The 55,061-nt window shown below is 68.7% G+C and carries 55 protein-coding genes and 2 pseudogenes (1 of these 57 running past the window's edge); 27 read left to right on the top strand and 30 right to left on the bottom strand.

Annotation, left to right across the window (positions count from 1 at the left end):
• From Q664_RS51475 to argC, 3 genes are all read right to left on the bottom strand, one after another.
• Positions 1 to 684, bottom strand: the 5' portion of a protein-coding gene (locus tag Q664_RS51475; RefSeq protein ID WP_052517584.1) for a hypothetical protein. Its footprint begins 345 nt before the window's first position; 684 of the gene's 1,029 nt are visible here — the first part of the coding sequence; it begins with the start codon at positions 682 to 684; its stop codon lies beyond the left edge, outside the window.
• Between the two features lie 337 nt (positions 685 to 1,021).
• The gene (gene argB / locus Q664_RS02740; RefSeq protein ID WP_043389621.1) at positions 1,022 to 1,870 is read right to left on the bottom strand and encodes an acetylglutamate kinase; all 849 of its coding nucleotides are present in this window, start codon (positions 1,868 to 1,870) and stop codon (positions 1,022 to 1,024) included.
• The gene (gene argC, locus Q664_RS02735) at positions 1,867 to 2,931 is read right to left on the bottom strand and encodes an N-acetyl-gamma-glutamyl-phosphate reductase (RefSeq protein ID WP_043389579.1); all 1,065 of its coding nucleotides are present in this window, start codon (positions 2,929 to 2,931) and stop codon (positions 1,867 to 1,869) included. The genes argB and argC overlap by 4 nt, the downstream gene beginning before the upstream one ends.
• Before the next feature lie 213 nt (positions 2,932 to 3,144).
• Between argC and Q664_RS02730 the strand changes: the two genes are divergently transcribed.
• The gene (locus tag Q664_RS02730) at positions 3,145 to 3,639 is read left to right on the top strand and encodes a GNAT family N-acetyltransferase (protein ID WP_043389578.1); all 495 of its coding nucleotides are present in this window, start codon (positions 3,145 to 3,147) and stop codon (positions 3,637 to 3,639) included.
• A gap of 6 nt (positions 3,640 to 3,645) precedes the next feature.
• Here Q664_RS02730 and Q664_RS02725 read toward each other — a convergent pair whose 3' ends face one another.
• Both Q664_RS02725 and Q664_RS02720 read right to left on the bottom strand, forming a co-directional pair.
• Positions 3,646 to 4,209, bottom strand: a complete 564-nt coding sequence (locus tag Q664_RS02725; RefSeq protein WP_043389577.1) for a hypothetical protein — start codon at positions 4,207 to 4,209, stop codon at positions 3,646 to 3,648.
• Between the two features lie 107 nt (positions 4,210 to 4,316).
• Entirely contained in the window at positions 4,317 to 5,285 is a 969-nt protein-coding gene (locus Q664_RS02720) for an aldo/keto reductase (RefSeq protein WP_052517583.1), read from the bottom strand.
• Between the two features lie 173 nt (positions 5,286 to 5,458).
• Between Q664_RS02720 and Q664_RS02715 the strand changes: the two genes are divergently transcribed.
• Positions 5,459 to 6,727, top strand: a complete 1,269-nt coding sequence (locus tag Q664_RS02715; protein ID WP_043389617.1) for a porin — start codon at positions 5,459 to 5,461, stop codon at positions 6,725 to 6,727.
• A gap of 34 nt (positions 6,728 to 6,761) precedes the next feature.
• Positions 6,762 to 6,875, top strand: a pseudogene (locus tag Q664_RS54400) (endonuclease III); the annotation flags it as partial.
• Positions 6,876 to 6,880: 5 nt separating this feature from the next.
• Here the strand turns inward: Q664_RS54400 and Q664_RS02710 are convergent.
• Positions 6,881 to 8,140, bottom strand: coding sequence for a phospholipase D-like domain-containing protein (locus Q664_RS02710; protein WP_043389616.1), 1,260 nt, complete (start codon positions 8,138 to 8,140; stop codon positions 6,881 to 6,883).
• An 84-nt stretch (positions 8,141 to 8,224) separates the two neighbouring features.
• Positions 8,225 to 8,854: a hypothetical protein gene (locus Q664_RS02705; RefSeq protein WP_043389575.1), complete on the bottom strand. Its 630-nt coding sequence runs from the start codon at positions 8,852 to 8,854 to the stop codon at positions 8,225 to 8,227.
• Positions 8,855 to 9,160: 306 nt separating this feature from the next.
• Here Q664_RS02705 and Q664_RS02700 point away from each other — a divergent pair, with 306 nt between their 5' ends.
• The gene (locus Q664_RS02700) at positions 9,161 to 9,748 is read left to right on the top strand and encodes a GAF domain-containing protein (RefSeq protein ID WP_043389571.1); all 588 of its coding nucleotides are present in this window, start codon (positions 9,161 to 9,163) and stop codon (positions 9,746 to 9,748) included.
• A gap of 94 nt (positions 9,749 to 9,842) precedes the next feature.
• Here Q664_RS02700 and Q664_RS02695 read toward each other — a convergent pair whose 3' ends face one another.
• The 5 genes from Q664_RS02695 to Q664_RS02675 form a co-directional block, all read right to left on the bottom strand.
• A complete protein-coding gene (locus Q664_RS02695) occupies positions 9,843 to 10,106 on the bottom strand; it encodes a hypothetical protein (protein ID WP_043389569.1) in 264 nt (87 codons plus the stop codon).
• A 27-nt stretch (positions 10,107 to 10,133) separates the two neighbouring features.
• Positions 10,134 to 11,729, bottom strand: a complete 1,596-nt coding sequence (locus tag Q664_RS02690; protein ID WP_063934650.1) for a reverse transcriptase family protein — start codon at positions 11,727 to 11,729, stop codon at positions 10,134 to 10,136.
• A gap of 279 nt (positions 11,730 to 12,008) precedes the next feature.
• On the bottom strand, positions 12,009 to 13,652 hold the full coding sequence (locus Q664_RS02685) for an SWIM zinc finger family protein (RefSeq protein WP_043389568.1): 1,644 nt from the start codon (positions 13,650 to 13,652) through the stop codon (positions 12,009 to 12,011).
• Positions 13,642 to 16,719 carry a hypothetical protein gene (locus tag Q664_RS02680; protein ID WP_043389567.1) on the bottom strand — a complete coding sequence of 1,026 codons (3,078 nt, stop codon included), beginning with the start codon at positions 16,717 to 16,719 and terminating at the stop codon, positions 13,642 to 13,644. Before Q664_RS02680 ends, Q664_RS02685 begins: the two co-directional genes overlap by 11 nt.
• Before the next feature lies 1 nt (position 16,720).
• Positions 16,721 to 18,145 (bottom strand): WGR domain-containing protein, encoded by a 1,425-nt coding sequence (locus Q664_RS02675; protein ID WP_043389566.1) that lies wholly within the window; start codon positions 18,143 to 18,145, stop codon positions 16,721 to 16,723.
• Positions 18,146 to 18,394: 249 nt separating this feature from the next.
• On the opposite strand from Q664_RS02675, the gene Q664_RS02670 reads away from it, so the two are divergent.
• The 8 genes from Q664_RS02670 to Q664_RS02635 all read left to right on the top strand — a co-directional run bounded on the left by Q664_RS02670 (position 18,395) and on the right by Q664_RS02635 (position 26,394).
• Complete coding sequence (locus Q664_RS02670) at positions 18,395 to 18,943, top strand: hypothetical protein (protein ID WP_235216522.1); 549 nt, start codon at positions 18,395 to 18,397, stop codon at positions 18,941 to 18,943.
• Positions 18,944 to 18,994: 51 nt separating this feature from the next.
• Positions 18,995 to 19,423, top strand: coding sequence for a hypothetical protein (locus tag Q664_RS57260; RefSeq protein WP_075207302.1), 429 nt, complete (start codon positions 18,995 to 18,997; stop codon positions 19,421 to 19,423).
• A 91-nt stretch (positions 19,424 to 19,514) separates the two neighbouring features.
• Positions 19,515 to 19,814 (top strand): hypothetical protein, encoded by a 300-nt coding sequence (locus Q664_RS57255; protein ID WP_160174314.1) that lies wholly within the window; start codon positions 19,515 to 19,517, stop codon positions 19,812 to 19,814.
• Positions 19,815 to 19,921: 107 nt separating this feature from the next.
• Positions 19,922 to 22,384 carry an Hsp70 family protein gene (locus Q664_RS02655; RefSeq protein WP_043389562.1) on the top strand — a complete coding sequence of 821 codons (2,463 nt, stop codon included), beginning with the start codon at positions 19,922 to 19,924 and terminating at the stop codon, positions 22,382 to 22,384.
• Complete coding sequence (locus tag Q664_RS02650) at positions 22,381 to 22,740, top strand: hypothetical protein (protein WP_043389561.1); 360 nt, start codon at positions 22,381 to 22,383, stop codon at positions 22,738 to 22,740. The genes Q664_RS02655 and Q664_RS02650 overlap by 4 nt, the downstream gene beginning before the upstream one ends.
• Complete coding sequence (locus Q664_RS02645) at positions 22,737 to 24,221, top strand: hypothetical protein (RefSeq protein WP_152621869.1); 1,485 nt, start codon at positions 22,737 to 22,739, stop codon at positions 24,219 to 24,221. Before Q664_RS02650 ends, Q664_RS02645 begins: the two co-directional genes overlap by 4 nt.
• Before the next feature lie 34 nt (positions 24,222 to 24,255).
• Positions 24,256 to 26,025, top strand: coding sequence for an AMP-dependent synthetase/ligase (locus Q664_RS02640; protein WP_043389557.1), 1,770 nt, complete (start codon positions 24,256 to 24,258; stop codon positions 26,023 to 26,025).
• 147 nt (positions 26,026 to 26,172) lie between these two features.
• On the top strand, positions 26,173 to 26,394 hold the full coding sequence (locus Q664_RS02635) for a hypothetical protein (RefSeq protein ID WP_043389556.1): 222 nt from the start codon (positions 26,173 to 26,175) through the stop codon (positions 26,392 to 26,394).
• A 54-nt stretch (positions 26,395 to 26,448) separates the two neighbouring features.
• On the opposite strand, the gene lepB is transcribed toward Q664_RS02635, so the two are convergent.
• Together lepB and Q664_RS02625 are read right to left on the bottom strand one after the other, a co-directional pair.
• Complete coding sequence (gene lepB, locus Q664_RS02630) at positions 26,449 to 27,012, bottom strand: signal peptidase I (protein WP_043389555.1); 564 nt, start codon at positions 27,010 to 27,012, stop codon at positions 26,449 to 26,451.
• A gap of 39 nt (positions 27,013 to 27,051) precedes the next feature.
• Positions 27,052 to 27,354, bottom strand: a complete 303-nt coding sequence (locus Q664_RS02625) for a hypothetical protein (RefSeq protein WP_063934649.1) — start codon at positions 27,352 to 27,354, stop codon at positions 27,052 to 27,054.
• 208 nt (positions 27,355 to 27,562) lie between these two features.
• Between Q664_RS02625 and Q664_RS02620 the strand changes: the two genes are divergently transcribed.
• From Q664_RS02620 to Q664_RS51470, 3 genes are all read left to right on the top strand, one after another.
• Positions 27,563 to 28,708: an SRPBCC family protein gene (locus Q664_RS02620; protein ID WP_235216527.1), complete on the top strand. Its 1,146-nt coding sequence runs from the start codon at positions 27,563 to 27,565 to the stop codon at positions 28,706 to 28,708.
• Between the two features lie 41 nt (positions 28,709 to 28,749).
• Positions 28,750 to 30,432 (top strand): bifunctional metallophosphatase/5'-nucleotidase, encoded by a 1,683-nt coding sequence (locus tag Q664_RS02615; protein WP_043389554.1) that lies wholly within the window; start codon positions 28,750 to 28,752, stop codon positions 30,430 to 30,432.
• 88 nt (positions 30,433 to 30,520) lie between these two features.
• Entirely contained in the window at positions 30,521 to 31,504 is a 984-nt protein-coding gene (locus Q664_RS51470; RefSeq protein ID WP_084609479.1) for an alpha/beta fold hydrolase, read from the top strand.
• Here Q664_RS51470 and Q664_RS02605 read toward each other — a convergent pair whose 3' ends face one another.
• Together Q664_RS02605 and clpP are read right to left on the bottom strand one after the other, a co-directional pair.
• Positions 31,505 to 31,777, bottom strand: a complete 273-nt coding sequence (locus Q664_RS02605) for a hypothetical protein (protein WP_052517580.1) — start codon at positions 31,775 to 31,777, stop codon at positions 31,505 to 31,507.
• A gap of 227 nt (positions 31,778 to 32,004) precedes the next feature.
• On the bottom strand, positions 32,005 to 32,622 hold the full coding sequence (clpP, locus tag Q664_RS02600; protein WP_043389552.1) for an ATP-dependent Clp endopeptidase proteolytic subunit ClpP: 618 nt from the start codon (positions 32,620 to 32,622) through the stop codon (positions 32,005 to 32,007).
• A gap of 98 nt (positions 32,623 to 32,720) precedes the next feature.
• Here clpP and Q664_RS02595 point away from each other — a divergent pair, with 98 nt between their 5' ends.
• Positions 32,721 to 33,407, top strand: a complete 687-nt coding sequence (locus Q664_RS02595) for a phospholipase D-like domain-containing protein (RefSeq protein ID WP_043389551.1) — start codon at positions 32,721 to 32,723, stop codon at positions 33,405 to 33,407.
• Positions 33,408 to 33,485: 78 nt separating this feature from the next.
• Entirely contained in the window at positions 33,486 to 34,271 is a 786-nt protein-coding gene (locus Q664_RS02590) for a TVP38/TMEM64 family protein (RefSeq protein WP_075207300.1), read from the top strand.
• On the opposite strand, the gene Q664_RS62575 is transcribed toward Q664_RS02590, so the two are convergent.
• The 3 genes and pseudogenes from Q664_RS62575 to Q664_RS62015 form a co-directional block, all read right to left on the bottom strand.
• Positions 34,222 to 34,365 carry a GreA/GreB family elongation factor gene (locus Q664_RS62575; protein WP_326938658.1) on the bottom strand — a complete coding sequence of 48 codons (144 nt, stop codon included), beginning with the start codon at positions 34,363 to 34,365 and terminating at the stop codon, positions 34,222 to 34,224. The two genes, Q664_RS02590 and Q664_RS62575, sit on opposite strands and share 50 nt — an antisense overlap.
• A 100-nt stretch (positions 34,366 to 34,465) precedes the next feature.
• Positions 34,466 to 34,537, bottom strand: a pseudogene (locus tag Q664_RS62570) (hypothetical protein); the annotation flags it as partial.
• Positions 34,538 to 34,674: 137 nt separating this feature from the next.
• Positions 34,675 to 34,800 carry a hypothetical protein gene (locus tag Q664_RS62015; protein ID WP_268811368.1) on the bottom strand — a complete coding sequence of 42 codons (126 nt, stop codon included), beginning with the start codon at positions 34,798 to 34,800 and terminating at the stop codon, positions 34,675 to 34,677.
• Positions 34,801 to 35,270: 470 nt separating this feature from the next.
• On the opposite strand from Q664_RS62015, the gene Q664_RS02585 reads away from it, so the two are divergent.
• On the top strand, positions 35,271 to 35,678 hold the full coding sequence (locus Q664_RS02585) for a CBS domain-containing protein (protein WP_043389549.1): 408 nt from the start codon (positions 35,271 to 35,273) through the stop codon (positions 35,676 to 35,678).
• A gap of 124 nt (positions 35,679 to 35,802) precedes the next feature.
• On the opposite strand, the gene mnhG is transcribed toward Q664_RS02585, so the two are convergent.
• From mnhG to mbhE, 7 genes are read right to left on the bottom strand one after another with little or no spacing between them, the layout of a single operon-like run.
• Positions 35,803 to 36,153: a monovalent cation/H(+) antiporter subunit G gene (mnhG, locus tag Q664_RS02580; protein WP_043389548.1), complete on the bottom strand. Its 351-nt coding sequence runs from the start codon at positions 36,151 to 36,153 to the stop codon at positions 35,803 to 35,805.
• Positions 36,150 to 36,449 (bottom strand): MrpF/PhaF family protein, encoded by a 300-nt coding sequence (locus Q664_RS02575; protein ID WP_052517579.1) that lies wholly within the window; start codon positions 36,447 to 36,449, stop codon positions 36,150 to 36,152. The genes mnhG and Q664_RS02575 overlap by 4 nt, the downstream gene beginning before the upstream one ends.
• Entirely contained in the window at positions 36,446 to 36,919 is a 474-nt protein-coding gene (locus Q664_RS02570; protein ID WP_043389546.1) for a Na+/H+ antiporter subunit E, read from the bottom strand. The genes Q664_RS02575 and Q664_RS02570 overlap by 4 nt, the downstream gene beginning before the upstream one ends.
• Positions 36,916 to 38,400 carry a proton-conducting transporter transmembrane domain-containing protein gene (locus Q664_RS02565; RefSeq protein WP_043389543.1) on the bottom strand — a complete coding sequence of 495 codons (1,485 nt, stop codon included), beginning with the start codon at positions 38,398 to 38,400 and terminating at the stop codon, positions 36,916 to 36,918. The genes Q664_RS02570 and Q664_RS02565 overlap by 4 nt, the downstream gene beginning before the upstream one ends.
• Positions 38,397 to 38,765, bottom strand: coding sequence for an NADH-quinone oxidoreductase subunit K (locus Q664_RS02560; RefSeq protein WP_043389540.1), 369 nt, complete (start codon positions 38,763 to 38,765; stop codon positions 38,397 to 38,399). The genes Q664_RS02565 and Q664_RS02560 overlap by 4 nt, the downstream gene beginning before the upstream one ends.
• A 1-nt stretch (position 38,766) precedes the next feature.
• Positions 38,767 to 39,216: an MnhB domain-containing protein gene (locus Q664_RS02555; protein ID WP_043389538.1), complete on the bottom strand. Its 450-nt coding sequence runs from the start codon at positions 39,214 to 39,216 to the stop codon at positions 38,767 to 38,769.
• A complete protein-coding gene (gene mbhE / locus Q664_RS02550) occupies positions 39,213 to 41,504 on the bottom strand; it encodes a hydrogen gas-evolving membrane-bound hydrogenase subunit E (RefSeq protein ID WP_043389536.1) in 2,292 nt (763 codons plus the stop codon). Before mbhE ends, Q664_RS02555 begins: the two co-directional genes overlap by 4 nt.
• A gap of 241 nt (positions 41,505 to 41,745) precedes the next feature.
• On the opposite strand from mbhE, the gene Q664_RS02545 reads away from it, so the two are divergent.
• The 9 genes from Q664_RS02545 (at position 41,746) to Q664_RS02505 (ending at position 51,958) form a co-directional block, all read left to right on the top strand.
• Entirely contained in the window at positions 41,746 to 42,759 is a 1,014-nt protein-coding gene (locus Q664_RS02545) for a DUF2169 family type VI secretion system accessory protein (protein ID WP_043389533.1), read from the top strand.
• The gene (locus Q664_RS02540; RefSeq protein ID WP_235216521.1) at positions 42,756 to 43,814 is read left to right on the top strand and encodes a beta-ketoacyl synthase N-terminal-like domain-containing protein; all 1,059 of its coding nucleotides are present in this window, start codon (positions 42,756 to 42,758) and stop codon (positions 43,812 to 43,814) included. The genes Q664_RS02545 and Q664_RS02540 overlap by 4 nt, the downstream gene beginning before the upstream one ends.
• On the top strand, positions 43,811 to 44,908 hold the full coding sequence (locus tag Q664_RS54030) for a DUF4150 domain-containing protein (protein ID WP_075207295.1): 1,098 nt from the start codon (positions 43,811 to 43,813) through the stop codon (positions 44,906 to 44,908). Before Q664_RS02540 ends, Q664_RS54030 begins: the two co-directional genes overlap by 4 nt.
• Positions 44,909 to 44,949: 41 nt before the next feature.
• Positions 44,950 to 45,684: an SMI1/KNR4 family protein gene (locus tag Q664_RS02530; protein WP_043389528.1), complete on the top strand. Its 735-nt coding sequence runs from the start codon at positions 44,950 to 44,952 to the stop codon at positions 45,682 to 45,684.
• Between the two features lie 118 nt (positions 45,685 to 45,802).
• A complete protein-coding gene (locus tag Q664_RS02525) occupies positions 45,803 to 47,086 on the top strand; it encodes a HEAT repeat domain-containing protein (protein ID WP_152621867.1) in 1,284 nt (427 codons plus the stop codon).
• A 254-nt stretch (positions 47,087 to 47,340) separates the two neighbouring features.
• Entirely contained in the window at positions 47,341 to 48,993 is a 1,653-nt protein-coding gene (locus Q664_RS51465) for a serine/threonine protein kinase (RefSeq protein WP_160174312.1), read from the top strand.
• A 90-nt stretch (positions 48,994 to 49,083) separates the two neighbouring features.
• Positions 49,084 to 50,013 (top strand): DUF2381 family protein, encoded by a 930-nt coding sequence (locus tag Q664_RS02515; RefSeq protein ID WP_052517577.1) that lies wholly within the window; start codon positions 49,084 to 49,086, stop codon positions 50,011 to 50,013.
• 427 nt (positions 50,014 to 50,440) lie between these two features.
• A complete protein-coding gene (locus Q664_RS51460; RefSeq protein ID WP_152621866.1) occupies positions 50,441 to 51,115 on the top strand; it encodes a hypothetical protein in 675 nt (224 codons plus the stop codon).
• 99 nt (positions 51,116 to 51,214) lie between these two features.
• Positions 51,215 to 51,958 carry a hypothetical protein gene (locus Q664_RS02505; protein ID WP_043389523.1) on the top strand — a complete coding sequence of 248 codons (744 nt, stop codon included), beginning with the start codon at positions 51,215 to 51,217 and terminating at the stop codon, positions 51,956 to 51,958.
• An 8-nt stretch (positions 51,959 to 51,966) separates the two neighbouring features.
• On the opposite strand, the gene Q664_RS02500 is transcribed toward Q664_RS02505, so the two are convergent.
• The 4 genes from Q664_RS02500 to Q664_RS58795 form a co-directional block, all read right to left on the bottom strand.
• Complete coding sequence (locus tag Q664_RS02500; RefSeq protein WP_043389522.1) at positions 51,967 to 52,359, bottom strand: hypothetical protein; 393 nt, start codon at positions 52,357 to 52,359, stop codon at positions 51,967 to 51,969.
• A gap of 60 nt (positions 52,360 to 52,419) precedes the next feature.
• On the bottom strand, positions 52,420 to 53,523 hold the full coding sequence (locus Q664_RS62010; RefSeq protein ID WP_043389517.1) for a D-TA family PLP-dependent enzyme: 1,104 nt from the start codon (positions 53,521 to 53,523) through the stop codon (positions 52,420 to 52,422).
• A 45-nt stretch (positions 53,524 to 53,568) separates the two neighbouring features.
• Positions 53,569 to 54,234, bottom strand: coding sequence for a hypothetical protein (locus Q664_RS02490; protein WP_043389514.1), 666 nt, complete (start codon positions 54,232 to 54,234; stop codon positions 53,569 to 53,571).
• A 16-nt stretch (positions 54,235 to 54,250) separates the two neighbouring features.
• Positions 54,251 to 55,061 (bottom strand): hypothetical protein (locus Q664_RS58795; protein ID WP_043389511.1); only part of this gene is annotated, 811 nt, incomplete at its 5' end.

Genomic DNA, 55,061 nt, shown 5'->3' with positions numbered 1-55,061 from the left:
CCGGTTGAGGCCGTTGGCCCACAGGAAGGCCTCGGTGGGACTCTGGTTGTCGTCCAGGAGAACCCGTCGGCCCTCGTGCTCATCAATCTGGCCGACGCGCCTTCGATTGCGGATTGCCGGAAAGATCGCCTTGCCGCCCGTCTGATGGACCGTCTGCGGGTGCGAGAAGAGGCTCAACGAGGCGATCGCCTGCGCCACGGTTCGGTACTGCGAACTCGCAATGACCGCCTCAAGCGCTGAGCGACCGTCGAGCGTGAAATCGACGAGCGTCTGCGGACCAACGCGTGGCACCAGGGACTTGGGCTCGGTTTGTCGTGGGGGCCACGACTCAGAAACGGCCAGTAGAGGCGGAGCGGTACTCGGCTGCGATGGTGCAGGAGGCGAGGGCACAACCGTGCCGCTGCCCCGGAACCTGCGGTACAAAAGGACAGCGCTTTTATAGGAGGCAAGGTTGTTCCGGATGTTGCCGACGAACGGGAGCTTCGATGGGTTCGGACGACTGCGACGCTGGTCCTCCACCGAATAGGCCATCTGCTCGATAAGGCTTCCCAGATGGTCCCGGTCATAGTGGCCATCGAGCTCGCCGTAGTACGCCTCAAGTCGAGCGACGCGGGAGAGCTGGGTGTTGATCGTCCCCTCGTCATAGCCCTGGCTCCGCAACCAGTCCCTGTAATCGCGCCTCATGGACCCTCCACCATCTGACACGGATGGCTCAGGCGAGCCTGCCGCCGTCGGCAAGTCAAGGACAGCCCGGGCGGCGGCGCGGCCGGCCTGCGACAACAACTCCGAAGAGTCGAGCCTGAGTTCCCTGGCCCGGGCCTTCATTCGCCTATAGAGACGGGAATCCCCTGCCGCCCGGACTCGAGGCGCGGCCCGCAGTGGGCACCCACTCCGGCGGGCGCCCTGAAGTGCGGCGTCACCTGCAACGCCGAGCCGAAAAACTGGATGAACGACACCACAAGCAACAGCACGCCCGCGCCCCGGTGCATCCTCCGCACCGCGGCACGGGCACGCCCATCCACTATCCGCGCAGGAACGCGGTGCCCTGACTGCCGGCCTTCTCGGCCTCGCGCAGCACGGCATCGTTGGGCGAGATGCCCACGATGTGGATGGCCTCGATGCCCTCTTCCAGCATCTCCAGGCTCTCCTCCACCTTGGGAATCATGCCGCCCTGAATCACACCGGAGGCAATCTTCGCGCGGGCCTCGGCGGGAGTCAGCGTGGGCAGCCGGGTGGACGGCTCGTCCTTGTTGGCGAGCACGCCGGGCACGTTGGACACGAGGAACAACTTCGCCGCCCCGAGCTTCGCGGCCACGCGGGTGGCCACCGTGTCCGCGTTGACGTTGAACACGTTGCCCTGAGCATCACCCGACAACGAGCCGAGCACCGGCACGAAACCCGCGTCCGAGATGCGCTGGAAGGCCTCGGTGTTCACGCCGGTGACATCGCCCACGAGTCCCAGGTCCACCGGCTCCGGGCCCGCGCCGCTCATCACCTTGGGAGGCCGGCGCTTCGCGTCGATGAGCCCGGCGGACATGCCGGTGGTGCACAGCGCGGGCACGCCGGCGATGCGGAAGGCCGAGGCCACGTCCACGGACACCTGGCCCGCGAGCGTCATCTTCATCACCTCGAGGGTGGCCTCGTCGGTGTAGCGGCGGCCCGCCACCATCTTCGGCTGCAGGCCGAGCCGCTTCTGCATCTCCGTGGCCTGGGGCCCGCCACCGTGGATGACGGCCACGCGGATGCCCGCCTCGAGGAAGGCGCGCACGGCGGCGCCCACGCTCGCGGCGAGCTTCGGCTTGTCCATGGCCAGCTCGCCGCCAATCTTCACGACGAACCAGCGCCCGCGGAAGTCAGAGAGCCCGCTCACGGCCACAACCCCGGCTCGGCGAGGGTGAGGCGCTCGTCCCAACCCATCATGAGGTTGAAGCTCTGGATGGCCTGGCCGGCGCCGCCCTTCACCAGGTTGTCGAGCGCGGAGAAGCACACCACGCGCCGGGTGTTGCCCGTCACGGGGCCGAGCGTGAAGCCCACCTCCACGTAGTTGCTGCCGGACACGCCCACCACCTCGGGCTGACGGCCGCCGCCGACAATCCGGATGAAGGGCTCGTTGCCATACGCCGTCTTCCACGCGGCGGTGAGCTGCTCCTGCGTGACGGAGGCGGGCACCTCGGCGAACGAGGTGGAGAAGATGCCGCGCGGCAGCGGCGCCGACACGGGCACGAACTCCAGCGACATGTCCTCCTTGCCGCCCGCGTTGCGCAGCGTCTGGAGAATCTCGGGGATGTGCTGGTGCTCGAGCGGCTTGTACGTGCGCAGGTTGGCCGCGCGCAGCGGGTGGTGGGTCGTAATCTGCGGGTTGGCGCCGCTGCCCGAGGAGCCCGTGGCGGCCACGGTGTGGATGGGGCCGGTGAGCAGGCCCGCCTTCGCCAGCGGCATCAGGCCGAGCGCGATGGTGGTGGCGAAGCAGCCGGGGCTGGCGATGTAGCGCGCCTCGCGGATGGCCTCGCGGTTGAGCTCGGGCATGCCGTAGGTGAAGGAGCCGTCGGTGAGCATCCGCGGCGCCGGGTGGTCCACGCCGTAGTACTTCGCGTAGGCGGCCGCGTCACGCAGGCGGAAGTCGCCGGACAGGTCCACGATGCGCACGCCCGTGCCGAGGATGTCCAGCACCACCTTGGCGGTGGTCTTGTGGGGCATGGCCAGGAAGGCCACGTCCGCGCCGGCCACGGCCTGGGCGGGAGGCATCTCCTGGAAGGTGAGCTCGGTGAGCCCGGCGAGGTTGAAGTGGACGTCGCCCACCTTCTTGCCGATGTTGTCCACCGCCGTGACGCGGACCACCTCCACGTTGGGGTTGAAGAGGAGCCGGCGGAGGATCTCGGCTCCGCCGTAACCGGTACCGCCGATGAGGACTGCCTTGACCTTGTTGGCCATGTGCACTGTCTCCGGGAGGGACTTCCCGGGCGGGTGTATAGGGGGGCCCCGGCCGGGAAATCCACCTCACCGAACCGGTGACGCGGCGGGCCATGCGCAGCTGTCATCTCCCCTACTCCTCCCCGGAGGCGCACATACCCGGGGTATGAGCCGTCTGGAGTGTGCCGCTCGGCGCTGGCCTCGGGGCGGAGGCTGTGGAACGTTGGGCCTCCCATGAGCACGGAACTGAAGCTGCGTCCCATCGAGCCGCGAGACGACGCGGCTGTGGCGGCGGTCATCCGCCAGGTCATGCCCGAGTTCGGCGCGAGCGGCCCGGGCTTCGCCATCCACGACCCCGAGGTGAACGGCATGAGCGCGGCCTACGCTCGCCCGGGTTGCGCCTACTGGGTGGTGGAGGACGAAACGGGCCGGGTGCTGGGTGGAGGCGGCATCGCCCCCCTGGACGGCGGCGAGCCCGGCATCTGCGAGCTGCGGAAGATGTACTTCCTCCCCGAGGTGCGCGGGCGGGGCGTGGGCGAGCGGATGCTGCGCCAGTGCCTCGCGTTCGCCCGGGAGGCGGGTTACCGCACGTGCTACCTGGAGACGCTCGAGGGGATGACGCAGGCGCAGAAGCTCTACCAGCGCCTGGGCTTCCAGCCGCTCTGCGCCCCCATGGGAGCCACGGGCCACTTCGGCTGCGATCGCTGGTACGCGCTCCCGCTGCGCTGAGCCGCCTCAGCCTCGCGTCGCCGCGGCACCCCGCACGCGGCGGCAGAGCGCCGAGGCCGCCAGGAAGCCTTGGCTGAAGCCCTTGCGGAAGACGTTCTTGTAGAACCGGCCCACCCCCGGGACGGCGGCGATCATGTCGCCCAGGCTCCACATCTCCTCGTGCACGTGGACCACGGGCTTCAGTTCCTCCACCGTGGAGCCCACGAGGGAGAAGTCGTAGACGAGGATCGTCCTCAGCGGGTACGTGTACAGCCAGCTGAACTGCTTCAGGTTCATGATTCCGTCGACGATCGCCCGGCCTCCCCGGAGGCCCTCCTCCAGCTGGACGTTGAGCTGGAAGATGTCGAAGTCGAAGGAGAACATGCAGTGGAAGCCGGCCGCGCCACGCCGGTAGATCTCGCGGCCAGTCCCCTGCTGCCAGGGATCCTTGAAGGTGATGTCCTCCCCGATGAAGGGCATGACCTCTTCATCCAGGACCCGGGGAGGAACACGCGTGTCGTAGAGCACCTCCGTCATCCGGCGGAAGCGAGCCTCCAGCCGTCGGATGAGCGCATGCTCCGTGTTTCCCATGGGGTTGCCTGCCCGCTCCCTGTCATTCACGCCGTCAAGCACGCACACAGGGTAGGCATCGTGACAACCCCCGGGAAGCCGGGCCCGGATTCCAGGCCCTCGCCCTTTCAGAGGAACTGCCGCGACAGCTCGTCGATGCGGCGCAGCTCGTCGGGCGAGAGGGTGAACTTCCCCGCCCCGACGTTCTCCTCGGCGTGGCGCCCCTTCGTCGCTCCCGGGATGACCACCACCGTGTCCCCGTGGAAGTGGATCAACCAGTTGAGGGCCACCTGCGAGGGCGTGACGCCATGGGCGGTGGCGATCTTCCGCAGCTCCTCGATGAGCGGGCGGCTGCGCTCGAGCCCCTGGGCGCGGAAGCTCGGCAGGAACTTGCGCGGGCCCACGCGCTTCTGGATGAGCGTCGGGTCCTCGTGGAACTTGCCCGAGAGCAGGCCCTGCGCGAGCGGTGAGTACGCGATGAGGGTGATGCCGAGCTCCTTCGCCGCGGCCATCACCCCATTCGACTCGATGCGCCGGTCCAGCAGGCTGTACTGCATCTGATTGGACACGAGCGGGACGCCCCGGCGGGCCAGCACCTCATGGAACGCGCGCATCCGCTTCGCGGAGAAGTTGCTCACCCCCACCGTGCGGATCTTCCCCCCCTGGACCAGGTCCGCCATCGCGTTGGCCTGGGCCGCGACCGTGGTGAAGGCGAAGGGCTGGTGGATCTGATGCAGGTCGATGCCAAAGGGATTCAGGTTCGTGAGCCGGTCGCCAATCGTGTTGACGATGCTGGAGGCGCCGCGGAACGGATACGGGAACCACTTCGTGGCGACGACGACCTCACCGGGCTTCTTCCCCAGCCGCGTGAGGGCGCTGGCGAGGGCCCGCTCCGAGCGGCCATCGCCGTAGGCCTCGGCGGTGTCGAACCAGTTGATGCCTCCGCGCAGGGACGCGTCGACGATCTCCTCCACCGTCTGGGTGGGCAGGGCCTCCCAGAAACCACCCGCCAGGCCAGAGCCCTCGGAGAACTGCCAGCACCCCAACCCAATGGCGGAGATCTCGATGTCCGAGCGCCCCAGTCTTCGCTGTATCACCGCTGCCTTCCTCCTGACGTCCGTGAGTCTTGAAACACCAGGAAGGCACCCATGTGACGTCCCTGCAACAGTGATTCTCCAGATTGCGCTGTCCCGCCCAATTCGGTAGCGAGCACGTCACAACGGCCTGGGAGCGCTTCCGCGCTTGCAGGCGCGAAGCATTCATGCCCGCCATGTCTTCTGCCTACCGCCCCGTCTTCCAGGCACTGCTCTCCGGCGCCACCCTGCTGCTGTCCCCCGTCTCGCTGGCCCAGCAGGAGCCGGCCTCCCCGCCGCCCACCGCCGAGCCCGCCCAGCCCTCGCAGCCGCCCGAGGCCAAGAAGGAGAAGGAGACGCCCTGGTACGAGCGCATCAAGTTCCGGGGTTACACGCAGTTCCGCTACAACCGCCTCCCGAGCTTCGAGAGGAACGACGACCTCATCAACGATCAGGGCGACCGCTTCCTCGGGAAGAACCAGGGCTTCGGCATCCGGCGGGCGCGGCTCGTCATCTTCGGCGACGTCCACGAGCACGTCTCCATCTACCTGCAGCCCGACTTCGCCTCCGCCATCGGAGATCAGCTCAACGTGGCCATCATGCGGGACTGGTACGCCGACATCTTCTTCGATGCGAAGAAGGAGTTCCGGCTGCGCGTGGGCCAGTCGAAGGTGCCCTACGGCTTCGAGAACCTCCAGTCGAGCCAGAACCGCGCCCCGCTCGACCGTAACGACGCCATCAACAGCGCGTTCCGGGACGAGCGCGATCTGGGTGCGTTCTTCTACTGGGAGCCCGCGGAGATCCGCCAGCGCTTCGCGGACCTGGCCAACAGCAAGCTCAAGGGCTCGGGCGACTACGGCGTGGTGGGCTTCGGCGTCTTCAACGGCCAGGGCGCCAACCGCCCCGATCGCAATGACACCCCGCACGCCGTGGCCCGCTTCACCTGGCCCTTCCTCTTCGGCAAGCAGTACGTCGAGGTCGGCGTGGCGGGCTACTACGGCCGCTACAACGTCTCCACGGGCACCGGGTACACCACCCAGGGCGACAGCAACATGGTCGATACCCGCGCCGTCGCCAGCCTCGTCATCTACCCGCAGCCCATCGGCTTCGTCGCCGAGTACAACGTGGGACGCGGCCCGTCCCTCGGCGAGGGAGACGAGAACACCGTCGTCGCCAGCCGCCCGCTGCACGGTGGCTATGCGCAGCTCATGTACCGGCTGGACAACGTGCTCGGCATCTCGTTCCTCCCGTATGTGAGAGGCACCCTCTACCAGGGCGGCAAGAAGGCCGAGACGAACGCCCCCCGCTACGACGTGCGCGAGCTGGAGCTGGGCGTGGAGTGGCAGATCCTCAAGGCCCTGGAGGTAACGGGCGCCTACGTCCTCTCGGATCGCACCTCCTCGCGTGCGCCCTACGAGCAGGAGCAGGGGCACCTGACGCGCATCCAGGTCCAGGTGAACTACTGACGGACCGCTCGCCCCCGAGGCCATGCGCCAGCTGGGGCAGGAGCGCATCAGCGTGGACATCCACGTGCACCGGGTGACGAACCGCTGGGGCTACGTGCGGGCGAGCACCCCCGAGCAGACGCTGGCCGCGCTGGAGGCGGCCGCACCGGAGCCTCAGCGGTCCAGGGCGAGCAGCTGCGTCACCCGCCGCGCGAACCGCCGCCACGGGTTGGTGCGCCCACCGTGAGAGAGTGTCACCTCCTTCGAGTGCGCCAGGTCCCGCGCCCAGCACCTCGCCAGCTTCGCGGCGAGCCGCTTGTCGGCCACCACCAGGGAGCCCTCGCGCATGCGGTGCAGCGACAAGGCGTCCAGGTTGGTGGAGCCCACCACGGTCAGCCAGTCGTCCACGAGCACCGTCTTGGAGTGCATCATGGAAGGCTGGTACTCCCACATGCTGACGCCGCCCTTCAGCATCCGCTCGTAGGTGGCGCGCTGCGAGGCGCGGACGATGCGCCAGTCGTGCACGGGCCCGGCCGCGAGCACCCGCACGTCCACGCCCTGCTTCCGCTTCTCCAGCAACTGCTCGAGGATGGCCTTGGGCGGAGTGAAATAGGCGTTGGCGATCCACAGCCGCTCGCGCGCCTCGGCGAACACCATGCGCAGCATGCGCTCGGCCTCGGAGATGCCCGAGGCGCCGATGCTCTCCACGAAGCCCGCGCAGGTATCACCCTCGCCCTCGCCGGACGGCTCGGGGAAGCAGCTCTCCGGAAGCAGTGCGCCGCCACACTCCTGCCACGAGCGCGCGAAGGCGATCTGCATGTCGCGCACCGCGGGGCCCTCCACGCGCACGTTGGTGTCGCGCCACTCCTCGGGACTGTCTCCCTGGCCCTGCCAGGACTTCCAGATGCCGAAGCCCCCGGTGAAACCCACCTTCCCGTCGATGAGCACGAGCTTGTGGTGCGTCCGCCCGAAGAGCCGGCCGAGCCACCGCCCCGAGAGCGGCCGGAAGTAGTGCACCTCGACGCCGCCCTCGCGCAGCCGCCACTCCACCATCGGGTCGAAGTCGTGCTCGCCGCGGACCTCCTCGCTGCCCACGGGGTCCACGATGACGCGGCAGGCGACTCCGGCACGGGCACGCTCACACAGTGCCTCCACGATGCGCGCGGACGGCTCGCTGGGCCGCCAGATGAAGACGAGGATGTGGACGGACTCGGTGGCCTGGCGGATGGCCTCGACGATTTCATCGAAGATGGCGCCGTTCTCCACCAGCTCCACCCGATGACCCGGCTCGAGCTGTACACGGGTGGACTGATAGAGCGCATGATTGAAGGCTCCCAGCCCGGGCGGCAGCGTCATGGGGCCGCGCATCTCGTGCTGGCGATTACGGTGGTCAGGCGCCTCCCAGCCCTGTGCTTCCGTCGGTGGCGATTCCATGGCCGTGGGAAGGTAGGGACGACGCCGGGCCAGGGAAGCCCTCACACGGAGCGCCGGGCCCGCCCGCCTGCCTGCTCTCCGGGACTACTGCACGGAGGACGGGGCGCGGAACACCTGGCCATCCTGGCCCTCGAGCACGAGGCTCGCGTCATCCTTGGGAGACACGCGCAGCGAGGCGCGGGGCTGGCCCTTGCGGTCCACGAGCAGCAACCCGGGAGCGCCGTGCTCATCGGCGCCGAGAATGGCCCGCGGACGCCCATCTCCATCCGCGAGCTCCAGGCGCGAGGACCCATCGGGCATCAGCCCCACGGAGAAGAACTCGGAACCCCCGTTGTTGCCGAGCACGAGGCGCGGGGCCTCCTCCGAGTACACGGTGAGCTCGGCGAGCATGGAGCCCTCGGCGGTGGCGAAGCGCAAGCGGGGCGAGCCGCTGGCATCCACGCCGAGCAGGGCGCGGGGCCGGCCCTGCGTGTCGTGCAGCACCAGCCCTCCCTCACCGCCCTCCTGGGCCGAGAGCGTGGCGCGGGTGCGGCCCTGGCCATCCATGAGGGTGAGGCGCGAGGCCACCAGCTCCCCGCCCGTCGAGGCCCCCATGGGGCGCAGCAGGGCAACACCCACCCCGAGCGCTCCGAGTACGAGCGCGGCCAGGGTGACGGCTTGCAGGCGGCGGCAACGGCGCTCCAGCAACTCCAGACGAGACTCCAGGCTCTCCATCCGTCGGGACCTCCTGTCCGGGCCTGGCCAGCCGGCACCGGCTGACCCGAGGCTACCCGAGCCCGGCCCTCCGATGCGCGGCTCCCTCAGACGCTGAACCACACCCGGAGCGTCCTGCGCCCACGCTCACCGTGAAAGGTTCTCCGTTGCGGAAAGGCTGGAATTCCAAAGGAGCTGATAAAATCCAGACAGACTTGACAGTCCGAATCCCCTTGGTGTTCAATGAACCCATGAGTCGCTGAGAAGTCAGCTCAGTCCTGTTTTTCCCGATTCAAGTCCGGGTGCCCCCTCGGAACGGAGCATGCGATGTCGCTCGAAGCATTCACGAAGGTGACCGAGGCCTCGAAGCTGCTGGTGGAGCACGGATTTTCTGGCCAGGCGGTGATGTCGGCCATCGAGATGGTGGGCAAGGCACTCGGGGTGGACCGGGCGGTGGTGTACGAGAACAGCGCGGCGACGATGCCGGGCAAGCGCCTGGCGCCGCTGCGGCACGCGTGGGGTTCGGCGCCGATGACGCCGCTCATCCAGACGTTCCCGCTGAAGGATCAGATGGCGGGCTGGGTGGAGGTGCTCTCGCGCGGGCAGCCGGTCTGGGATCTGGTGCGCAACATCCAGGGGCCGCTGCAGGTGAACCTGGAGGCGCAGGGGGTGCAGTCGGTGCTGCTGAGCCCCATCAACGTGGGCAACATCAACGGCCAGTGGTGGGGCTTCCTGCGGCTGGACGACTGCAAGAAGGAGCGCCGGTGGTCGTCGGATGAGCTGACGGTGGTCCGGACGCTGTCGCGCTCGCTGTCGAACGCGCTGCGCCAGGACATGCGGCGCGAGCAGCTGGCGCAGACGCGCCAGGAGTTGGAGAACATGATGCAGCGCTGCGCGGCGACGGGCACGCGCTAAGCCTCCGCCTCAGCGCCTCACGAGTCCGGCCTGGAACCGCTGTTCTTCAGCGGTCCAGGCCGCTTCTTTTTGGACGAACACGTCGAGCGTCGGACTACCGCCGGTCGCGATGCAGGTCGGCGAGGACGCGGCGGAGGTACCAGGCTTCGGACTTGCCGGGGTGTTTCTCCTGGAGGCGGGCCAGGTGGCGCGCGAGCGACTCCTCGGCCTGGGCCCGGGGCAGATGGACGCTGCGGAAGTACTGGTCCTTCAGGCGGCTGGCCTCGTTGCCTGTCAGCAGCCAGTAGAGGACCCCGAGCGCCAGCAGCGCGCCCACCACCAGGATGACGATGTCCGTATCGACGACTTCTTGATTCACGCGCGGGACCCTACCGCGAGTCCCGGCTCAGAACAGCTTCCACCACTTCTTCTTCGGCGGCTCGGTGGGCTTCTGCCCGCTGTCCGGAGTGGCCGCTGGGGCCGGGGAAGCCGCCGGAGCCTCGGGAGCCTGGGCCGGAGGAGCCGCGGAGGACACGGGCGCGGAACTCCCCGCCTGTGCGGTCCCCTTCGCCTTCGCACGCGGCGGAGGCGAGGGCCTGCGCCCATAACGGGCCTCCAGCGCGCGAGCCTTCTGTTGCAGCGCCTTGCCCTTCACGGGGTCCACCATGGCCACGTAGTTGGCGTAGCCCACGGCGGAGGCGATGACATCCCCGCTGTTCCCCCAGCGCTTGCCCTCGGGCCCGCTCTTCTCGAGCTGATGCAGCAGGGCGCGGAAGCGCTTGAGCGTCTCGCGGTCCACGCCGGGCTTGTCGTTGACGACGACGCCCGTCACCTCCTGCTGCCGGCCGCGGCGCAGCACTCGGGTCTTCTCGGGGTGCGGGGTGAAGTCCTCCTCGCGCACCAGCCAGCGCACGAAGCGCAGCAGCTCGCCGGCATCGTGCGGCCCCGGTCCGTGGGCGGAGAAGGTGAGGTCATCCGCGTAGCGCGTGTAGACGAAGCCCAGCTTGCGCGCCGCTCCCGCGAGCCTCCGGTCCAACCGCCGGCAGAGGATGTTCGTCAGCGCGGGCGACGTCGGCGCGCCCTGGGGCAGCCGCCGCCCGCCCTGGGCGACGAAGAAGCGCTGCCCATCCAGCTCCACCTCGTCCACGTCCGGCTCGGTGCACAGCAGCGAGAGCACCGTGGCGGTGGCCTCGCTGTAGCCGAGCTTCACGAAGACGCCCTTCACCCGCGGGTACAGCACCGAGGGGAAGAAGTCCTTCAGGTCCAGGTTCACCACCACGCCCGCGCCCACGTGGGGCCGGGCATTGGTGACAATGGAGCGCCCCGCGCGGAAGCCGTGGGCGGCGTCGTGCACGGGCACCTTCTCGAGGATGTTCTCCAGCACCCAGGCCTGTGCCGCCTTCAGGCGCGGCAGGGGCGCGGAGATGAGCCGGGTGCCGCCCGTCTTCTTCGGCAGCTGGAAGCGCACGTAGTTGCTCGTGGTGGACGCGGTGCGCGTGAAGCACAGCGCCCGGAGCTTCCCCACGCTCAACCCCAGTGCCTGCGCCAACACCTCCGGGGTGGCCAGCACGGGCAGCCCCAGGCGCGTCAGCTTCGCCTCGTCCGGAGTGCGCTCGCTCAGGCCGCCGGATACGCCCCGGCCCAGGAAGAGCAGTTCCTTGCCCTTGCGCTCCTTCCAGGCCGCGGCCCGCGCCAGCCGCTCGCGCTCGCGCCGCTCCTTCGTCTCCTGCTGCTTGCGGCGGCTCTCCTCCAGCCGCCGCTTGCGCAGCTCGCGCTTCATCGCCTCCAGGTTGCCGAGCCGGCTCTGCTCGCTGGTGAGCGCGCGAATCTCCCCCTGCAGCTCGTTGCGGCGGTGGATGACGTCCGCCGGATCCCCGGGCAGGCCACTGCGCGCGGGCCAGAAGCCCAGGCGCACCATCTCCTCCAGGACGACCTCGTCCTTGGAGCCGGCGCGGATGCGGTCGTACAGCTCCTGTCGGTTACGCGGAGGCTGGGAGGACATGGCGGGCCTCGAGAGAAGGGGAGAGTCCGTCCACGCGGCGGTCAGAGAGCTCCTTCGTACTGCTCTCGGGACTGGACCGTCTCAACTCAAGCGGTACCCCCTCCCTGTGGCGCGCAGGACCGACGAGGTCGACAGCGCTGCCGCCACAGGGAGGGAGGTACCGCACAGTAAAGAGCGGGCCAGTGATGCATGACAGGCCAGGAAGCATGGACGGCGAAACACCGTCCGGATTGCAAGGTACTGCCCCCTGACCGCCGCGTGCGCGACCCCTCCCCTTTCTCATGTGCGAGACACCCGTGAGTGCTGGAGCCGCAGCGCGAGCAGGTGCTCGCACGGCCCCCGGAACAACTTGTTCTGCTGGAAGAAGTTGCACGTGCACTCGCCGAAAACCATACGCTGGTCCGCGTCGAGCCGCAAAGAGGGACGAAGCACCTTCGCGCCCTCCTTCACCGTGCCGCTCAGCTCCAGCGAGCCGTCCGCCCCGGGCCGGGCCTTCATGTCCACCGCCCGGGCGTCCAGGAAGCGCGTGGCGCGCTCCTCGCGCTCGTTGGAGAAGCGCAGCTTGTCCATGGGCAGGGGCTCGCGGCTCAGCTCGCGCGCCCGGTACACGCCCTTGTTCAAATCCCAGATGGCCCGCCCCGCCTGCGTCCAGGCCGACAACGCGCCCAGCACCGCCCCCCGCTCCAGCCCCAGCTTCGAGGCCAGCGCCTCGGGCTTCGCGGACCACGTCTCCTTGAGGGCCTCGAAGACACGGCGGCGGGTGAACTCGTCCACCTGCCCGCGCGGCGCCAGCAGATCGAAGTTGCCCGCGGTGGACCAGTCATTGGCCGTCCACCCGGACAGGCCGAGGGTGAAGGACAGGTCCCCCAGGTCCGCCACGTAGAAGGACGGCAGCCCCGTGCCCAGCAGGTGCACGGTGAAGCGCTTCGCCACGGGGATGAGCCGCTCCAGCACGCCCAGGCGCCGGCGGCCCCACACGCGGATGTCGTGCGTGCCCTCGCCCTCGTACACCGAGCGCTGGCACACCACCTCCGTGCCCCACGGCTCGAACACCACCTTCACCGGCTGCCCCGGCGCCAGCTTGTAGCGCATGGAGCGAGGCCCCTTCTTCTCCTTGTGCCGCTCGAGGATGAAGAGGAAGTTGTGCACGTCCATGGGGTGCAGCGTGAAGCGCACCGCCGACAGCGCCATGGCCGAGTTCACCTGCAGGAAGCCGCGCACCCACGAGTCCGGGAGGTCGATCTTCACCTCCTTATAGGCCGTGTCCGTGCCCGTCTGCGTGGTGAAGCCGCTCGGGTCCACCTCGAAGCGCGTGCGCTTGTAGGAGCGAATCTTCTGGAACTCGTCGTACAGCGGCGACGAGTAGTCGATGTTGGTGGTGCCGCAGGAGAACTCGCCGACGTTCTGGAACACCTCGTAGCTGGCGCCGAGCCGGCCGTAGCTGGACTCGTCCTGGCTGAAGCACTCGAAGAAGCACTCGTCCGGGTGGACGGTGATGACGGGATCCAACACGAACCAGAAGTCGCGGTTCTTCTCGTAGAGGTAGCGGTAGTAGCGCGCGCGGGCCTCGTAGAAGGGGCCCATGCGGCGCGAGCTCTCCTTCTCCAGCTCGGCGAGCTCCTCGCGCAGGGCCTTGAGGCGGATGGCCACCGACTGGCGCTGCGCGGCGATGGCCGCCAGGTCCACCTGCTCCTGCTGCGCCGCCCACTGCTTGTAGGCCGTCTTGTCCTTGGGCTTGAAGCGCAGGTCCGACACCACCACGTCGTGGAGGGCGGAGATGGCCTCGCGGAAGGCCACGTTCTGGCGCAGCTCGCCGGAGAAGAAGGTGGGTGGACGCTTGACGTCCGGCGAGAAGGACAGCGAGGTGCTGTCTCCACTGTTCTGCACCGAGGTGCTGCCCGCGTAGGAGTACTCAAACTGCACGGCGGACCTCCACCGGGCGGATGACGAAGGGCATGGGGAGCGACGGCTGCGCCTTGGAGATGGAGAGCATCGCCTCCAGCGCCGAGGCACGATGCTCTATAGCGATGGTGGCTGACATCCGGTGCAGAACCTCCAGGGCCACGCGGCCACTGGCCTCGGAGCCACGGCCCTCGCGCATGAGGAAACCCAGCACGCGCTGGCGTGCGACGCGGCCCTTGTTCACCTGGCTCAGCACGCGGATGAAGTACGGCGCCAGTTGCTCCACCAGCGCTGGCTTCCCACTGGCGAAGCGGTCCAGGTACGTGGTGGCGAAGAGCTGCACGGAGGGCGCGGGGTGCTCGGACAGGCGCAGGAGCAGCTCGGGCCCGTCCTCCTCGCGGAAGGAGCGCGTGAGCATCTCCCGCCCGAAGGCCTGCACGTCCTTGCGGATGCTGTCCGCCACGGAGACGAGCACCTCCAGCGAGAAGTCCTCCGGGGCGAAGCGCTCGCGGAAGTAGCGGAAGCCGAAGGCGCGGGCATCGTCCCAGCGCGAGTCCAGCAGGCCCACCGCCGTGGCCAGCTCCGCGCGCACCTCGGGGACATGGGCCTCCAGCCAGCGCCAGGCCCACTCGCGCACCGCCACCACGTCATGCCCGGCGAGCCGCACCGCGCGCGGCACGTCCACCGTCAGCACCGCGCCATGGCGGGCGAGCAGCGCCGCGCCCACCGTCTGCGCGTCGGCGTCCTCGGAGTCGAGCAGCCGCCACGCCGTCTCCACCGGCAGCGCGGCGAGCGCGGGCGAGAGCTCTCCGGAGAGGAGCGCGGCGATGTGGGCCGGAATGCCCTCCGGCAGGCGGCGGCGCAGCAGCGCGGCCAGCAGGGTCTCCACGGCCCGGGCGCCAGCGGCGGGGCTCGCGGCCACGAGCCGAGCGAGCAGCGGGCGCACCGCGGCGCGCACGTCCGGCACGGGGCTGGTGGCCAGGCGGATGAGGAGCGCCTCCTGGGCGAGCAGCGAGGCCTCGGACTCGGCGAGGAGCGCGAGCAGCCGCAGGCCCAGGGCCCGGAGCGGCGCGTGCTCGGACTGCACCAGCAGGAGGAGCAGCTCCTCCGGAATGGGCTCGGTGCGCAGATCGCGGCGAAGGAGCAGCTCGCCGCCCAGCTCCTGCACCTCGGGCACGGGGTGGGCGAGCAGGTCGCGCACCACCTCCAGCCCCACGGCGCCGCGAGACGAGGGCCCCAGCGCGGCGAGCACCACGCGGGCCACGTCCGAGGCGATGGGGCCATCCTCCTTGGCCTTCAGGGACAGCAGCGCCGCCACCAGCCGGCCCACGAGCGTGCGCACGGCCTGCTCGGAGAGCACGGAGCCGCGCACGAGGTTGGCGGCATAGGCGCGGGTGTCCGCATGCCGCGCGGTGGCCAGCCCGGCGATGAAGCCAGAATCCTCGATGAGGACGTGGCGCAGCTCGTCCATCCAGCGGAAGGCCTGCTGACGGGCGGGGGCATACGAGGAGCGCGCCACCGCGAGCAGCAGCGCCCGGGGCTCGCGCCGCGCATCCAGCCGCTGCAACGCCAGGTCGAAACCGAGGCGCGCGGTGGACTCGTAGGGGCGCTCCAGCAGCATGGCCACCGCGTCCACGTCCAGCCGCGCGAGGAAGTCCGGGCAGGCGCGCAGCGCGCGGGAGGCGAAGTCGTGCACCGGGGCGCACTGGCTCTCGTCCAGCAGGTGCAGCAGTCCTTCCGGGGTGCGCTCCCACAGCTTGGGGAAGGCCTCCTCGCGGACCTCCGGGACCCGCGCTCCGGGGTAGTAGGAGCCCTTGCAGCGGAAGAGGAGCGGGTTCTCCACCGGCTCATAGCGCTGACTGTGGCGGTGCAGCAGGTGGTTGAAGGCCCAGTAGGGCCACCAGGTGTCCCACTGCTGCACGTAGCGGCCATACCCGGTGGTGCGGGGGCTGGCGGCGTCCGCGTCGCCGAAGGCGAGCAGCACGCCCACCGCCATCTTCACGAACTCCGGGCTCTCCAGCTCGCCCAGGCGGCGCAGCGTGCGCCACACCCGGCGCCGCAGGTACTTGCGCGTCTCCATGGTGTAGGCGCGCGGCCGGCTGCTCCCGAGCGAGCGCTCCTTCTCGTAGCGCCAGGCGATGAGGCCGAAGACCTCGCCGTCGCGGCGGTACTCGGCCGCCTTGAAGAGGTGGCGCAGCACCTTCACGGACTGCACGGTGAAGGGCACGGTGCGCAGCACGCGCAGCAGGGCGGGCCGCACCGCCTCGGAGTCCACGAGGTACAGGGACTCGAGGACCTGGAGCGCCTCGGCCGACCCGGAGGCGAGGTGCGCGTCGAGCGCCTTGCCGAAGGCCTCGGCGTCTCCGGCACGGGCCGGCTCGCGCAGCGCGGGGGGCAGCTTCGCCAACACGTCCCCGCGGAAGTCCGCGCGGGTGGCCTCGTCGGAGAGCTGCAACAGGGCCTCGGTGGCCATGCGGCGCACCATGTCCGGCGTGGCCCTGTCCCCGTAGAGCTTCCCGAGCGCGGACACCGACGCCTCCGAGCCCAGGCGACCCAGGGCGGCGGCGACGGTATAGGCCCGCAGGGGCGTGGCCCGCTCCAGCATGGGCAGCAGCAGGGGCTCGGCGGCGCGAAGCCGCAGCTCGCCCGCGCGCCAGATGACGCGCTCCAGGGGCCGTTGCTGGGCCCGCACGTTGGCGCGGCGGAACCACTGCCGGGCACTGGACTCCTGCTGCAACTGCGCCAGCAGAGCACTCTCCCGGGGCGACAGGCCGGCCGGAGCCGCCACCGTCGGAGGCGGGGCCGCGGGCGCCCGAGGCGTGGGCGGCGACACGGGCGTACCGGGCGCTCCAGCGTGCACGTAGCCCGAGTCCAGCTTGGACTGGACGAGCTTGTCGAAGACGCGTTTGGCCTCGGCCTGGGGCACGGGCACGGGCGTCTTCGAGCCGTCCTTGAGCGCGGTGCCCCTCCGTCCGTAGCGGAAGTTGACCACGCACTGACCGGGGGAGACCTCCAGGAGGTCCACCTCGTACACCTTGTCGCTCTTCCCTTCCTGGAAGAGCAGCGCCACCTGCTCGAGCAGTTTCACGTCAGCTCACCAGCCTGCGGATGTCGCCATAGGCGCGATAGAAGCCGCCACGCGCGGACTCGCGAACTCCTTCTACAACGTAGCGGCCTCCCGCCTCGCGGATGTCCTTGGGGAACTGCACGTGCCAGTCGGAGTGGTAGCCGGGGGAGACCACGCGCACGCGCAGCTGGGGCCCGTCCTGGTAGCACTCCACGATGACGCCGGAGCCCGTCTCGCGCGTCGTTTCCACGGTGCCGGTGGGGACGGCAGCCACGGGCTTGGGGGCCTGGATGCTGCGCGCCTGCGGCACCGAGCCGGACTGGGCGGCCTGGATGGCCTTCTCGCTCGCGTCGATGCAGGCGAGCACGCCGTCGGTGGTGACGAGGTAGAGCCGATCCTGGAAGAACTGCATGGAGAAGGCCGAACCGCACCCGGTGGCCAGCTTCCAGAGCCGCTCGCCCTTGTCGTTGAAGCAGTAGACGCTGGACATGTTGTCACCAGCGAAGACGTAGCGGCCGTCATCCACCGCGGCGCAGGAGAACACGGCCGCGTCGCACTGCATGACGGGGCCCACGTCGCCCTTCTTGGTGAAGCGGTGCACGAAGCCCAGGTTGGTGCAGGCGTAGAGCGAGGACTCCTCCTGCCAGCCGAACATGACGTTGCCCTGGGTGGGGCGGTGCCAGATTTCGCTGCCGTCCTCCCAGTCGTACATGGTCACGCCGCGCCCGTGGCCGTGGTACATGCCCAGCTCGTCGCAGCGCACCATCCACCCGTGGGTACCCACGCTCTGCTTCTCCCACTGGGACTCGTCCTCGTGGTTGATGGCGGTGAGCTTGCCGCCCGCGTCGGACACGCCCAGGACACCGTCCTTGATGTCCAGCCAGTAGATGTCCACGGACTCGGAGATGTTGTACGCGACGCGCGGCACCTTGCCGCTGAGGTCATAGACCCGGCCGTCGTCGCACCCGGCGTAGAGCCAACGGTCATCCGCGACGATGCACTTCACGCCATCGGCGAGGCGGAACTGGGAGAGCGTGCGGCCCTCGTGGTCCACCGAGTAGATGGAGCCACTCTCGTTGCCCACCCAGCAGCGCGCGTCGTCCACGAAGATGCCAAAGGCCCGGTCGCCCGAGTTGAACTTCCACAGGAGCGGGGCCTGGTTCGCGGTGGAGCGGCCGCTGGTGATTTCGCGGCGGGTGACCTCGCGCTTCTGGCGCTGGCCCATGACGGCGGGGGCATAGCCCTTGCGGACCTTCTCGTTGATCTTCTTCCTGGCCTCGGCGAGTGCCTTCTCTGGAGTGGGGAACTCGGAGACCTGCGTCTGGCCCTTGTCGCCAATGCGACCGTAGCGGACGGTGATGGAGTTGCCCTCCACCTTCAACTCGTAGAACTTGTGCGACCCGCCACCCGCCTCCGACAGCTCCAGGTACGTCCGTTCCTCGGCCATTCTCAGGTCCCCCTGCTGACGCAGTACGTGCAGAGTAGTCCGAGGAACTGACATCGTGGAAGCCTTGACTCCAAATCCGTCCGGACAAGATGATCTTTCCCCCTAGCTAGGGGTATCGACGCCCAAGGAGGCGGAGTGCGCACCAAGTGTTGTTGGCTGGTCCTGCTACCACTGCTCGGAAGCGCCCTGGGCTGTGCAAGCAACAACCCCGATGTCCGGGTGCGACGCCTCCCAAACGGACGCCTTCAAGTGGATGGCCCGCTGGCAGGTCCTTTCAATACGTTGGAGGAGTTGGCTGAAAAGTCCTGCGACATCATGACCCGCCAACCCGGTGCCTCCAATGGACCCTATGGGTTCGAGTATTGCGCCCTGTATTACCACTCTCGAGAAGAGAACGCATACTTCCTCAGCTATCTCTCCGACATTCGAGGCAGTTGGGATCCTGTAGTGAAGAGTTGCACCCTGCCCAACAGCCTCAATGACCCAATCCACTCGAATGCCATTCTCCTCGGGGGAGCACATACCCATCCAAACAACCGTGAATTCTCCGCACGAGACCTGAGTGCTGCTGCGCATTGGAAACCCGTGAGATTTTTCGACACGGGTACCGGAAAGGTGTGGGACCGCCAGCTCTTGGTCTTCTTCAGGGAAAAGACAGGCGAGTGCAGGGCCTATAGCTACAACAACTCCACGCACATCGTTTCGGCCCTGCGCAATGGCAGCTGGGTGCCGATCGGAGAGGTTTACAATGAGCTGGGATACATCCGCTTGTATGAGGGCAAGGACTGGCTCCCTTGAGTCATCCGCCATCTGCTCTCGAGCTTCCTATTCAACCCAACATGGGATGACATGAAACACATCCTCCCCTGCATGCTCCTGTGCTCTTGGGCTCTTTCGGGCTGCGTGCTGCTCGAACGACTCGGATATCACAAGTATCAAAAGGCGGAAATGGCTCCTCCCGAGGAGGCTGCCCGAATCCATTTTCCAAAAACATATGAAGGTGGCGTCATTCTCAACGGAGCCATGACGAAGGCCCTGTTTATTGCCATGAACGACTACCTGCCACCACACATCAAGGCAGAGGACCAAGAGGGCCCCGAGTTTCAATGTCTCGCCCGCTGGGACACGTATCGAACGGTCGTCACGCAGGCTAACGAGAACCTCTACTTCGTGCTGCTCTCCCCAGACCTGTCGAAATGCGCTCCCGGATTCATCGTGCCTGACGCGGGTGCGGAATACGCCATCGACGGAAGTGGGCGTATCCTCTCAAAGCGGTAACGGAATTTCATCTAGATGAAAGCAGGCCATGCCTCGTGCTCCGACTTCACGCTATATGCAAAGATACGGGCTACCACAGCTACTGGCGCAAATGCTGGGTGAAGAGGTCGAACGAATCCATCGTCGATTCGTCGGAACCCTCAAGGAGCTGACTGACAACCCTGGATTCAATCGGGGAAACACGCTCGAACTCTACGCGAAACTGGTCGATGTTCTGCCGCAAGAGCACCGCGATATCCTCAAGACGGTAACCGACACTCCAGATACAGGCCCGGTCTGGCTCGACTGGTTCTTCAAGAAGTGCCTGGATGAAGCCGGACTTCAGGTCATAAGCCCCGTGCTTGACAGAAACTCCCAAGGCGACACGTTGGGTATCGTGGTGCGCAAGTAAAGCGACCTCAAGACAGCTTGGATGGTCCTCCGCGGGCACCTGCTGCTCCAATGGAGGCCAGCCCGGGTGCACCAGCGCGGTGCCTCCATGTATGCTCCGCCACCATCATGGCCACACCGCTGTACGTCGGCATCGATCTCGGGACCACCAACTCCACCGCGGCGGCCTTCGATGGAGAGAAGCTCACGCTCATCCGCAACGCCCAGGGCGCCAACCTCACGCCCTCCGTGGTGCGCATCGACGCGCGCGGCGCCGTCACCGTCGGAGACCGCGCCCGCCGCCTCATCGACTCGGACCCCCAGAACACCCGCTCCGAGTTCAAGCGCCTCATGGGCACCTCCCAGGCCCTCGAGTTCGCCGCCGCCAAGCTCTCCAAGAAGCCCGAGGAGCTCGCCGCCGAGGTCCTCAAGTCCCTCCGCAAGGACGTGGAGCAGCAGCTCGGCGTGGCCCCCACCTGCGCCGTCATCTCCGTCCCCGCCCTCTTCGAGCTCCCCCAGAGCGCCGCCACCTCCGAGGCCGCACGCCTCGCAGGCTTCTCCCGCGTCGAGCTCATCCAGGAGCCCGTCGCCTCCGCGCTCGCCGCCGGATGGAGCGCCAACGACGAGGGCAGCTGGCTCGTCTATGACCTCGGCGGCGGCACCTTCGACGTGTCCCTCCTCGAGACCCGTGACGGGCTGCTCCGCGTCGTCGGCCACGATGGCGACAACTTCCTCGGCGGCCGCGACTTCGACCAGGCCATCGTCGACGAAGTGCTCGCCGAGCTGCTCCGCACCCAGGGCGTGGACATCCGCCGCGCGGACCCTCGTCACGCCACCGCCCTGCGCAAGCTGAAACGCGCCGTGGAGGAGGCGAAGATCGAGCTGTCCCGCACCGACGAGCTGCCCCTCCTCGTGCCCGGTGCCTTCGAGACCGACAACGGCCCGGTGGACGTGGACGTGGTCCTCACCCGCGCCCGCGTCGAGGCCGCCTGCGCCCCCCTGGTCCAGCGCTCCATCAACGTCTGTCTGCGGCTGCTCGCCGCGCATGGTCTGGAGCCCTCGCAGCTCGGCAAGGTGGTGCTGGTGGGCGGCCCCACCGCCATGCCCTTCCTCCGCTCCCAGGTGCAGGCCGCGCTGGGTGCGCCCTTCGCCACGGATCTGGACCCCATGACGCTCGTGGCCCAGGGCGCCGCTCTCTATGCCGCCTCCTCCGGGCTCGATGGCCGCCCCGCCGCCTCCAGCGCCCAGCCCGCCCCCTCCGGCCGCAAGGTGTGGCTCCAGTACCCCGCCATGAGCTCGGACCTGTCGCCGCACGTGGTGGGCCGCCTCGTGGAGGGAGACTCCGGCCCCAAGCCCGCCCTGGTCCGGCTCGTCCGGGCGGATGGGGGCTGGAGCAGCCCCGACTCCCCCCTCTCCGCCGAGGGCGCCTTCGTCCTCTCCGTGGAGCTCGTCCCGCGCAAGCCCAACACCTTCCGGCTGGAGGGCATGGGCGCCGATGGCAAGCCGGTGCCGCTGGCTCCCGCCTCGTTCACCATCGTCCAGGGCCTCACCCTGAGCGATCCGCCCCTGTCGCGCAGCATCGGCGTGGCGCTCGCCAACAACGCCGTGCGCGTCTACTTCGAGCGCGGCGCTCCCCTCCCCGCCCGCCGCACCTTCCGCCAGCGCACCGTCGAGGCCGTGGCCAAGGGCTCCACCGGCAATGTGCTGCGCATCCCCATCGTCCAGGGCGAGCTCGAGTGGGCCCACCTGTGCCGGCTCGTGGGCGCGCTGGAGATTCGGGGAGATCAGCTCAAGGCCTCGCTGCCCGCCGACGCCGAGGTGGAGCTGACGCTGGAGCTGGACCGCGGCGGCCGGCTGTCGGCCCGCGCGCTGGTGCCCGCCCTGGGCCAGGTGTTCGAGCAGGTGGCCCAGCTCCAGGTGCCGGACGCCACGCCCGAGTCGCTCCAGGAGGGCCTCACCGCCGCCCGCGAGCGGCTGTCCATGCTGCGCTCCTCCGCTTTCCGCCGGGGCGCTCCCGGCGTGGTGGCCAGTCTGTCCCAGGCGGACCAGGCGCTCGCGGAGATCGAACGCGACGTGGAGGCGGCGCGCGGCGGCGACGCGGACGCGGGACAGAAGGCCCGGCGCGGGCTGCTGGACCTGGACGCACAGCTGGAGCAGGCGGAGGCGGGCCTGCGCTGGCCGGAGCTGGAGGAGACGGTGCGCGAGGAGCTCGCCGTCGCGTCCTCCTGGGTGGCGCAGTTCGGCAGCCCCGCGGAGCAGACGCTGCTGGACGAGGCCATGAAGGCCTGTGAGCGGGCTCGCGCCGGACGCCAGCAGGTGGAGCTGCAACGGCACCTGCGCAGCGTCCGCAAGCTGGGCAACGCGGCCTTCTACCGTCACCCGTCCGCGTGGGAGTGGCAGTTCGACTCCGCCTCCAGCCGCGTGTCCGAGGCCTCCGACGTGTCCAAGGCCGAGGAGCTGGTGCAGCGAGGCCGGCGCGCCCTGGAGCAGCAGCGCCGCGAGGAGCTGCGTCACGTGGTGGAGCAGCTCTGGCGGCTGCTGCCGGAGGACGCGCAGGAGCGCCGGCTGGCGCACGACTCGGGGGTCCGATGAGCCTCTCGGAGAAGGACGTCTTCGCCCGGCTGAAGGAGAATGCCTTTCACGTGCTGGGCCTGCGTCCCTCGTGCACCCGCATGGAGGTGGAACGCGAGGGCCAGAAGCTGCTCGCCATGCTGGAGCTGGGGCTCTCCGAGGCCGCGCACTACGACACGCCCGTGGGCCGCATGCCGCGCACCGCCGAGCTCGTCCGCGCCTCCATGGCCACGCTGCGAGACCCCACGACCCGGCTCCAGCACGCGCTCTGGGCCCAACTGCCTCCGGGGACTCCGGCGGCCCAGGTGCCCGCGAAGGAGGAGCCCGCGTCCTGGCCCGAGGCACCGGTGCGGCTCGGGTGGCGGAGGCCGGGATGATTCCCTTCGGAGCCATCATCGGCGTCATCGTCGCGCTCCGGCTGTTGAGCAGGAACCAGGAGGGGCAGTCGCAACAGGCGTCTCCCTACGCGACGAATTCGAGCTATCTCTTCCTCACCATCGTCCTCGTCATCCCGTCCACGCTCTTCACCTTGTTCGGGTTGCTCGCGGGCGTGTGGTTCTTCGCGCCGTTCACCCTGCTGGGGATCGCCCTGTGCTTTCCCTGGACCGTCGCCCGCCACGTGTTCATCCCGCTCGGCTGGCCACGCTGGGCATCCCGCTTCAGCTACCTGGCCATGATGAGCTGGGGCTCGGACGCTCGGGGTGGACAGGCGCTCGCCGCCGCCTGGGCGCTCCTGCGCGCCCGGAACCCCTCCGCCGAGGCTCGGGCCTACGTGGAAGCGAAGCTGGAGGCGGCGGACAGTCCGCTGCGGGGCGCTGGGATCGTCGCCCACGGTTTGATGGCCGCCTCGCGCGGAGACCTGGAGACGGCGCGAGTCCTGTGCCGCAGCGTGAGCCTGCTCGACCGGCGCGTCGCGCCCCGGCTCGCCCGGAAGCTGGCGCTGGAGTGGTGCCTCGCCGACGCCGCCGCCCACGGACGGTGGCGCGAGGTGCTCGTGATCTCCCAGAAAGGCAGCGGCTCCTACTCGCTCGCCGCCTTCTTCCGTGCCTCGGCCCGGCGCCTGCTCGCCGAGCCCCACGCGGGCAGGGTCGTCCTCATATCGTGGTGGGTGCTCGCCCTGCGTTGGTGGGCAACCTGGCCCCTGCTGAAGCGCGCGTGGCGGACCCCACCCCGCCGCGCATCCCTGCTGGACCTGGAGGCCGGTGAAACCCAGGCGGCGGATCGCCTGGCTCGCGCGCTGGAGTTGCATGCCGCCCTCGCCCGGGTGCCCGCAGGACACGAGGCGTTGGCGCTCTCCGCCGCGGCGGTCGCCTGGGACGAGGCGCTGGACTCCAGCAAGGTACATGACCTCGCGGCGGAGCGGGCACAGGGGGTAGGCCCTCTCGCGGGAGCCGAGGCCCTGGACGTGCTCGGAGACGAGGTGGCGGAGGAGCTGGCGGCCTGGGCCCTGGCCCGCGAGGTGAAGCTCGCGCAGCTCGAGCCCGGCAGCGACATGGTGGAGAACGTGGCGTACCGCGTCCGCAACGAGCTCCTCGAGCGCATCGAATCCGCTGCCCAGGACATGACGTACCGGCTCGCGGAACGGCGGCCCCTGCCCAGCGAAGAGGAGTGGCGGCACTTCCTGGCGCTCCAACACCAGTGCACCCTGGCCACGAGCCTCGGCGGGCTCGAGGTGCGGCGGCTCGCCTTCGACGCGGTGAATGTCCCCCTCTGCAACCTGGGCGCGTGGCTGTTCAACGAGCGCCAGGAGAAGGCCATCGCGAACGGCATGTTCCGCTGGCTACTCGAGGAGTCGCGCGACGTGGGCACCGAGGAGGATTGCCGTCGCTACCAGAACAACGTCGGCTGCGGAGCGTAGCAATCCCGGCGCCCGGCATTATGGTGGGCGCCCTATGAGTGAAGCACACCTGCTCCAACCCCTCCTGGAGCACGCCCGCAGGACGCCCGACAAGACACTGTTCTCGCGCCGCGTGGGAGACACCTTCGAGCCCCTCACCGCCGCGGACATCGTGCGCACGGTGCGCCGGCTCGCCCGGGGGTTGATTTCCCTGGGCGTCGAGCCGGGCCAGCGCATCGCCCTGATGTCGAAGACGCGCGTCGAGTGGGTGCTGCTCGACTACGCCATCCTCGCCGCCGGGGCCACCACGGTGCCCATCTACGAAACCTCCTCCGCCGAGCAGGTGGAGTGGATCCTCTCGGACAGCGGGGCGGTGGTGGCCTTCTTCGAGACCGATGCCCTGCACGCCCTCTACCGGCAGGCCGCGGACCGGCTCCCGGCCTGCCGCCACACCTTCGTCATCGACCAGGCGGCGCTCGAGCACCTCCAGCAGCGCGGAGACGAGGTCGACGAGGCCCGGCTCGACGAGCGGCTCTCGGGGCTGAAGACGAGCCACCTCGCCACCCTCATCTACACCTCGGGCACCACCGGGCGGCCCCGGGGCTGCGAGCTCACGCACGGCAACATCCGGATGAACGCCCAGCAGGTGCTGGACTACGCGGGCAACATCATCACGCCCGAGGACCGGACCATCCTGTTCCTCCCGCTGGCCCACGCGCTGGCGAAAATCCTCTTCCTGGCGTCCGTGGAGCGCGGCAACGAGGTGGCCTTCGCCACCAGCCCCGGCAAGCTGACCGAGGAGCTCGCCCTGGTGCGTCCCACCTGGTTCGGCACGGTGCCCCGCGTCCTGGAGAAGGTCTTCCAGACAGCCCAGCAGAAGGCCGACCATGCGGGCCGAGGGCGGGTGTTCACCCTCGCCGCGGACGCGGCCATCCGGTACTCGCGCGAGCGGTCCGAGGGCGGCGTCTCGCTCATGGCGCGCCTGCAACACGCGGTGTTCGAGCGGCTCGTGTACCGCACGCTGCGCTCGGTGCTCGGCGGCCAGTTGCGCTTCGTCGTGTCGGGCGGCGGGCCCCTGCCGGAGCGGCTCAATCACTTCTACAACGGCATGGGCGTGAAGGTGCTCGAGGGCTATGGCATGACCGAGACGAGCCCGGTGCTGACCATCAACTCCGACCAGGCCTCGCGCATCGGCACCGTGGGCCGTCCGCTGCCCGGCACCACCGTGCGCATCGCGGAGGATGGCGAGATCCTCGTGAAGGGCCCTCAAGTCTTCCAGGGCTACTGGCACGACGAGGAGGCCTCCCAGCGCGCCTTCACCTCCGACGGGTGGCTGCTGACGGGAGACATCGGGAGCCTGGACGAGCAGGGCTTCCTGCGCATCACGGGCCGCAAGAAGGAGATCCTCGTCACCGCCGCCGGGAAGAACGTGGCGCCGGGGCCCCTGGAAGATCGCATCCGCGAGCACCCCCTGGTCAGCCAGGCCATGGTGGTGGGCGAGGGCAAACCTTTCGTGGCGGCGCTCGTCACGCTCGACCCTGGCGCCTTCAAGCAGTGGGCGCGGAAGAACGGCAAGGAAGGCCAGGCCCTGGAGTCGCTGCTGGAGGACCCGGCACTGCGCACCGAGGTGGGCCAGGCCATCGCGGCCGCCAACCGCTCCGTGTCGCGCGCGGAGTCCATCCGCAAGTTCGCCATCCTCCCCGAGGACTTCACCATCGAGCGCAATGAGCTGACGCCCTCGCTCAAGGTGCGGCGCCACATCGTCGGCGAGCACTACGCCCAGGTCATCGCACAGCTCTTCGAGCGCGCGGGCGGAGGGGACTGACACGGCTCCCAGCTGGATCAATCCACCCCCATCAAATCAGGTTATGCGGGCTTTGGTGCATTGTCCTATCTCGCATTCCTTGGTAGGTATTGGGCGCGCGATGGCAATGACTGCCGTTGCGTGTCCCTCGACAAGGGTGGAAACCACATGAAGGCTCTGAAGATCGCGCTGTTTGGCTTCGCGGTGGCGGTGGGTGGCGTGCTGGGTGCGACCACGGGTGTCGAGGAGACGGCGGCCATGCCGTGCTGCTCGTCCTGTGTGCCCGCCTACAACCGGTGCATGACCGGCTGTGGCAGCGACACCCTCTGCCAGACGCGGTGTGAGGATCGGCTCTACTCCTGCGAGGGCTACTGCAGCGAGAGCTGCTAGCCACCGCTCCACCTCCCGCGGAGCCGGTGTCCATGCCGTCTCCGCGGGCCCGCGTCAGAGGCCCCCGGCGCGTCCGGGCGGCCAGAATCGCAGCCCCACCCTTCCGAGCACGTTGCGCCGCGGCAGGAATCCCCAGACGTGGGAGTCCGCGCTGGCGTTGCGGTTGTCCCCCAACACGAAGAGCATGTCCTCGGGCACTCGCGCGGGTCCCCACTCGTACGCGGGCGGCTCGGCCACGTAGGGCTCGCGCAGCGGCTGCCCGTCGATGAGCACCTGGCCCTCGCGCACCTGCACCACCTGTCCCGGTAGAGCGATGACGCGCTTGATGTGGGCCTCCACCCGGAGCGCGCCCCGCCGGTCCGCCTCGGGAAGCGGCTCGAAGACGACGATGTCTCCGGCGCGCGGTGGGTGCAGCCGGTAGGACACCTTCTCCATGAGCAGCCGATCCCCATACGTCAGGGCCGGCTCCATGGAGTCCGAGATGATCAGCCGGGGCTCCGCCACGAAGCCGCGCACCAGCACGGCCAGCAGCAGGGCCACCGCGGCCAGGACGAGCCCGCTCCACGGCCGGCCCCTGGCGCGGTGCTTTCCCTCACTCTGGCCAGCGGCCTCGTCCACGCGCCGGAGTCTACCGCCGGCGCGCGGCGGCGGAGTCACTCACGCGATGACGTCGGGAGGCGAGCCCATCGGCTGCTGCCGGGGGTCCGGCGCCTCGTGGATGCCCGGCGGATTGAGCTCCGGCTCGGCCTGGCGTCCCGGCTCCTCCATGGGCGGCTCACGCCGGGAAGGCGGTTCGATCTCCGGCGGCTGACGCGTGGGCGGCTCGATCTCCGGCTGGTGCCTCCGGGTGGGCGGCTCGATTTCCGGTTCCGGCGTGGGCCCCGGGTCCCTCCGCGGAGGCGTCCGCGGCTCCGGCTCCTTCGTCGGTGCTCCAGGTGTCGTCGGCGTCTTCTCGGGCATGTGTCCCCCTCGGTTGTGACTGGACCAGGCGTCCAGCGTCACCAATCTGCTCATCCAGGTGGGTACGGGTATGAGACGGCCAGGGAGGGAAGCCCTCGCCTGCCTGCTGTCGCGTATGCCCGGCAGCCCCACGTTGGAGCCACTGGAGTTCCAAGGAGGGCGGGAGATGAGAGTTCCGATGGGAGTTCTGGGGTCGCTCGTGAGCGGAATGGGATTGGGCGCGGGGCTCATGTATCTGACGGACCCGCGCAGTGGCCGGCGCCGCCGGGCCGTGGTGCACGACAAGGCCCGTCACGCCCTGCACGAAACCGAGGAGGCCGCCGGCGTGGTGGTGCGCGACATCGTCCACCGGGCGCGCGGCTTCGTCTTCGAGACGAAGGGCCGGATGCGCCGTGAGGAGGTGGACGATCGGACCCTCGAGGCGCGCATCCGCTCGGCGCTCGGCCGCGTGTGCTCGCACACCCACGCCCTCCAGGTGGACGTCCAGCAGGGCCGGGTCCAGCTCGACGGCGTCGTGCTCGCGGCCGAGTACCCGAGGATCCTCTCGCGCATCGCGCACGTGCGCGGTGTCCTGGATGTGACGGACAACCTCCAGGTCTTCCAGCAACCGGGCAGCCATCCGGAGCTCCAGGGCGGCAACATCCGGCCCGGAGACCGGCCCGAGTTCCTCCAGTGCAACTGGTCCCCCGCGGCGCGCTTCGTGGCGGGGCTCGGGGGCGCGAGCCTGCTGACGTGGGGCCTCCAGCGCGGCGGCGTGGGCGGCCTGGGCTCCGTCCTCCTCGGCTCGCTCATCACCCTGCGCAGCATCACCAACATCGCGCTCACGAACCTCACCGGCATGGGCGGCCGGCGGCTGGCCATCGACGTGCACAAGAACATCATCGTCCACGCCCCGGTGAAGGAGGTGTTCGGCTTCTGGCGGGCCATGGAGAACTTCCCGCGCTTCATGAGCCACGTGGAGGAGGTGCGCACCAGCGGTGAGGACCGCTCGCACTGGCGGGTGAGGGGCCCGGCCGGCACCGTCTTCGAGTGGGATGCCATCATCACCCGGCTCATCCCCCACCGGGTGCTCGCCTGGAAGAGCGTGGACGGCTCCACGGTGGAGCACGCCGGCATCATCCACTTCGCGCCGTGCCACGACGGACGCTCCACGCGGCTGGACATCCGCATGTCCTACCACCCGCCCGTGGGCGCGCTGGGCCACGTCTTCGCCCGGTTGCTGGGCGCCGACCCCAAGAAGCAGATGGATGACGACCTGACGCGGCTCAAGTCGCTCATCGAGACGGGCAAGGCCCCGCGCGAGCAGCTGTCCCCCTCGATGCCGGAGCGGACCGGACCCCGGCCCCTCCACTGAGGATGACCCCGAGGCATCGGGTTGTGTAGAGAGAAGCCCCCATGCGCTTCTCCCCCTCCCCCCGACGCTTCCCACCCCTGCTGCTCACCGCCTCGTTGATGCTGTCCTGCGCCCACGGCGGTAGCACCCTCGCGGACACCCGCCCCCGCACGGTGTCCCTCCAGGTGCTGGCCATCAATGACTTCCATGGCCACCTCGCGCCCCCCGAGGGAGGCTCGGGAGAGCTGCGCACGGGCAGCAACCCCGATGGCAGCCCCCTCCGGGTGAAGGCCGGCGGCGCGAGCCACCTCGCCCGCCACCTCGCCCAGCTGCGCGCCCTCGCGCCGAAGAACACCCTGGTGGTGTCCGCGGGAGACCTCATCGGCGCGAGCCCGCTCGTCTCCGCGCTCTTCCACGACGAGCCCACCATCGAGGCGATGAACCTCGCGGGCCTGGACATCAACGCCGTGGGCAACCACGAGTTCGACGAGGGCACCACCGAGCTGCGGCGCATGCAGACGGGCGGCTGCCACCCGGTGGACGGCTGCCAGGACGGCACGCCCTTCGAGGGCGCGAAGTTCCAGTTCCTCTCCGCCAACGTGGTGGACGGCCAGGGCGCCACGCTCTTCCCGCCCTACGCCGTGCGCGAATTCGAGGGCGTGAAGGTGGCCGTCATCGGCATGACGCTCGAGGGCACGCCGGAGATCGTCGACGCCGCCGGCATCCGGGGCTTCCAGTTCCGCGACGAGGCCGACACCGTCAACGCCCTGGTCCCCGAGCTGAGGAAGCAGGGCGTGAGGACCGTCCTCGTGGTGCTGCACGAGGGCGGCGTCCAGAAGGGCACCTATGATGGATGCGAGGGCATCTCCGGGCCCATCGTGGACATCGTCCAGCGCCTGGACGCGGAGGTGGACGCCGTCATCACCGGCCACACCCACCAGGCCTACAACTGTGTCATCGCCGGCAAGCGCGTCACCAGCGCGGCCTCCTACGGGCGGCTCATCACGGCCATGAACCTGGTGCTGGATACGGCCACCGGAGACGTGGTGGAGAGCACCGCGCGCAACATCCCCGTCACCCGCGACGCCGAGGGTGTCCCCGAGGTGCGGGCGCTCATCGAGCGCTATGACGGCCTGTCCGCCCCCCGGCGCAACCGCGTGCTCGGCCAGCTGACGGCACCGCTCCAGCAGACGAACAACCAGCGGTGGCCCTCGGGTGAGTCCGCCCTGGGCAACGCCATCTCCGACTCGCAGCTCGCCGCCACGCGGGACGCCGGGGCGCAGGTGGCCTTCATCAACCCGGGCGGCATCCGGGCGGAGCTCGACGCGGGCGACGTCACCTATGGCGAGGTCTTCAGCGTGCAGCCCTTCGGCAACGCCCTGGTGACGATGACGCTCACCGGCGCGCAGCTGCACACCCTGCTGGAGCAGCAGTGGGAGGGCAGCCTCGTGCGCATCCTCCAGCCTTCCCAGGGCTTCAGCTACACGTGGAAGGCCTCGGCGCCCGTGGGCCAGAAGGTGGACCCGGCCAGCATCCGGCTCGAGGGTGCACCCGTGGACCCGGCGGGCCGCTACCGCGTGACGGTGAACAGCTTCCTGTCCAATGGTGGAGACGGCTTCCGCGTGTTCACCGAGGGCACCGAGCGGCGCGGCGGCCCGGTGGACGTGGACGCCATGGAAGCGTGGCTGAAGGCCCACTCGCCCCTGTCCCCGCCCGAGACGAACCGCATCCTCCGGGTGCAATAGCCTCCAGCCAACACTCGAGCCGGGCAACCGTGGACATTTCCCGCGCGGGGCACGGGCAACCCCGGGCGGGAGACACCACATAGGGGGCATGCGTTCCTCGCGTCTTGGATTCCTCGCTTGTGCTGTCCTGTGCGCCCTGGTGTCCGCCTGTGCGCACCACGCTCCCCGCGCCGATTCCCACCCCGGGCCTCCCACGGCCTCGGGAGAACACCAGCGCATCATCAACGGGGTACGGCTGTACTACCGCATCGCCGGAGAGAGTCCGGCCGGGCGCGCCCCGGTGCTCTTCCTGCACGGAGGCCCCGGGCACAACAGCTACAGCTTCTCCCGGCTGATGGGGCCGCACCTGGAGAAGGACCGGCGCATGGTGTACCTGGACCAGCGCGGCTGTGGCCGCTCCGAGCGTCCGTGGGAGGGGCGCTACTCGCTGGAGGTGCTGGTGGCGGACCTGGAAGCGCTGCGCCAGGAGCTGGGCGTGGAGCGCTGGGTGCTGCTGAGCCACTCCTTCGGCGGGACGCTCGCGCTGGAGTACGCGGCGCGCCACCCCGAGCGCGTGGCCGGCCTGGTGGTGGTGAGCGGCTTCTCCGACTCGGCGAGCACCTTCGCCAGCTGGAAGCGCGAGCTCGAGCGCCTCCACCCCGGGAAGATGATCGCACCGGCGAGCGCCTCGGGAGACACCTCGGACTACGCGCAGGTGATGCGGGCGCTGCGGAACGTGGACGCGCAGGCCTTCTTCCACCAGCTCCAGTTCCGCGCCCCCATGTACCAGCAGATGCAGGAGGCGGTGGACGCGGAGAGCGGCCTGCGCAACACGGGCGAGCTGTCACGCGCCCTGTTCTCCACGGAGCTGCTGCGCTACCGCTTCTCGGCCGCCGCGCGCGTCACCGCGCCAGCGCTCGTCATCGGAGGCCGGTACGACCACTCCATCGGCCTGGAGAGCATGCGGGCGCTGGCGAAGTCACTGCCCCACGCCACGTTCCTCGAGTACGAGCAGAGCGCGCACTACCCCTACCTGGAGGAGTCGGAGCGCTTCGCCTACGACGTGAACCAGTTCCTGTCGTCCTTGCCGTAGTCACGGGGCCAGAGGCCCGCGACCGGTGGCCCCCGCCACCTCGGTGGCGCCGACGACCTTGCGCTGGGCCTCGTCGAACTCGACATCCAGCACCTTGCCCGAGCCCCGGGGGGCCAGGCCGAAGCGGATGCGCCAGTAGTTGGGGCGCGTCTCCACGGCCTCGGAGACCTCCAAGACGTCATAACCGGAGGTGGTGGCGTACTCCTGGCCGTACCGGATGACGTCGGTGTAACCGAGCTCATTCTGCACGCTGTTGGGAGTCTCCGGGCGCATCCGGCCTTCCTGGGTCGGTCCGACGCAACCGATGCCGAGGAGGGCCGAGGAGAGAACGAGGGCAATGGCGGGGCGGAAAGGGACCATGACAGTCCAAAGGTGAGCATGGCCCGTGCCAAAGGGGGCTCCCTCGCGACGCGACGAGAGCTCCGGCGCCCGGCACGCAAGCGTTGCGGCCCGGGGAATACCGGGCCGCATCCATTGCGCCTATACCGTCCGCGGCCTGGCTAGAGCTTGTCCTTGTTGGTGTTGACCGCGGGCGAGAGCACCTGCTTGGTCACCACCTCGTCGAGGATGCCGTACTGCCGGGCCTCCTCGGCGCTCATGAAGTAGTCGCGCTCGGTGTCCTTCTCGATGCGCTCGACGGTGTGGCCCGTGTGCTTCACGATGAGGCCGTTGATGTAGGAACGCAGGCGGAGGATTTCCTTGGCCTGGATGTCGATGTCCGAGGCCTGACCCTGGGCGCCGCCGAGCGGCTGGTGGATCATGATGCGCGCGTTGGGCAGGGCGTAACGCTTGCCCGGTGCCCCGGCGAGCAGCAACAGGGCGCCCATCGAGGCCGCCTGGCCGATGCAGATGGTGGACACCGGACACTTGACGTACTGCATCGTGTCATAGATGGCCAGGCCCGCAGTCACCGAGCCGCCGGGCGAGTTGATGTAGAGGTTGATGCCCTTGTCGGGGTCCTCGGACTCGAGGAAGAGGAGCTGGGCGACGATGATGTTCGCCACCTCATCGGTCACCGGCGTGCCGAGCATGACGATGCGGTCCTTGAGGAGCCGACTGTACAGGTCGTATGCGCGCTCGCCCCGGTGGGTGGTCTCGATGACGAAGGGGATGTTCATGGCCCTCCAACACTAATCCGCCTTCTCGCCGGGCGCCCGTCCGTTCTTTCAGGACCGTGCTCCAGGTTACGCTCGGGGCCCCTCCCGAGCGTGCCCCCATGAACGCCTCCGACATCGACGCCATCCTCGCCGCCACCCTGGAAGACCGGACGCTGACCCGTACGGAGAAGCAGGCGCTCCAGGCCGTCCTGGACGACCGGAAGGCCGGCGAGGCGGTGCTGGCCCTCTTCCGCTCGAGGGCCTTCGAGCTGGCGCGCGACGCGGTGAGTGACCCCCGGGCGCGCGAGGTGATTGGTTGGCTGGAGGACACGGTGAAGGCCCTGCAGCCCTCGCGCGAGCTGCGGGAGACGAGCCGGATGGAGGCGCACTTCAGTCCCGGGGAGGCGCCCTTGAGGGCCATCGTGCGGCTCATCGGCGAGGCGCGGGGCAGCGCGGACGTGTGCGTCTTCACCATCACGGACGACCGCATCACCCGGGCGCTGCTGGAGGCGCACCAGCGGGGCGTGCGCGTGCGGGTGCTCTCGGACGGGGACAAGGCGATGGACCCGGGCTCGGACATCCACCGGTTGCGTCATGAGGGAGTGCCCGTGCGGGTGGACCGGACGGAGGCCCACATGCACCACAAGTTCGCCGTGTTCGACCGGGTGCGGCTGCTGACCGGCAGCTACAACTGGACGCGCTCGGCCGCGAACGAGAACCACGAGAACGTGCTCGTGTCGGACGACCCCCGGCTGGTGCTCCCCTTCTGCCGGGCCTTCGACGACCTCTGGACGGCACTGGAGTGAGAGCCCCTGCCCGCCCCCCAGCCGAGGCCGCGTGGCGGGTTCGTTGCCCTCCCTCCCGGAGCACCCCAGCTTAGCGGCATGTCCGCGCTCCCCCGCTCCGGGAGGGGAGGGCTGAGCGCCGTGCTCAAGCTCTTCGTTCCCCTCTGCGTCTCCGTCGGGCTCCTGGTCGCCCTCCGGCTGCTGGGGCCGCAGTACCTGGATCAGCGCCAGCTCTCCGAGTGGCTGCGCCCCCTCGGGCACCTGGCACCCCTCGTCTTCATCCTGCTGCTGGCGCTCCGGCCCGTGACGCTCCTGCCGGGGCAGTTCTTCACCGCGGTGGGAGGACTCCTCTTCGGAATGGCGCATGGGACCGTCTACGCCCTCGTCGGCAGTGTGCTGGCCACCGGCCTCATCCACCTCCTGGCCAGCCGGCTGGGGCACAGGCCGATGAAGCGGCTCGCGGGCCACAAGCATCCGGCCCTCCAGCACGCGGCGCGGAGACACGGCTTCCAGCTCGGCTTCCTCGCCTGTATCAACTCGGTGATTCCGGCGGATGTGCTGCTCGCGACGGCTTCGGCCTCCGGCGCCCGCTTCTGGCCCCTGGCGCTCGGCGCGCTCCTCGGCACCACGCCGGGGACGGTGCTGACGGCACTCTTCGGAAGCGCGCTGGGGCAGGGGAAGACGTGGACGACGGTGGTGTCCGCCTGCGGAATGCTGCTCAGCCTGCTGCTGGGACTCGCCCTGGGGCGCCGGCTGATGCGGGAGCTGCTCATCACCGATGCCCACGTCACCCCCGAGAGAGAGGCCCCGATGCGCTGGGGCCTCTTCCGAGGTGTCAGAGGTGCAGGTCTCCCGCCGCCTCCGGTTGGTAGAGCACGGAGATGACACGAAACGTCTTGGTGCGCCCGCCCGGGAGGGGCCACGCGATGGACTGGCCCACGGACAGGCCGATGAGGGCACTTCCGATGGGCGCGAGCACGGAGATGCGGCCCTCGTCGCTGCGAGCATCCCACGGGTAACAGAGGGTGACCCAGCTCCTGCTCCAACATCTCGGCCAGCCCGGCGTTGTGCCCGCCGGAGTGCTGCTCGACGAGGCGATGGAGCCGCTCGAGGTCGGCCTCCGTGAGAATGATGCGTCGCTCCTGGCTCATGGAGAGGGTCCTCCTTCGGAAGTGGCCGCGCTCGCGGCCGGGGTCAGTGGGGAAGGGCGACGGCGCTCGAGACAGGGTCGCCCCCGGAGCGGAGACGGGCCGTCTTCAGAGGGGGGCGGAACGCCGCGCGCCGGGGATTACAGCGGGGGGCGGGCGGCGTGGAACTCGAGCCAGGCAGTGGCCCGGCCATGGGCGAGCAGGATTCGGCGCACCACGGCCCAGCGCGTACCGGCCTTCGTCGGAGCTGGGCAGAGGGGCTTCATGCGTGCGGTCACCTGGGGTTCCAGTGCGACGATAACGACTCGTTTTCCTGGTGCAACGGACGGTGGCTCCCCCGGAAACGGAGGAACAATCCCGTCTGCGTAAGGGTTGGCCAAGGGGACGATGCGGATCGCGCATCGTCGTGAACCTGGATGGACGAGATGCGCACGTTGCCACCGCCAGCCCCCGCCATGAATGAGACGTCCCGGGCAGGGCCGTGCCGGCGCTCGTGCGTGCTGCACAGGGCCGCGGCCTGGCTCCGCCCAAGCACCGCGGCCCCTCTCTCATAGAGGCGCCAGCGGTGTTGAGCGAGGAAGAGTCCTCGTCCGGCACACCCTCCCCCCGCTCCTCCGTGCGCCCACGGGCCTGGAGTCGTCCCGGCCCGTCCCGCGCGGAGCGCACGTGCGAGCCATGAGGCCGTGCACCGCCGGATGAGCCCGAGCCGGACTTCAACGGTGGAAAGGAGGTTGTCATGTGGGTGCGAGACGTGATGGCGCGAGGTGTGGCCGTCGTCAGGCCAGAGACGAGCTTCCGCGAGGCGGTGGCGCGAATGAGGCAGTCCCGGTGCCCACTCGTCGTCGTGTGGGACGGGCAGGAGATCCACGGCCTCGTGACGATGCGAGCGCTGGTGCTGGGCGCCGAGGCGTGGGCGCAGGGGTACCCCATCCATGGAGTGGGGGACGTCGTGAGCCACGACTTCATCCTCACCCACGAGGGCGAGGCGGTGACGGAACTGGCGCGGCGGCTGATTCACGCGGGAGCGCGGCGGGCCATCGTCGTCGACGAGGACATGCGCGCGGTGGGCCTCATCTCCCCCCTGGAACTGGCGAGGGCCGATACCGCCGGGCCGGCCTCCGAGGAGTCCATCCTCATGAACTGAAGTGCATCTCGAAACGGACGGGGGCGGGTTCTTTCCGCGCGGCCCGCCAACTGGTCCAACAGTCGGACCAGTTGCTCCCCATCGCGGCCGGAACCTCCCCCTGCCAGGACCTAACCCTCCTGGCTCAGTCGATGAAGGGGCGCGTCCGGGAGGGCTTCTTGCGGATCAGATCGTTCTCCCGGGTCCGCTCCCACAGCGGGACGCCCATGCGGAACGCGGCCCGGGCGATGAGCTGAGCGGCGACCGGGATGATGGCGAAGGTGAAGATGAGGGTGAGCAGCACCAGCGCCACGACACTGCGGCTCCACATCGCCACCATCGCCCCGCCGAGCAGCCCACCCAGTCCGATGGTCGCGGCCTTGGCCGTTGCCTGCATGCGCATGAAGAGGTCCGGCAGCCGCACCATGCCCAACCCCGCCAGCAACATTCCCAACGTGCCGAACACCAGGAAGAACGCGGTGATGTATTCCCTCATGACTCCTCCTCTTCTCCACCCACCTCGGTGTCACCCGTGAAGAGGTAGCGGGCGATGGCGATGGTGCTCAGCGAGCTGATGATGGCCAGCACCATCGCCACGTTCAGCAGGCCCGGCACATCGCTCAGCACCGCATACGCGGCGATGGCCCCCACGAATTGGAGGGAGATGAGATCCATCGCCACGACCCGGTCCGGGAGCGACGGCCCGCGAACCAACCGGTAGAGCGAGAGCACCGCCGACCCCCCCAGGGTCACCAACACGCCCCGCAGGAGCATCTCGAACCAGGCGCTCATCGCAGCACCTTGAGCAGGGGGCGCTCGACGTGCTCCCGAATGTCCCGGGTGAACCGCTCCCGGGTGGTGGTGAACATCACGTGCACGTAGAGCAGCCGCCCGTCCGGCGAGACCTCCAGCCCCATGGTGCCCGGAGAGAAGGTGACGATGAGCGCCAGCAACGTCACCTCCATGTCCGTGCGGGCCTCCATCTCGTAGGCGTAGATGGCTGGCTGGTTGTTCACGCCCGGGGTCATGATTTCGTGGGCGAGCCGCCAGTTGGCGGAGAGCACGTTCCACAAGATGAGCGCCAGCAGGTGGCCCACGCACAGCCACTTCATGGCATACGGGGAGGCGCCGTGCTGCGAGGTGGAGAAGCCCAGCAGGAGCAATCCCACCCCGAAGCCGATGGCCAGGTTGGTGGGGGTGATGTCATCCAGCATGACGGCCCACAGGAAGGCCAGCACGAGGTTCCACAGGAAGGTGCTCATGCGTCCCCCTCCAGCGAGGCCTGGATGTAGGCGCTCGGATTCAACAACTGCTCCGCCGCGGCATCCGCCAGCACGAACAGGGGACGAGCCCCCACGCCCAGCACCACCATCAACAGCGCCAGTGCCACACAGGGCCCCAGCAGCGCCGCCGGGCCCGCGCTTCCCCGTGCCTCCTCGAGCGGGGGTTTCCAGAAGGCCTCGCGCCACACCTTCATCATCGAGTACAGCGTGAGCAGCCCCACGGCCGCCGAGATGCCCGCCACCCACCAGGCCTCGCCCAGCAGCGCCGCGCGGATGAGCGACATCTTCGCGAAGAAGCCCGAGAGCGGAGGGATCCCCGCCAGCGAGAGGGCGGGCACCAGGAAGAGCGCCGCCACCAGCGGATGGCTCCGCGCCAGACCGCCCATCCGAGCCAGGTCATCCGTGCCCGTCACCCGCCAGGTCACCCCGGTGACGAAGAAGAGCGCGGACTTGGCGAAGACGTAGTGCACCCAATACGCGATGGCCGCCGCCAGGGCCGCCCGGGAGAACAGCCCCAGTCCCACCAGCAGGTAGCCAATCTGGCTGATGATGTGGAAGGAGAGCAGCCGGCGGAAGTCGTACTGGGCCACCGCGCCCAGCACGCCCGTCACCATGCTGAGCAACGCCATGACCAGCAGCACCCGGTGGGTGAAGGCCGTGTCCCCCGGGTAGAGCAGGGAGAGGGTACGGAAGAGGGCATAGACGCCCACCTTCGTGAGCAACGCGGAGAAGAGCGTCGTCACCACCACCGGCGGCCTGTGGTACGAGGCCGGCAACCAGAAGAAGAGCGGGAAGGCGGCCGCCTTCAGCCCGAAGACGATGAGCAGCAGCATGGCCGTCACCGTCACCAGTCCGGGGTACTCCTCCCGGGGCAGCCGCCGCGCCAGCTCCGCCAGGTTCACCGTCCCCGCCAGCCCGTAGAGCAGTGCCAGGGCGGTGAGGAAGAGCGCCGAGCCCAGCAGACTGAGCGTCACGTACTTGAGGCAGGCCTCCAGCCGCTCCCTGCCCGCATCCAGCGCCATCAGCACGAACGAGGCGACGAGCATCACCTCGAACCAGACGAAGAGGTTGAAGAGGTCCCCGGTGAGGAAGCCGCCGCACACCCCGCCCAGCATGACCAGCACCAGCGGATAGTGCGCCCCGGCCTCCTGCCGCGGCTCCAGCGAGCCCGCCGAGTACACCACCCCCGCCACCGCCATCACCGCCGAGAGCAACACCATCAACGCGCCGAGCAGGTCCGCCACCAGGATGATGCCCAGGGGAGCCTCCCAGCCGCCCACCCGCAGGGCCTGGACGCCCACGTGCCACACCTCCCACAGCATCCACGCGGACGCCCCCGTGAGGCCACACGTGGCGGCCAGTGCCAGGACGCGGCGCGGCAAGGCCCGCCGTGGCAACAACAGACACAGCGCCGCGGCGCTCAGGGGCAGGAGGATGGGAAGGATGAGGAGCGCGCTCATTCGCCGTGCTTGGAGGAGGGAGGGACCTCGGTGCGCATCTCGTCCATGTCGTCGCTGCCCACGGCCTGGTCCGTGCGGTGCACCAGCACCAGCAGCAGCGCCAGCATTCCGAAGTTGATGACGATGGCGGTGAGGATGAAGGCCTGAGGCAACGGGTCCGCCATCATGTGCAGGGGTGGCACGCCACTGGGCGGCAACAGCGGGGCGTGGGCCCGCGTCACCCGGTTGGTGACGAACAGCGTCAGGTTGGTGGCACTGCCGAGCAGGACCAGACCCAACGCCAGCCGCACGGCGCTGCGCCGCAACAGGGAGTAGATGGCGGTCGAGTAGAGCACGCCGATGGCCAGAACCAGCGCGGTCTCCATGCTAGGCCCCCCTCCTCTCGTTATCCTCTATCTCCTCGCTGCCCTTCTCCATGGAGAGGATGAAGGAGAGCGCCGTGCCGAAGACCACCAGGTACACCCCCAGGTCGAAGAGCAGCGGCGTGCCCAGATCGATCTCGCTTCCCCAGGGCCCCGCCACCCGCGTCCACAGCCCGGTGAGGAAGGGCCGGCCGAGCAGCATGGGAAGCGTGCCGCTGCCCATGATGACCAGCAGCCCCACCGCCATGAGGATGACCGGATGGACCCGCACCAACCGCTGCACCGTCTTCACGTCACTGCCCATGAAGTAGAGGAAGTAGGCCGAGACCGCCAGCATCCCGCCCACGAACCCCCCACCCGGCGCGTTGTGCCCGCGCACCAGCATCACCAGGGACAGCAGCAGCAGCACGGGCATCATCATCCGCGCCACCGTGCGCAGCACCACCGGGTTCATACATGTTTCCTTTGCCGGGGCCGCCGGAAGAGGAGGTACACCCCGAGTCCCGCGGTGGCCAGCACCGCGGTCTCCCCCATCGTGTCGAGCGCCCGGAAATCCACGAGGATGGTGTTGACGATGTTCAACCCATGGGCCTCTCCGGCGCTGCGCGCGGCATAGGTCCGGGCCAGCTCGGTGTGGCGGGGCTGGGCGGTGATGTTCATCAGGGCCCAGGTGATGACGCCTCCAGCCGCCACCGACAGGGCCGCGTCCCACAGGCGGGAGTGCCGCTCCCGATGCGCTGGCACCGGGAAGCGCGAGAAGACGAGCGCGAAGAGGATGACGGTGAGCGTCTGCACCACCACCTGCGTCAGCGCCAGGTCCGGCGCTCCCAGCAGCACGTACACCAGGGCCTCGCTCAGTCCCACCACGCCCAGCAGGATGACGGCGGTGAGCACCGAGCGCGTCCGGATGGCCGCGAGGGCGGAGAGCACCAGCAGGACGAGCAGCACCACCTCATAGAAGCGTAGCTCCTCCTGCGGGAACTGGAGCCAGCGGACCCGGGAGACGAGGGCCAGGGCGAGCAGCCCCACCAGCGTGCCCACCGTGACGAAGGTGTAGCGGTGCAGCGAGCCGTTCTGCAGCACCCGTGTCTGGGTGTCCGCCAGCCTCACCATCCCCGAGACGGACAGATGGTACAGGCGCTCAGCGCCCCAGCGCTCCAGGTGCAGCGCGCCAAGGGCCCGCCCCAGCGGCTCACGCAGCGCGAAGGCCGCCCCTCCGAGTGCGAGGCTGGCGACGCTCAGTCCCAGCGCGGGCGTCAACCCGTGCCACAACGAGAGCTCCAGGTGTCCTCCCTCGGGGCCTGCGATGTCGCTCGCGGCGCGGGCCAGCAGTGGCTCCGTCAGACCCGGCATCAGTCCCAGCACCAGCCCGCCAGCCGCCAGCAGCAACGAGGGCACCCACAGGGCGGGCCCGGCCTCGTGCACCGTCCCGTCGCCGCTCGGGGGGCCCAGGAAGGGACGCACGCCGGTGCGCAGCGCCGTGCCCACCAGCAGCACGAAGCCCAGCGCCACGCCCGCCCCCAGCCCCCAACCGCCCGGCGTGTGCAGCGAGGACTCGTAGACGAGCTCCTTGCCGATGAAACCGAAGAGGGGGGGCAGCCCCATCATGGACAGCGCCGCCAGCCCCGCGGTGCTCCCGGTGAAGGGCATGGCCCGAGCCAGCCCTCCCAGCCGTGGCAGCTCGCGCGTGCCCGCCCCGTGGTCCACCATCCCCGTCACCAGGAAGAGGCTGCCTTTGTAGAAGGCGTGTGCCACCAGGTACACCACCATCGCCTGTGCCGCCTCGGCGGTTCCCAGCCCCAGCAGCAACACCAGCGTGCCCAGCACGCTCACCGTGGCGTAGGCGAGCACCCGCTTCATATCGGTCTGGCCAAAGGAGAGCAGCGCCCCGCCCACCATCGTCACCAGCCCCGCGGCCACCAGCGTTCCCTGCCACGCGGGTGTGCCGCCGAGCACCGGTGAGAGGCGCGCCAGCAGGTACACGCCGGCCTTCACCATGGTGGCCGCGTGCAGGTAGGCACTGGCCGGGGTGGGGGCCGCCATCGCCCCGGGCAGCCAGAAGTGGAAGGGCACCTGGGCGGACTTGGTGAAGGCCCCGCCGAGCACCAGCAGGAGGATGGCGAGGGAGAGCGGGCCCTCACGCAGGGCGGGCGCGGCCGCGGGCAGCTCCGAGAGGGTGAGCGTCCCGGCCACCCACCCCATGAGCAGCAACCCCAGCAACAACGCCTGGCCACCGAGCACCGTCACCAGCAGGGCGCGCAGGGCCGCCTGGCGCGCCTCCTCCTTCTCGCTCTCGAAGCCGATGAGGAAGAAGGAGCTGACGGTGGTGAGCTCCCAGAAGACGTAGAGGAGCAGTCCATTGTCCGCGAGGACGAGGCCCAGCATGGAAGCCATGAAGAGCAGCAGCCATCCCTGGAAGCCACCCAACCGGGGGTGCTCCTTCAGGTACTCCCCCGCGTAGACGACGATGAGGGTGCCCAACCCGGTGATGAGCAGGCCCATGAGGAGGGCCAGTCCATCGGCGCGCAGGGTGAAGGCAATGCCCAGCTCGGGCACCCAGTCCATGTGGAAGGTGGGCGGCGTGTCCGAGAGGGCAGCGGGCACGAGCGTGGCCAGCCCCACGGTGAGACCCAGGGGAACCAGCCCGAGCACGAGCCCCGAGGCGCGTGGGCCCACCCGGACCACGGCCGGCGCCAATGCGGCGGCGACGAAGCCGAGGAGGAGGAGGATGGGCAAGAACATGGCGGACGAGTGAGATAGGAACCACCCCCTTGATGGGCAACCGTCCAGGCGAGCGTCTGGCCGAAGAGAGACAGTCTTCCCGAGGCGGGTACCAGAGGGTGTCGGCTAATGGGCAGGGTCCCGTTCCTATCGAGTCGACAACCTTCAAGAGTACTCCCGCCCAGGATTGACCCAGCGCAGAAGGGAATTGCCGAAGAAGCCGCTGAAGTGCCTATCGTCACCGGGGGATGACACCCCAACCATGCCAAACCTCGAGAACCTCACCTCCTTCGAGGCCACGACCATCCCATCGTTGGATGAGACAGGACGAGAACTGCTGGTTGCCTGTGTCGCGGGCCGCTTCGAATTACCCTCGGCCGGCCGTCCTTCGGAGGCACCTCCTGTTCGCAGCGACAAACAGATCCCGCCTCCCATGGAGGATGGCTGGTGGGGACAGCCAGACACCTCCAGCCTTCGCGTGGAGGGACAGAGCACCTGGTTCCGCCCTGCCACTGACATCTACATCTCCGGAAAAGCCTGGGCACCGCGAGGCAGACCCATCAAGGAGATGCAGGTGGGTGTCCGGATTGGTCCCTGCCGGAAGATCCTCCAGGTCTTCGGCGAACGGGTGTGGGCACAGGGGCTGCTGGAACCCCGTCCCTCGGATCCCCTGCCCTTCGAGTCCATGCCGCTCGTCTACGAGCGAAGCTTCGGTGGAGTCACCGAGCCGCGCAACCCGGTAGGAAGAGGCATCTACGCCTCGGCCCGAGCCGCAGTGGAGCAACCACTTCCCAATCTGGAGGACCCCCACCAACTCATCCGCCGCCACTCCGACCGGGTGGCCCCTGTGGGGCTCGGCCCCATTGCCCGGAGTTGGCAGCCTCGCCTCGCCTACGCAGGCACGTACGACGAGGCATGGAGCAAGAACCGCGCCCCGCTGTGGCCCCTCGACTTCGATCGTCGCTTCTTCCTCGCGGCAACCCCCGGTCTCATTGCCTCACCCTGGTTGAAGGGGGGTGAGCCCGTGGTCCTGACCGGTCTGTCTCCCGACGGGCAGTGGGCCTTCCCGCTTCCCCGGCATCGACTGGCCGTCAAGGTCGTCTTCCAGCACCGGGTTGAACGGCGCCCGCTGGTGCTGGACGCCGTTCACATCGAGCCCGAGGAGCGGGCCCTGACGCTTATCTGGCGAGTAGCAATAGCCTCCCATGGAGAGCTGTCCCGGCACGAATACAGCGTGGTGCGCGAACTGGAGCCATGGGAGGAGGCAGCCCCATGAGCGCCTGGCCAGGGGAGATGGCGGTGCTCGGGCTGGGACTGTGTACGCCACTGGGGCTGACCACCCGGACAACCCAGGTGGAGATGGCGGCCGGCACCGTGCGATTCTTCCAGACGGAAGTGCTGGACAGGAAGGGAGAGCCGCTCCGAGCGTCCCGGCTGACACTGCTGGAGCCTGACTGCACGCGCGAGGAACGCATGCGAGCCCTGGCCACCACGGCGCTCCTGGAATGCGTGAAGGAAGCGCGGGTGGAAAAGACCGGATCGCTGCCTCTGGTGCTGGCACTGCCGGCTCCAGGGAGTGGCCCCGCCGTTGACGAGGAGCCGCTGCTGCGGGCACTCACGGCGGTAGCGGCTCCAGCCAGGCTACTGGTGCGGCCTGAAGGACTGTGCCGCGAGGGACGCGCGGGCTTCTTCGTGGCGTTGGCCCGCGCGACGGAGTTGCTCCTGTCCGGGCAGGCGGAGCGCGTGCTGGTGGGCGCGGTGGACTCCCTGTGCGATCCGGGCTCGCTGGAGTACCTGCTGGCGCGGGGACGGCTGCTGTGCTCCTCGGTACGAGAGGGCATTCTCCCGGGGGAAGGGGCCGGCTTCGTGCTGCTCAAGCGAGCCTCGGCGCTCAGGCGCGACGGGCCACGGGCCCAGGGACGCATCCTCGCCCTGGCACTGGCGCAGGAGCCCCGCCACAGGCTCCAGTCGGAGCCCAGCCTGGCCGAGGGGCTCACGGCGGCCTTCCGCCAACTCCACGCCCATCCGGCCGCCGGCTCCCGGCGGGTCGCGCATGTGCTCTCCTGCCAGACGGGGGAGACGTTCTGGGGCCATGAATTCAACCGGGCCTACCTGCGCAACGCGGCCCTCATGCCCGAGCCCCTGGTGGCCCATCTGGTGGCGGAAAGCCTGGGGGATTTGGGAGCGGGCGCCGGTGCCATCCAGCTCGGCCATGCGCTCCATGTCCTGGGGGACCTGAACCCGGAGCACGGACAGGCACCCCGGGCCCTGGTGTACGGCTGCTCCGACGAGGGCAGGGTCGGAACCTTCATCATCTCGAGGGAGACATGACGAAGACATTCGCGAACGGACGCAGCATCGTCCACAAGGGGGATGGCAAGACCAACATCTCCGCGGCACCCGACGTGTGCAAAACGCCCTCCCCGGGAGGTCCGGTGCCTGTCCCGTATGTCAACATGGCCAGGGACAGCGACCTGTCCGAGGCCAGCAAGACGGTGGAGCTCGAAGGCAACCCAGTGGCACTGAAGAGCTCGGCCCTGAGCACGAGCACGGGGGACGAGGCCGGAACGGCGGGCGGTGGCCTCATCTCCTCCAAGACGAAGGGGAAGATGACGTGGGGCACCTATAGCCTGGACGTGAAGTTCGAGGGCAAGGGCGTGGTGCGCTTCATGGACGTCACCCAGCACAATGGGAACACCTTCAATACCGCCTTCCTCCAGGACGGAGGAACAGGGCTGTCCTATGGGGACGACCCAGTCAAGGGAAATACGAAATGCTCCCAGTGCAAAAAGGACAAGTCGGAGCATCGTATACACGAGAGACACCCCGTCCAGGCGGAGGCGAGAAAACTCTCCAAGGAAATCTTGAGAGTGGCCAGCAAGCAGAAGCTTGAGATGCTCAAGACGCACGAGAACGAAGAAGGTGTCGAACTCCTTTCGGGCTACATGATTGGCGTACTCATCTGCAAGTGCGGACAGAAGCTCTTTGCGGCCATGTCCGGCGGCTACTACGTGGGTGCTTTCACAGAGGCGGTCAAAAGCCTTCAACAAAGAGATGGCAGGTGGACCCTCTGTTCTCCTCTGGGAAAGGACGCCATCGTGACGAATCCCCAGGGCAAGAAAATGAAGCTTTCTGAATTCAAGGACAACCTCGGTAGAAACAGGCCAGGAGTTTGCGCGGGGCCACAGCTCATCCAGAAAGCATTGGGTGATGGACACGTGCCTGGGTCGATGTCCGAGATATGGTTCCGCCCGCCTATTCTCCGGCGCTTCCCGCAAGGCAGCAAACTCGTCAGGGTCAAACACCTCCGGAACGAACTGGAGGTAGAAAAAGCGTTCAGGCATCGCCAGAGCGTTCCATCATGTGACACCTGCAAGGTGGTATTGACCGCGATGCTTTGTGACGTCCAGGAAAAGACGTGTTGAGCACGATGGCCGCTTGTTCCTGAAGTCACCGGGAGAAAAAGATGCGCGACCTGATTGAGTTCATCCGGCAGTACGATCCGGAATTCCCCTCGAAGATTCGAGGCGCATCCACCGAGGAGACGGTGAGGCTCGAGCAGTTGGTGGGCCGGAACCTGCCAGCACACTACAAGGAGTTCCTCCTGTATCTGGGCAAGAACATGGGCGATCTCCAGATGCCAGAGACTGACTTCCATATCGGACGGGTGTTGAAGTTCTATGAAATTGGCAAGAGAAAGCCGCCTTCCCGGTACATCTTCATCGGTGCACAAGTCGAGGACCCCTACGATCGCTACCTCCTCGACTGTGGTGACAGCCCACTCCAGGACTGCCCCGTACTCAGGGCCGACCCTCAGGAGCCATTCAAGACGACAGACAATCTCTGGGTATCTTTTCCGTCGCTCAAGGACATGCTCTTCGTGCTCGCCTTCAGTGTCAAACGAATGGAACTATTGCCTCATCGGAGGCAGTTCACCCCCTCACTCGAGGAAGGAGAGAACGGGTTGTCGCGCGTTCCACCCGGGCTGATGGACTCTTTGGGAAAGGTCATGGCGATGCAGGGTTTCGAGAAGCAGCCCTACACCAGCGAACTGAACCCATTGTTCGAGCGAGGGGACGCGGCCTTCTATGCCAGCCGCAATCCCGAGGGAGGTGGAATGACGGCGGAACTGGCCGCGCAGGACGAGCGGGAGTTCAAGAAGCTGGTCGAAATCATCCGAGACAACACGGCACTCCTATGACCTGCGCCCGGCCTCTTGCCTCCACTCCCATGGTGGATGAATTCCTCACATTCCTTGGCAGGTATGACCCCGATTACCCAGACCAGACGATCCTCGTTTGAGTGCTGTGACTGACGCCATGACCAAGACCCTGCTGGACCACCCTGGCGCCGAGACCTTCCTGCGCGAGTTCCAGGAGGAGCACCTCTCCGAGGTGGAGTTCCTCCTACAGCAGCGAAGGCGACTGCTCCATGGGCCCGGTGCCCACTGGACAGATGCCGAGGAGCCCGAAACCCGGCTCGCCCGCCACCTCGCGGCCATGCGCGCCTCCACCGAGGTGGCCCTGGGCTGCGCGCGAGAAGCCGTGGCCTCCGGAGATGACGGACAGTTTCTCGCGGGACTCCATGTGCTGGCCTCGCTGGCTCCCCACGAAGCCAGCATCGACATGCTCCTCCTGAGCCGGGAGGCGGCTCTCGAGGAGGTGCTGCCTGCCTGGACCGAGGCGCTCGCCCTCGCGCTCCACTCCGAGGTCGCGGAGTGCTGCACCCGAGCACTGGCGGATGGGCGCCCCCAAGTACGTGCCGCCGCCGCCACTCTCCTGGGCCACCGGAGGGAAGGCGACCCCCCTCGGCTCATGCTTCTGCTCGAGGATGAGGACGGCTCGGTCCGTGGCGCCGCCGCGCTGGCCCTCGCCCGCTTGGGCCATCGGCCCGCGCTTCCCTCCATCGAAACCCTGCTCGCCCACTCTCCCCCCGAGCAGGCCGAGCCGCTTGCACGGGCCGCGCTGCTGCTGGGCTCACGCCGGGCACTGACGTTCTGCCGCCAGTTCTGCAACTCCAGCCATCCACCTCCTGCGCTCCCTCGATTGCTCGCATTGGCTGGAAACGCCCAGGATCTACCCGTGTTGCACCGGCTCAGTGCGCGCCCGTCCTTCGCCGAGGCGTCACTCGAAGCGTTGGGTTTGCTGGGGCTCTCCGCCGCCGTGCCCGAACTGATGTCGCATCTGGAGGCAGAGGACCCCCGACACCGTCAGAGCGCCGCCTCGGCGCTCGGGCTCCTCAGCGGCGCCGGGCCCGGATTGAAGGTTCGCGTGGTCGCCATGGAGGACGAGGAAGAAGGCCACGAGCGAGAGCAGTGGAGCACCGACCCGCGAGCCTGGCGCCAGTGGTGGGAAGTCCATGGGCACCGTTTAGACGGGGGTCAGCGCTGGCGCCATGGCCGACGATTCACCCTCGAGGGCTGCCTGGAGGAATTGAAAGACCCGCACAGCCCGCTCACGGTCCGAAGCCGTGCGGCTCTGGAACTGGTGATCCACTCCGGAAGGCTCCTAGACTTCGAACCCGACTGGCCCGTGCTCCGCCAGCGAGAGTCCCTTACCCGGTGGCACACGGGAGGTGGAAGGGCTGGCCCCCTCACCGCCTGAATCCCAGGAGGACTCCTCCCCGCCCGCGCTCCGTCCAGGCACGAGGCGGAGATTGGCCGGGCCCTCCACCCCTAATGGCCAGGCCCCGTCTTCACGCGACCTGATAAGTTGAGGTCCTACGAGGTAGGCCCCGCGTGTCCACACATCCGCCATCCCCAAGCCCCGAGCACCCCATTCTCCGCGGCGTATTGGCCGCCCTGAATCCACCCGGCACGTCCCCTCTGCCCATAGGCACCCGGATTGGTGGAGACGTGGTGGAGGGAGTGCTGGGCAGCGGCGGCTTCGCCACCGTGTACCGGGTGAGAAGTCCCAGCGGCTACGTGTCCGCCCTCAAGCTGCTGCCCCTGGACGAGGGCCCCGAGCGGGCGGAGCGCGCCTGGCGCGAGGTGTCGTTGGGCACGCGCCTGAACCACCCCAACCTCGTGCGCCAGTTGGGCGCGGGGCAGTGGCCCTTGGAGAATCCACGCTACCTGTGGGTGAAACTGGAGCTGGTGGAGGGCCCCACACTGGACGAGTGGGGGCTGGCACCGGGACGCACTGGGGGCGAGGTGGTGGAGCGGGTGCTGGAGGTGGCGCGCGCGCTGGCGGTGTCGCACGAAGCGGGCGTCCTGCACCGGGACGTGAAGGAGGCGAACATCCTGGTGAGCCAGCGCACCGGGCAGGCGGTGCTGGTGGACTTCGGAGTGGGCTACCACCCGGCGTACCCCACGCTGACGAAGGGGATGTTTCCCCCGGGCACGCCGGCCTACCGCGCGCCCGAGGCCTGGGCCTATGGCCGTGCGCACGCGGGCGAGCCGGGGGCACACTACCGGGCCGGGCCAGGCGATGACCTGTACGCGGTGGGCGTGGTGCTCTACCGGCTGCTGACGGGCCGCTTCCCCTTCCGGCCCGCCGAGCACGGAGGCGAGGACGTGGAGGCGGTGCTGCACCGCGAGCCCCTGCCGCCGCACCTCGTCAACCCACGGGTGCCCCTGGCGGTGGAGGAGGTGTGCCTGCGGCTGCTGGCCAAGACGCCCGAGGCGCGCTACCCGGACGCCGTGACGTTGTGCCGGGTGCTGGAGGAGCTGCGGGCCCGGACGGACGTGGACTGGAAACAGGTGCTGCACCCGGAGCGGCGGCGTCCGGTGAAGCCCTGGGCGCGCTGGGGCCGGGTGCTGGGGGTGGTGGGCGTGGGGTTGGCGGCGGCACTGGGGGCCTGGTGGCTCGACTCTGGCCGGGAAGTGGCGCCGGGTGGGCACACGCCGGAACCTGTGCGAGCCGTGGCCGCGCCTCCTGTCGAGGCGCCTCCTCCCCCGGCCGCCGCCCCGCCGCTGGCGCTCCGAAAGGACAGTGCCCCCGTGAAGCAGCAGCAGACGTCTGGCCCCCAGCCCGAAGCCACCTCCAAGCGCCGGGGAGCAGCCTTGCGCACCGCGTGTCTTGGACTCACCGGCGCCGCCCTCCAGGCCTGTCTGGGCACGCAGCAGGTACCGTCCGAGCGCCCCGCTCCGCCTCCTCAGGCCTGCCCCACCGGGGCCATGGAAATCATGACGGGCACCCTCGGCTTGAGCCTCGGGGAATGGAAGAGCGTGGACTGGAGCGACGTGCGCGGCAGGTCCGTGCACGTGCACGAGGATGCGACCCTCCACGTGGCGGGAGACTGGGAGGCGGGAGCGGACTTCACGGGCAAAGGCTTCAAGGTGGCGCTGCCAGACCAGACCCGCCTCTCCGGGAAGCTCTACGTCAAGGAGGGGCGGGTATACGGCCGCTTCACCGAGGCGCACACGCCCCTCGGGGTGACGTACCCGATGTGCCTGGAGTTGATGGATACGGATGCCAATGTCGGCCTCGAGCTCCAGCCCGGCAGCGGGCCGGGGAAGATGATGGTGGACCCGGTCGTGCGGGTGCGGGTGGTGGACCGCTTCCCATAGGGGCGTCCCGGAGACGGGACGGACACGACCGGGCAGGAGGTGTGGTAGAGCCCCACTCCCCTGGTCTTGTCCCCGTGAGGTGCCTTCCTCATGCCCGTGTTCTTCACCGCTCCCCTGTTACGACTCGTGCTGCTTGCCACTCCCGTGGACTCCGCGCCACCTGCCTGTGAAACGGGTACGCTTCACCTGGAGCTGGCGGCGGACACACCCGGTGAGGCACTCGCGGTGTGCATCCACCCGGGGCTCTCCACCAGCTTGCTCTTCGACGCGACACTGGGGCACGTGGATCTGCCTGGGCGGGAGCGGTTCCGGGTGATGGAGAATGAGACGGGGCTCGCCCTCGTGCCCACGTGGGCTCTCACGCAAGGAGAGCGAGTGCCAGTGATGGTCACCTTCAAGGACGGCGCGGCTCCGGCGAGCGTCCGCTTCATGCTGGTGGTGCATGCGTCCGAAGCCGCGCGGCAGGTGGTGGTGACACGCCAACCGCGCTCACTCGAGTCCTATCGGGAAGGCGAGCAACAGGCGCAGGCGGAAGCGCGGCAGTGCCGAGAGGATAAGGCGTACTTGGAGGCGGAGTGCAGCGGGCGGCGCGGACTGCTGGGCCTGCTCGCCCAGGGGCTGCTGGGGAAGGGGGGCATTGCCGACAAGAACATCACGAAGAGTGTCATCTCTCGTCCGGACAACTCCCTCAAGTCCGTGGAGGCCCACAGCTACCGATTGGACGCAGGGCGAGTAGAGGGCGGGCAAAAGGTGGTGCGACTGCTCGTGGCGCAGCGGTTACGAAACCACGGGAGCACGCCCTGGACGCCCGGTGGGGCGGTACTGGTGGGGCCGAAGGGAGAGGAGTGGAAGGCGCTGGGTGTGTGGTCGCAGGACCCCATTGCTCCGGGGAAGGAGCGCAGCGTCGGGGTGGAGGTGGAGATGCCAGAGGAGGCGGCGCGCGGCACCTTCACCCTGAAGTGGTGGAGCCAGGAGTCAGCGCACGAGAGCGAGTACTTCGACGGCGTGCGCTTCCCGTAGTGCGACCATGGGCCGATTCAGCTCAACACCCGCGCAGACCCGGCGCATTCAAGGTGCGATGAGGAGGGTCCCCTGGAGTGGCTTGCAGCAGGCGCATGCCCCCCTGACTCTTGTCACAGATTGACTCAATGCCGTTCTCTGGCTGGCATGAGCATTTCCTGGTCACACCAATCCGTGAAGGTTTGCACGGAAAGCATTGAGTAGGAGCGTCTGTTCTTGAGAGCGAGACAGGGCGAGGTGCCTTGGACTCGGGAGTATCGCTCCACAGAAAGGATGGCGCGCCATGGAGTGGGGGATGAGTTGGAACCGGGGCAGAGACGAGGGCCAACCACGGAGCAGGCCTATGAGGGTGGGGGCGCTATGGAGCAGCCGTACTCTCGCCGTCCTCACCGGGCTCGCCCTGGTCATGGCAGGTGGACAGCAGGCCATGGCGGCGGAGAAAGAGCCGGCGGTGGACGAAGCATCGATCCAGCGGGTTCTCGAGGACTCCGCGCAGATCGCCGACAAGGTTGTCGACCCCAAGTCAGCCGAGGCCGTGGCCGCCCGAGAACTGGCCGAGGCGACGCAGCGGTCCGGAAAGGTCACCCTGCACCTGCCCGATGGCGCCACCGCGGACGTGTCCAAGGCCCAGGTCTACCGTGTGGACGACGGTGGCACCCTGGTCCGTGTGCCGATCACCGACATGACGGCCGGAAGCGTGGTCGGCTACGTGTTCGACGCGAACCGCCAGCTCACCCAGACCATCGAGCTCCATCTCATCGAGCACACCGCTACCACCGGGCAGATCCGGATCTGGCTCGACGGACGGCAGGTCCTCGACCGGAAGATCACCGAGAACGATACCAAGGCCGCCGCGAACGCCATGGCGACCGTGGCCATGAAACAAGAACCCGGCACCCGTCCTCTGGGCTTCAGCTTTGGCAAGTTCAACAGTTGCCTCAGCAGCGCCGGTGTCTCGTCCTGGGTCGTCGCATCGATCGGTATCGCGTGTGGAGCCATCTGCGCCGGCACGGCAGGCGCCGGCTGCATCCCGTGCCTGACCGCGGCTGGCGGTGTTTCCGCGGGGACCATCTGGTTCTGCATCGGCAAGGCCACCCGCTAGGTTCGAGCTCACCCGCCCGCCCTCCGTCCAGGCGCAAGGCGGTGATTGGCCGGACGCTCCACCCCACCCCACCGTGTGCAGCAACCGGGGGAGGTGTACATGGGACTGTTGGGTGAAACGGTGGGGCAGACGCTGGGGGCCCTGTTGTCTCCACAATTCCGTGCCATCTCGGGGCTGCGCCACGCGCGTGCCGTGCATGCCGAGGGCATCTGCCTCCAGGCCGAGGTCGTTCCCGTGAGGACCGATCCGCCCTTCCTGACCGTGGCCAGCCGTCTCGCGGGCCCGGCACTCGTGCGGCTCTCCACCGCCAGCTGGCGGGGGGGGCGCGAGTGGCCGGACATCCTCGGGGCCTCGGTGCGCTTCCGGCGCGATACGCGCCTCACCGAGGAGGCCTCACCCGGCGACCAGGACGTCCTCTGCGCCACCCTGCGCCACCTCTGGACGCTGGGCCCCGCCTTCCTCACCACCCGCGTCCACGACTGGCTCCAGAACGACTACTACGGCCTGGCGCCCTTCACGGTGCTGGGACTCGGGAAGACGAAGCTGCGGCTCACCTCGACGCGGGGCCCCCGGCGGTACGGCTCGCGGGTGGCGCGGCTGCGCGACGCCATGCACGACGGCAATGCCCTCCTCACCTTCGAGGTGCTCCCCCTGGAGCATGGGCTGCCCCGCACGTGGACCCCTCTCGCCGACATCGTCCTGCGCGAGGAGGTGGTGTTGGACCCGGCGCGCCTGCGCTTCAACCCCTTCCGCGATGGGCTCGGCATCCGTCCTCGCGGCTTCCTGCACGCCATGCGGCTCCCCATCTACCGGCAGAGCCAGAAGGGCCGCGTCGAGCACTGAGCGGCGCGCTACTTCACCTCCATGATCATGAAGCGCTCGACGTGGACGAGCTTCTTTCCGCGCTTCACCTCGAGCCGGTACTGGCCAATCGGCCAGCCGCTGGTGGGCTTCCCGAGCGTGAAGGTCGCCGCCATCTTGTCCGCGGTCGTCACCGTGGCGGAGTCGATGACGAAGTTCTTCGGTGCGGCACTGCCCACGTCCTCGGCGATGAAGGAGCCCGTGAGTGTCGTGCCCGCCGGAGCCCGGAAGTAGAAGGTGACCTTGGGCAGCGTGTTGGGCAGGACCATGCCCATGGGGTCGATGACCGCGGGCGCCTTCGCCTGTGACGGGGCTGGAGCCAGGACCGCGAGGGCGACACCGAGGGCGAGAACGGCGAACATGGACAGCTTCTGCGTCTTCATGGGGGACTCGCTTTCGTGGAGGGACGGAACACTATAGGCCACGGCGGTGCGCGTGCCGGGTCATGTCTTCAACGATGTTCCCCGGCCCCGCCCCGTCACGTCCCAGCGGCCCACCACCTGTCCGCCGCGCACGGCCCACAGCTCGTCCTGCAGGTTCACCGAAACACAGACGTGGTTCGGCACCACCCGCACCCGCTCGCCCACGCGCGGCCTCCATGCGGTCCGCGACAGGTCCAGCATCCCGTGCTCCTCGGACAACGCATGCACCACCACGTCGGGGCGCTCCAGCAACGCGCCGTAGCCGCCCACCGGTAGTTCCTCCTTCGCCAGCGCCTTGGAGCCCGCGTCGATGACGGCCTGTCCCGGCACCGCCGTGCTCACCACCGTCGCCAGCACCGAGTAGGCCACCTCGTCCCAGCCACACGCGCCCATCCACGCGCTCGCCCGGTCGAAGAAGGGCGTGATGCCCGGGCGGATCTCATTCATCCCCACCACCTCGTGCGAGCGCCAGAGCGTGGGAGTGGAGCCACCACTCACGATGCCCGGCTTCAACCCCGCGGCCCCGAGCGCCTCCAGGAACGTGCCCAACCGCCGCGACACCTCCGCGAGCGCCGGGCCCTGCTCGGCCAGCGGCATGCGGATGTGTCCCGGATAGAACATCACGCCCTGGTACTCGAGCCCCTGGGTCCCGGCGGCCTCGCGCGCCAGCGTCACCGCCTCCTCTGGCGTTGGCACGCCCACGCGGCGCATCCCCAGGTCCAGTTCCACCAACACGCCCACGCGGCGCCCCGCCCCATGAGCGGCCTCGGCCAGCCCCGCCAACACCTCCCGGGAGTCCACCGCCACCGAGAGCCGCACCCTCCCGGGCAGCGCCATCAATCGCGTCAGCTTGGAGGCGCCCACGGGCGAGTAGGCCAGGAGCACGTCGTCGGCCACCGCGCCCATCACCTCGGCCTCTCGCGGCGTGGCCACCGTGACGCCAGAGGCTCCGGCCTGGAGTTGCCTCACCGCCAACTCCGGCACCTTGTGCGTCTTCGTGTGGGGCCGCCACCGCAGCCCGTGCTCGCGCACGTACACCGCCGCCTTCTGGAGGTTCTTCTCCAGGCGGTCCTCGTCCACCAGTGCCGCGGGGGTCTCGATGCTGTCCAGGGAGGGAAGGCTCATCAGGGCTCCGGACGGTACTTCTAGAGCCGCGCGATGCAATGACCATCAATCATCGCGGGAGCTGGACAACACCTGAGCCACCCAACGAGCCGTGGAGTCCGTCTTCTTCATCAACGGCCCGAAACGTCCAGTGCGCAGCGACTCCACGAGTTCCCGGTCACGAGCCAGGAGGTGAGGCACCCCCCAGGGAAAAGTCAGAGCCGCCGAGCCATATTGTGCGTAATCCGGCTGTGCAACCAGCGCTTCCAGATAACGAGACCAGGTATCGAAGAATCTGTCCACGTTCGAGGCGACGGGAAGCGCGTAGGGCTCCTCATGGGTATCGACGAGAACCACAGGTTGTAGCTGATGCTCGTCGGCAAGACGGGGAACCGTTGCATAGGAATACGCCAGGCCCGGCTCTCCCCCGAAGACGAGGACGGGAATGGCGAGGGACTCTAGCGGGCTCCCCTGTTCCAGACGGTTCTCGCTCTCCAGCTCGTTCACATCATCATCGACGCGAAGGAGGACCAGCCCTGCCGAGTCGGTCGCGAACGCCGCCTTCCCCAGCCGGGCGTACAGCACAGCCAGCACCGGATCCAGGACATGACCAGCCAGTTGCACACCAGCGGCGGGAGGATGATTCCCGGGCGGTTCAGTCCGGAATCCGAGCCCCAGCCGCTCGCAAGTGCGCATCAACCGCTCCAGGCCGGACAGGTTCAATGCTGTCATCACGTCTCCAAGATGCTCAGGGAAGCTGGGAAGAGAGCCGCTGTAGTGCCTTCAAGACGTTCTGCTCTGCTTCAGCCAGGGACCAGGCAAGCCCTGGTGGATCGTCGATGCGGTGATACCAGGGCCCGAACCATTCATCGACGATCCTGGCGGCCTCCTCTACTTCTCCGCGGGTTGCGCTCGCATGCTTCTGGCGGAACCTGTTCCATACCGCGTTGATCCGCTCATGAACGGCCTTCCGGACCATGGCGAGATTCCCCGCGGAGCTGATGTCGTCCGCTGGGAACAGGTGTGCATATTCCAGTGGGCGCTTGTGATGAATCGGAAAGAGCGGGCCTTTGTCATCGAGAATCTTCGCGAGCTCCGGATACAGCTTCTTGTAGGCGTCACGTGAGGCGCGGCGAATCGCCTGCTTTTCGGCATCCTCCAGCGGAGCCCTGGCGAGTCGTTCCAGGTGCTTCATGACTCCGCGCAGCGACTCGCGCTCGGCGGCGGAGAGGGCGCTCTCTCCTTCCAGCAGCACCTTGGCCCAGAGTTGCTCGAATACCCTGCGCTTGTCAGGTGTCAGGCGCAGCAACATGGTGCGCAGCCACCCGGCCGCTGCCGTTCCTCCCCTTGCCAGCACGGCCCGCAGCACCGGCAGCGACAAGTCGAGCAACACCCCCGCCCCGTGGAGGACGATTCCCCCCACGTACCACAGCGCAAGTTCCTCCAGGCCCGTCATGGCGGCCCACTGCGCGCCCTCCCTCACCTCGACGCGCCAGCGCCGCAGTGTTTCCTCATGTATCGCCCGATAAGCCTTGGCGAAGTCCTCGTCCATGTCGGGG

The organism is Archangium violaceum Cb vi76 (assembly GCF_000733295.1).
Lineage (GTDB): Bacteria > Myxococcota > Myxococcia > Myxococcales > Myxococcaceae > Archangium > Archangium violaceum.
The sequence above is the reverse complement of the archived record's forward strand: the minus strand, read 5'-3'. Positions and strand labels throughout refer to the sequence as shown.

What these genes read in the sequence shown, in the direction of transcription:
- Q664_RS02640 (WP_043389557.1), top strand. Translation starts at nt 24,256, where the DNA reads ATGAGTGAAGCACACCTGCTCCAACCCCTCCTGGAGCACGCCCGCAGG.
- Q664_RS02635 (WP_043389556.1), top strand. Translation starts at nt 26,173, where the DNA reads ATGAAGGCTCTGAAGATCGCGCTGTTTGGCTTCGCGGTGGCGGTGGGT.
- Q664_RS02500 (WP_043389522.1), bottom strand. Translation starts at nt 52,359, where the DNA reads ATGAAGACGCAGAAGCTGTCCATGTTCGCCGTTCTCGCCCTCGGTGTC.
- Q664_RS02505 (WP_043389523.1), top strand. Translation starts at nt 51,215, where the DNA reads ATGGGACTGTTGGGTGAAACGGTGGGGCAGACGCTGGGGGCCCTGTTG.
- mnhG (WP_043389548.1), bottom strand. Translation starts at nt 36,153, where the DNA reads ATGAGGGAATACATCACCGCGTTCTTCCTGGTGTTCGGCACGTTGGGA.
- Q664_RS02605 (WP_052517580.1), bottom strand. Translation starts at nt 31,777, where the DNA reads ATGCGCCCGGAGACTCCCAACAGCGTGCAGAATGAGCTCGGTTACACC.
- Q664_RS02650 (WP_043389561.1), top strand. Translation starts at nt 22,381, where the DNA reads ATGAGCCTCTCGGAGAAGGACGTCTTCGCCCGGCTGAAGGAGAATGCC.
- Q664_RS02585 (WP_043389549.1), top strand. Translation starts at nt 35,271, where the DNA reads ATGTGGGTGCGAGACGTGATGGCGCGAGGTGTGGCCGTCGTCAGGCCA.
- Q664_RS02615 (WP_043389554.1), top strand. Translation starts at nt 28,750, where the DNA reads ATGCGCTTCTCCCCCTCCCCCCGACGCTTCCCACCCCTGCTGCTCACC.
- Q664_RS02570 (WP_043389546.1), bottom strand. Translation starts at nt 36,919, where the DNA reads ATGAGCACCTTCCTGTGGAACCTCGTGCTGGCCTTCCTGTGGGCCGTC.
- argC (WP_043389579.1), bottom strand. Translation starts at nt 2,931, where the DNA reads ATGGCCAACAAGGTCAAGGCAGTCCTCATCGGCGGTACCGGTTACGGC.
- Q664_RS62015 (WP_268811368.1), bottom strand. Translation starts at nt 34,800, where the DNA reads ATGAAGCCCCTCTGCCCAGCTCCGACGAAGGCCGGTACGCGCTGGGCC.
- Q664_RS02625 (WP_063934649.1), bottom strand. Translation starts at nt 27,354, where the DNA reads ATGCCCGAGAAGACGCCGACGACACCTGGAGCACCGACGAAGGAGCCG.
- Q664_RS02705 (WP_043389575.1), bottom strand. Translation starts at nt 8,854, where the DNA reads ATGGAGAGCCTGGAGTCTCGTCTGGAGTTGCTGGAGCGCCGTTGCCGC.
- Q664_RS02565 (WP_043389543.1), bottom strand. Translation starts at nt 38,400, where the DNA reads ATGAGCGCGCTCCTCATCCTTCCCATCCTCCTGCCCCTGAGCGCCGCG.
- Q664_RS57260 (WP_075207302.1), top strand. Translation starts at nt 18,995, where the DNA reads ATGAAACACATCCTCCCCTGCATGCTCCTGTGCTCTTGGGCTCTTTCG.
- Q664_RS57255 (WP_160174314.1), top strand. Translation starts at nt 19,515, where the DNA reads ATGCTGGGTGAAGAGGTCGAACGAATCCATCGTCGATTCGTCGGAACC.
- mbhE (WP_043389536.1), bottom strand. Translation starts at nt 41,504, where the DNA reads ATGTTCTTGCCCATCCTCCTCCTCCTCGGCTTCGTCGCCGCCGCATTG.
- Q664_RS02655 (WP_043389562.1), top strand. Translation starts at nt 19,922, where the DNA reads ATGGCCACACCGCTGTACGTCGGCATCGATCTCGGGACCACCAACTCC.
- Q664_RS02525 (WP_152621867.1), top strand. Translation starts at nt 45,803, where the DNA reads ATGACCAAGACCCTGCTGGACCACCCTGGCGCCGAGACCTTCCTGCGC.
- Q664_RS02590 (WP_075207300.1), top strand. Translation starts at nt 33,486, where the DNA reads ATGTCCGCGCTCCCCCGCTCCGGGAGGGGAGGGCTGAGCGCCGTGCTC.
- Q664_RS02560 (WP_043389540.1), bottom strand. Translation starts at nt 38,765, where the DNA reads ATGGAGACCGCGCTGGTTCTGGCCATCGGCGTGCTCTACTCGACCGCC.
- Q664_RS02725 (WP_043389577.1), bottom strand. Translation starts at nt 4,209, where the DNA reads ATGGGAAACACGGAGCATGCGCTCATCCGACGGCTGGAGGCTCGCTTC.
- Q664_RS54030 (WP_075207295.1), top strand. Translation starts at nt 43,811, where the DNA reads ATGACGAAGACATTCGCGAACGGACGCAGCATCGTCCACAAGGGGGAT.
- Q664_RS02575 (WP_052517579.1), bottom strand. Translation starts at nt 36,449, where the DNA reads ATGAGCGCCTGGTTCGAGATGCTCCTGCGGGGCGTGTTGGTGACCCTG.
- Q664_RS02515 (WP_052517577.1), top strand. Translation starts at nt 49,084, where the DNA reads ATGCCCGTGTTCTTCACCGCTCCCCTGTTACGACTCGTGCTGCTTGCC.
- Q664_RS02710 (WP_043389616.1), bottom strand. Translation starts at nt 8,140, where the DNA reads ATGGAATCGCCACCGACGGAAGCACAGGGCTGGGAGGCGCCTGACCAC.
- Q664_RS02620 (WP_235216527.1), top strand. Translation starts at nt 27,563, where the DNA reads ATGGGATTGGGCGCGGGGCTCATGTATCTGACGGACCCGCGCAGTGGC.
- Q664_RS02490 (WP_043389514.1), bottom strand. Translation starts at nt 54,234, where the DNA reads ATGACAGCATTGAACCTGTCCGGCCTGGAGCGGTTGATGCGCACTTGC.
- clpP (WP_043389552.1), bottom strand. Translation starts at nt 32,622, where the DNA reads ATGAACATCCCCTTCGTCATCGAGACCACCCACCGGGGCGAGCGCGCA.
- Q664_RS02700 (WP_043389571.1), top strand. Translation starts at nt 9,161, where the DNA reads ATGTCGCTCGAAGCATTCACGAAGGTGACCGAGGCCTCGAAGCTGCTG.
- Q664_RS02690 (WP_063934650.1), bottom strand. Translation starts at nt 11,729, where the DNA reads ATGTCCTCCCAGCCTCCGCGTAACCGACAGGAGCTGTACGACCGCATC.
- Q664_RS02545 (WP_043389533.1), top strand. Translation starts at nt 41,746, where the DNA reads ATGCCAAACCTCGAGAACCTCACCTCCTTCGAGGCCACGACCATCCCA.
- Q664_RS02645 (WP_152621869.1), top strand. Translation starts at nt 22,737, where the DNA reads ATGATTCCCTTCGGAGCCATCATCGGCGTCATCGTCGCGCTCCGGCTG.
- Q664_RS02530 (WP_043389528.1), top strand. Translation starts at nt 44,950, where the DNA reads ATGCGCGACCTGATTGAGTTCATCCGGCAGTACGATCCGGAATTCCCC.
- Q664_RS62010 (WP_043389517.1), bottom strand. Translation starts at nt 53,523, where the DNA reads ATGAGCCTTCCCTCCCTGGACAGCATCGAGACCCCCGCGGCACTGGTG.
- Q664_RS02555 (WP_043389538.1), bottom strand. Translation starts at nt 39,216, where the DNA reads ATGAACCCGGTGGTGCTGCGCACGGTGGCGCGGATGATGATGCCCGTG.
- Q664_RS02540 (WP_235216521.1), top strand. Translation starts at nt 42,756, where the DNA reads ATGAGCGCCTGGCCAGGGGAGATGGCGGTGCTCGGGCTGGGACTGTGT.
- Q664_RS02595 (WP_043389551.1), top strand. Translation starts at nt 32,721, where the DNA reads ATGAACGCCTCCGACATCGACGCCATCCTCGCCGCCACCCTGGAAGAC.
- Q664_RS02730 (WP_043389578.1), top strand. Translation starts at nt 3,145, where the DNA reads ATGAGCACGGAACTGAAGCTGCGTCCCATCGAGCCGCGAGACGACGCG.
- Q664_RS51470 (WP_084609479.1), top strand. Translation starts at nt 30,521, where the DNA reads ATGCGTTCCTCGCGTCTTGGATTCCTCGCTTGTGCTGTCCTGTGCGCC.
- Q664_RS02675 (WP_043389566.1), bottom strand. Translation starts at nt 18,145, where the DNA reads ATGGCCGAGGAACGGACGTACCTGGAGCTGTCGGAGGCGGGTGGCGGG.
- Q664_RS02715 (WP_043389617.1), top strand. Translation starts at nt 5,459, where the DNA reads ATGTCTTCTGCCTACCGCCCCGTCTTCCAGGCACTGCTCTCCGGCGCC.
- Q664_RS51460 (WP_152621866.1), top strand. Translation starts at nt 50,441, where the DNA reads ATGGCGGCGGAGAAAGAGCCGGCGGTGGACGAAGCATCGATCCAGCGG.